The 53,444-nt window shown below is 61.7% G+C and carries 60 protein-coding genes, 1 tRNA gene and 1 pseudogene (1 of these 62 cut by a window edge); 34 read left to right on the forward strand and 28 right to left on the reverse strand.

Annotation, left to right across the window (positions count from 1 at the left end):
* Positions 1–263 precede the first annotated feature (263 nt).
* The 3 genes and pseudogenes from J7U39_RS07850 to J7U39_RS07860 all read right to left on the reverse strand — a co-directional run.
* A pseudogene (locus tag J7U39_RS07850) lies at positions 264–401 on the reverse strand (prolyl aminopeptidase); the annotation flags it as partial.
* 357 nt (positions 402–758) lie between these two features.
* Positions 759–1,370 carry a PilZ domain-containing protein gene (locus tag J7U39_RS07855; RefSeq protein WP_210631233.1) on the reverse strand — a complete coding sequence of 204 codons (612 nt, stop codon included), beginning with the start codon at positions 1,368–1,370 and terminating at the stop codon, positions 759–761.
* Between the two features lie 124 nt (positions 1,371–1,494).
* Positions 1,495–2,139 carry a PAS domain-containing protein gene (locus tag J7U39_RS07860; protein WP_210631234.1) on the reverse strand — a complete coding sequence of 215 codons (645 nt, stop codon included), beginning with the start codon at positions 2,137–2,139 and terminating at the stop codon, positions 1,495–1,497.
* Between the two features lie 261 nt (positions 2,140–2,400).
* Here J7U39_RS07860 and J7U39_RS07865 point away from each other — a divergent pair, with 261 nt between their 5' ends.
* Entirely contained in the window at positions 2,401–3,189 is a 789-nt protein-coding gene (locus J7U39_RS07865) for a rhomboid family intramembrane serine protease (protein ID WP_210631623.1), read from the forward strand.
* A 95-nt stretch (positions 3,190–3,284) separates the two neighbouring features.
* Positions 3,285–3,719 (forward strand): CBS domain-containing protein, encoded by a 435-nt coding sequence (locus J7U39_RS07870; protein WP_210631235.1) that lies wholly within the window; start codon positions 3,285–3,287, stop codon positions 3,717–3,719.
* 55 nt (positions 3,720–3,774) lie between these two features.
* On the opposite strand, the gene J7U39_RS07875 is transcribed toward J7U39_RS07870, so the two are convergent.
* From J7U39_RS07875 to folE, 3 genes are all read right to left on the reverse strand, one after another.
* Positions 3,775–4,737, reverse strand: a complete 963-nt coding sequence (locus tag J7U39_RS07875) for a patatin-like phospholipase family protein (RefSeq protein WP_210631236.1) — start codon at positions 4,735–4,737, stop codon at positions 3,775–3,777.
* Positions 4,738–4,852: 115 nt separating this feature from the next.
* Positions 4,853–5,305: a phosphoribosyl-AMP cyclohydrolase gene (gene hisI / locus J7U39_RS07880; protein WP_210631237.1), complete on the reverse strand. Its 453-nt coding sequence runs from the start codon at positions 5,303–5,305 to the stop codon at positions 4,853–4,855.
* A 25-nt stretch (positions 5,306–5,330) separates the two neighbouring features.
* Positions 5,331–5,945 carry a GTP cyclohydrolase I FolE gene (gene folE, locus J7U39_RS07885; RefSeq protein ID WP_064802729.1) on the reverse strand — a complete coding sequence of 205 codons (615 nt, stop codon included), beginning with the start codon at positions 5,943–5,945 and terminating at the stop codon, positions 5,331–5,333.
* Positions 5,946–6,255: 310 nt separating this feature from the next.
* Here folE and J7U39_RS07890 point away from each other — a divergent pair, with 310 nt between their 5' ends.
* From J7U39_RS07890 to thrS, 4 genes are all read left to right on the forward strand, one after another.
* Entirely contained in the window at positions 6,256–6,702 is a 447-nt protein-coding gene (locus tag J7U39_RS07890) for an iron-sulfur cluster assembly scaffold protein (RefSeq protein WP_210631238.1), read from the forward strand.
* Between the two features lie 5 nt (positions 6,703–6,707).
* Positions 6,708–7,112, forward strand: coding sequence for a membrane protein insertion efficiency factor YidD (gene yidD, locus J7U39_RS07895; protein ID WP_210631239.1), 405 nt, complete (start codon positions 6,708–6,710; stop codon positions 7,110–7,112).
* A gap of 115 nt (positions 7,113–7,227) precedes the next feature.
* On the forward strand, positions 7,228–7,755 hold the full coding sequence (locus tag J7U39_RS07900) for a DUF1697 domain-containing protein (RefSeq protein WP_210631240.1): 528 nt from the start codon (positions 7,228–7,230) through the stop codon (positions 7,753–7,755).
* A 122-nt stretch (positions 7,756–7,877) separates the two neighbouring features.
* Positions 7,878–9,884 carry a threonine--tRNA ligase gene (gene thrS / locus J7U39_RS07905; RefSeq protein ID WP_210631241.1) on the forward strand — a complete coding sequence of 669 codons (2,007 nt, stop codon included), beginning with the start codon at positions 7,878–7,880 and terminating at the stop codon, positions 9,882–9,884.
* A 258-nt stretch (positions 9,885–10,142) separates the two neighbouring features.
* On the opposite strand, the gene J7U39_RS07910 is transcribed toward thrS, so the two are convergent.
* Entirely contained in the window at positions 10,143–11,246 is a 1,104-nt protein-coding gene (locus tag J7U39_RS07910) for a hypothetical protein (RefSeq protein ID WP_210631242.1), read from the reverse strand.
* Positions 11,247–11,359: 113 nt separating this feature from the next.
* On the opposite strand from J7U39_RS07910, the gene J7U39_RS07915 reads away from it, so the two are divergent.
* The 3 genes from J7U39_RS07915 (at position 11,360) to J7U39_RS07925 (ending at position 13,803) form a co-directional block, all read left to right on the forward strand.
* Positions 11,360–11,944, forward strand: a complete 585-nt coding sequence (locus J7U39_RS07915) for a nitroreductase (protein WP_210631243.1) — start codon at positions 11,360–11,362, stop codon at positions 11,942–11,944.
* Positions 11,944–12,555, forward strand: a complete 612-nt coding sequence (locus J7U39_RS07920; RefSeq protein WP_210631244.1) for a flavin reductase family protein — start codon at positions 11,944–11,946, stop codon at positions 12,553–12,555. The genes J7U39_RS07915 and J7U39_RS07920 overlap by 1 nt, the downstream gene beginning before the upstream one ends.
* A gap of 102 nt (positions 12,556–12,657) precedes the next feature.
* Positions 12,658–13,803 (forward strand): DUF2336 domain-containing protein, encoded by a 1,146-nt coding sequence (locus J7U39_RS07925; RefSeq protein ID WP_210631245.1) that lies wholly within the window; start codon positions 12,658–12,660, stop codon positions 13,801–13,803.
* Here the strand turns inward: J7U39_RS07925 and J7U39_RS07930 are convergent.
* A complete protein-coding gene (locus tag J7U39_RS07930) occupies positions 13,800–14,219 on the reverse strand; it encodes a hypothetical protein (RefSeq protein ID WP_210631246.1) in 420 nt (139 codons plus the stop codon). The two genes, J7U39_RS07925 and J7U39_RS07930, sit on opposite strands and share 4 nt — an antisense overlap.
* Positions 14,220–14,348: 129 nt before the next feature.
* Between J7U39_RS07930 and J7U39_RS07935 the strand changes: the two genes are divergently transcribed.
* A complete protein-coding gene (locus tag J7U39_RS07935) occupies positions 14,349–14,807 on the forward strand; it encodes a GNAT family N-acetyltransferase (protein ID WP_210631247.1) in 459 nt (152 codons plus the stop codon).
* A 17-nt stretch (positions 14,808–14,824) separates the two neighbouring features.
* On the opposite strand, the gene J7U39_RS07940 is transcribed toward J7U39_RS07935, so the two are convergent.
* From J7U39_RS07940 to parE, 3 genes are all read right to left on the reverse strand, one after another.
* The gene (locus J7U39_RS07940) at positions 14,825–16,027 is read right to left on the reverse strand and encodes an AI-2E family transporter (protein WP_210631248.1); all 1,203 of its coding nucleotides are present in this window, start codon (positions 16,025–16,027) and stop codon (positions 14,825–14,827) included.
* A gap of 115 nt (positions 16,028–16,142) precedes the next feature.
* The gene (locus J7U39_RS07945) at positions 16,143–17,282 is read right to left on the reverse strand and encodes an esterase-like activity of phytase family protein (protein WP_210631249.1); all 1,140 of its coding nucleotides are present in this window, start codon (positions 17,280–17,282) and stop codon (positions 16,143–16,145) included.
* A 199-nt stretch (positions 17,283–17,481) separates the two neighbouring features.
* Positions 17,482–19,569, reverse strand: coding sequence for a DNA topoisomerase IV subunit B (gene parE / locus J7U39_RS07950; protein WP_210631250.1), 2,088 nt, complete (start codon positions 19,567–19,569; stop codon positions 17,482–17,484).
* A 208-nt stretch (positions 19,570–19,777) separates the two neighbouring features.
* On the opposite strand from parE, the gene J7U39_RS07955 reads away from it, so the two are divergent.
* The 4 genes from J7U39_RS07955 (at position 19,778) to J7U39_RS07970 (ending at position 23,983) form a co-directional block, all read left to right on the forward strand.
* On the forward strand, positions 19,778–20,677 hold the full coding sequence (locus tag J7U39_RS07955) for an alpha/beta hydrolase (protein WP_210631251.1): 900 nt from the start codon (positions 19,778–19,780) through the stop codon (positions 20,675–20,677).
* Positions 20,678–20,802: 125 nt separating this feature from the next.
* Positions 20,803–21,573: a triose-phosphate isomerase gene (gene tpiA / locus J7U39_RS07960; protein WP_210631252.1), complete on the forward strand. Its 771-nt coding sequence runs from the start codon at positions 20,803–20,805 to the stop codon at positions 21,571–21,573.
* A gap of 118 nt (positions 21,574–21,691) precedes the next feature.
* Positions 21,692–22,210 (forward strand): preprotein translocase subunit SecG, encoded by a 519-nt coding sequence (secG, locus tag J7U39_RS07965; protein ID WP_210631253.1) that lies wholly within the window; start codon positions 21,692–21,694, stop codon positions 22,208–22,210.
* Between the two features lie 144 nt (positions 22,211–22,354).
* The gene (locus tag J7U39_RS07970; protein ID WP_064806148.1) at positions 22,355–23,983 is read left to right on the forward strand and encodes a CTP synthase; all 1,629 of its coding nucleotides are present in this window, start codon (positions 22,355–22,357) and stop codon (positions 23,981–23,983) included.
* Between the two features lie 58 nt (positions 23,984–24,041).
* On the opposite strand, the gene J7U39_RS07975 is transcribed toward J7U39_RS07970, so the two are convergent.
* The gene (locus J7U39_RS07975; protein ID WP_210631254.1) at positions 24,042–25,130 is read right to left on the reverse strand and encodes a citrate synthase/methylcitrate synthase; all 1,089 of its coding nucleotides are present in this window, start codon (positions 25,128–25,130) and stop codon (positions 24,042–24,044) included.
* Positions 25,131–25,214: 84 nt separating this feature from the next.
* Here J7U39_RS07975 and J7U39_RS07980 point away from each other — a divergent pair, with 84 nt between their 5' ends.
* From J7U39_RS07980 to J7U39_RS08000, 5 genes are all read left to right on the forward strand, one after another.
* Positions 25,215–26,360: a citrate synthase gene (locus J7U39_RS07980; RefSeq protein ID WP_210631255.1), complete on the forward strand. Its 1,146-nt coding sequence runs from the start codon at positions 25,215–25,217 to the stop codon at positions 26,358–26,360.
* Between the two features lie 125 nt (positions 26,361–26,485).
* Positions 26,486–27,004, forward strand: a complete 519-nt coding sequence (locus tag J7U39_RS07985) for a FecR domain-containing protein (RefSeq protein ID WP_210631256.1) — start codon at positions 26,486–26,488, stop codon at positions 27,002–27,004.
* Between the two features lie 5 nt (positions 27,005–27,009).
* On the forward strand, positions 27,010–28,866 hold the full coding sequence (locus J7U39_RS07990) for an adenylate/guanylate cyclase domain-containing protein (RefSeq protein WP_210631257.1): 1,857 nt from the start codon (positions 27,010–27,012) through the stop codon (positions 28,864–28,866).
* A gap of 97 nt (positions 28,867–28,963) precedes the next feature.
* Positions 28,964–30,919 (forward strand): DEAD/DEAH box helicase, encoded by a 1,956-nt coding sequence (locus J7U39_RS07995; RefSeq protein WP_210631258.1) that lies wholly within the window; start codon positions 28,964–28,966, stop codon positions 30,917–30,919.
* A gap of 44 nt (positions 30,920–30,963) precedes the next feature.
* Complete coding sequence (locus J7U39_RS08000; protein WP_210631259.1) at positions 30,964–31,623, forward strand: 50S ribosomal protein L11 methyltransferase; 660 nt, start codon at positions 30,964–30,966, stop codon at positions 31,621–31,623.
* Positions 31,624–31,639: 16 nt separating this feature from the next.
* Here the strand turns inward: J7U39_RS08000 and glp are convergent, their stop codons facing one another.
* From glp to J7U39_RS08025, 5 genes are read right to left on the reverse strand one after another with little or no spacing between them, the layout of a single operon-like run.
* Entirely contained in the window at positions 31,640–32,863 is a 1,224-nt protein-coding gene (glp, locus tag J7U39_RS08005) for a gephyrin-like molybdotransferase Glp (protein WP_210631260.1), read from the reverse strand.
* On the reverse strand, positions 32,860–33,357 hold the full coding sequence (moaC, locus tag J7U39_RS08010) for a cyclic pyranopterin monophosphate synthase MoaC (RefSeq protein WP_210631261.1): 498 nt from the start codon (positions 33,355–33,357) through the stop codon (positions 32,860–32,862). Before moaC ends, glp begins: the two co-directional genes overlap by 4 nt.
* Before the next feature lies 1 nt (position 33,358).
* Complete coding sequence (gene trpC, locus J7U39_RS08015) at positions 33,359–34,171, reverse strand: indole-3-glycerol phosphate synthase TrpC (protein ID WP_210631262.1); 813 nt, start codon at positions 34,169–34,171, stop codon at positions 33,359–33,361.
* A gap of 9 nt (positions 34,172–34,180) precedes the next feature.
* Positions 34,181–35,197 (reverse strand): anthranilate phosphoribosyltransferase, encoded by a 1,017-nt coding sequence (gene trpD, locus J7U39_RS08020; protein WP_210631263.1) that lies wholly within the window; start codon positions 35,195–35,197, stop codon positions 34,181–34,183.
* Between the two features lie 8 nt (positions 35,198–35,205).
* The gene (locus J7U39_RS08025) at positions 35,206–37,098 is read right to left on the reverse strand and encodes a peptidylprolyl isomerase (protein WP_210631264.1); all 1,893 of its coding nucleotides are present in this window, start codon (positions 37,096–37,098) and stop codon (positions 35,206–35,208) included.
* A gap of 220 nt (positions 37,099–37,318) precedes the next feature.
* Here J7U39_RS08025 and J7U39_RS08030 point away from each other — a divergent pair, with 220 nt between their 5' ends.
* The gene (locus J7U39_RS08030; protein ID WP_184459666.1) at positions 37,319–37,600 is read left to right on the forward strand and encodes a hypothetical protein; all 282 of its coding nucleotides are present in this window, start codon (positions 37,319–37,321) and stop codon (positions 37,598–37,600) included.
* Between the two features lie 78 nt (positions 37,601–37,678).
* Here J7U39_RS08030 and J7U39_RS08035 read toward each other — a convergent pair whose 3' ends face one another.
* Entirely contained in the window at positions 37,679–37,933 is a 255-nt protein-coding gene (locus J7U39_RS08035) for a GlsB/YeaQ/YmgE family stress response membrane protein (RefSeq protein WP_064802691.1), read from the reverse strand.
* A 551-nt stretch (positions 37,934–38,484) separates the two neighbouring features.
* On the opposite strand from J7U39_RS08035, the gene J7U39_RS08040 reads away from it, so the two are divergent.
* From J7U39_RS08040 to J7U39_RS08050, 3 genes are all read left to right on the forward strand, one after another.
* Positions 38,485–38,643, forward strand: coding sequence for a hypothetical protein (locus tag J7U39_RS08040; protein WP_064802689.1), 159 nt, complete (start codon positions 38,485–38,487; stop codon positions 38,641–38,643).
* A 492-nt stretch (positions 38,644–39,135) separates the two neighbouring features.
* Positions 39,136–40,029, forward strand: coding sequence for a transglutaminase family protein (locus J7U39_RS08045; RefSeq protein WP_210631265.1), 894 nt, complete (start codon positions 39,136–39,138; stop codon positions 40,027–40,029).
* Between the two features lie 100 nt (positions 40,030–40,129).
* Entirely contained in the window at positions 40,130–40,936 is an 807-nt protein-coding gene (locus J7U39_RS08050; RefSeq protein WP_210631266.1) for a transglutaminase family protein, read from the forward strand.
* 38 nt (positions 40,937–40,974) lie between these two features.
* Here J7U39_RS08050 and J7U39_RS08055 read toward each other — a convergent pair whose 3' ends face one another.
* Complete coding sequence (locus J7U39_RS08055) at positions 40,975–41,199, reverse strand: alkylphosphonate utilization protein (protein ID WP_184459645.1); 225 nt, start codon at positions 41,197–41,199, stop codon at positions 40,975–40,977.
* 55 nt (positions 41,200–41,254) lie between these two features.
* Positions 41,255–42,184, reverse strand: a complete 930-nt coding sequence (locus tag J7U39_RS08060; RefSeq protein ID WP_210631267.1) for a LysR family transcriptional regulator — start codon at positions 42,182–42,184, stop codon at positions 41,255–41,257.
* A gap of 139 nt (positions 42,185–42,323) precedes the next feature.
* On the opposite strand from J7U39_RS08060, the gene J7U39_RS08065 reads away from it, so the two are divergent.
* Positions 42,324–43,736, forward strand: coding sequence for an MFS transporter (locus tag J7U39_RS08065; protein ID WP_210631268.1), 1,413 nt, complete (start codon positions 42,324–42,326; stop codon positions 43,734–43,736).
* A 260-nt stretch (positions 43,737–43,996) separates the two neighbouring features.
* On the opposite strand, the gene J7U39_RS08070 is transcribed toward J7U39_RS08065, so the two are convergent.
* Complete coding sequence (locus J7U39_RS08070; protein WP_210631269.1) at positions 43,997–44,683, reverse strand: TetR/AcrR family transcriptional regulator C-terminal domain-containing protein; 687 nt, start codon at positions 44,681–44,683, stop codon at positions 43,997–43,999.
* 198 nt (positions 44,684–44,881) lie between these two features.
* Here J7U39_RS08070 and J7U39_RS08075 point away from each other — a divergent pair, with 198 nt between their 5' ends.
* Complete coding sequence (locus J7U39_RS08075; protein WP_210631270.1) at positions 44,882–45,370, forward strand: RidA family protein; 489 nt, start codon at positions 44,882–44,884, stop codon at positions 45,368–45,370.
* A 47-nt stretch (positions 45,371–45,417) separates the two neighbouring features.
* Here the strand turns inward: J7U39_RS08075 and J7U39_RS08080 are convergent.
* From J7U39_RS08080 to J7U39_RS08090, 3 genes are all read right to left on the reverse strand, one after another.
* Positions 45,418–45,507: transfer RNA gene (locus J7U39_RS08080), tRNA-Ser, on the reverse strand.
* 77 nt (positions 45,508–45,584) lie between these two features.
* Positions 45,585–46,775 (reverse strand): site-specific integrase, encoded by a 1,191-nt coding sequence (locus J7U39_RS08085; protein ID WP_210631271.1) that lies wholly within the window; start codon positions 46,773–46,775, stop codon positions 45,585–45,587.
* Positions 46,772–47,335 carry a hypothetical protein gene (locus J7U39_RS08090; RefSeq protein ID WP_210631272.1) on the reverse strand — a complete coding sequence of 188 codons (564 nt, stop codon included), beginning with the start codon at positions 47,333–47,335 and terminating at the stop codon, positions 46,772–46,774. Before J7U39_RS08090 ends, J7U39_RS08085 begins: the two co-directional genes overlap by 4 nt.
* A 104-nt stretch (positions 47,336–47,439) precedes the next feature.
* On the opposite strand from J7U39_RS08090, the gene J7U39_RS08095 reads away from it, so the two are divergent.
* From J7U39_RS08095 to J7U39_RS08125, 7 genes are all read left to right on the forward strand, one after another.
* Entirely contained in the window at positions 47,440–47,652 is a 213-nt protein-coding gene (locus J7U39_RS08095) for a hypothetical protein (RefSeq protein WP_210631273.1), read from the forward strand.
* Positions 47,653–47,701: 49 nt separating this feature from the next.
* Positions 47,702–48,436, forward strand: a complete 735-nt coding sequence (locus J7U39_RS08100; protein WP_210631274.1) for a hypothetical protein — start codon at positions 47,702–47,704, stop codon at positions 48,434–48,436.
* Between the two features lie 151 nt (positions 48,437–48,587).
* Entirely contained in the window at positions 48,588–48,941 is a 354-nt protein-coding gene (locus J7U39_RS08105) for a hypothetical protein (protein ID WP_210631275.1), read from the forward strand.
* Positions 48,934–49,311, forward strand: coding sequence for a hypothetical protein (locus tag J7U39_RS08110; protein WP_210631276.1), 378 nt, complete (start codon positions 48,934–48,936; stop codon positions 49,309–49,311). Before J7U39_RS08105 ends, J7U39_RS08110 begins: the two co-directional genes overlap by 8 nt.
* Complete coding sequence (locus J7U39_RS08115) at positions 49,311–49,736, forward strand: hypothetical protein (RefSeq protein ID WP_210631277.1); 426 nt, start codon at positions 49,311–49,313, stop codon at positions 49,734–49,736. Before J7U39_RS08110 ends, J7U39_RS08115 begins: the two co-directional genes overlap by 1 nt.
* Positions 49,736–50,122 (forward strand): hypothetical protein, encoded by a 387-nt coding sequence (locus tag J7U39_RS08120; protein WP_210631278.1) that lies wholly within the window; start codon positions 49,736–49,738, stop codon positions 50,120–50,122. The genes J7U39_RS08115 and J7U39_RS08120 overlap by 1 nt, the downstream gene beginning before the upstream one ends.
* A gap of 2 nt (positions 50,123–50,124) precedes the next feature.
* Entirely contained in the window at positions 50,125–50,841 is a 717-nt protein-coding gene (locus J7U39_RS08125; RefSeq protein ID WP_247241755.1) for a transcription termination/antitermination NusG family protein, read from the forward strand.
* Between the two features lie 136 nt (positions 50,842–50,977).
* Here J7U39_RS08125 and J7U39_RS08130 read toward each other — a convergent pair whose 3' ends face one another.
* The 4 genes from J7U39_RS08130 to J7U39_RS08145 form a co-directional block, all read right to left on the reverse strand.
* Positions 50,978–51,214 carry a hypothetical protein gene (locus J7U39_RS08130; protein WP_210631280.1) on the reverse strand — a complete coding sequence of 79 codons (237 nt, stop codon included), beginning with the start codon at positions 51,212–51,214 and terminating at the stop codon, positions 50,978–50,980.
* A 76-nt stretch (positions 51,215–51,290) separates the two neighbouring features.
* Positions 51,291–51,425: a YHYH domain-containing protein gene (locus J7U39_RS08135; protein WP_210631281.1), complete on the reverse strand. Its 135-nt coding sequence runs from the start codon at positions 51,423–51,425 to the stop codon at positions 51,291–51,293.
* A 105-nt stretch (positions 51,426–51,530) separates the two neighbouring features.
* Positions 51,531–51,740: a hypothetical protein gene (locus J7U39_RS08140; RefSeq protein ID WP_247241765.1), complete on the reverse strand. Its 210-nt coding sequence runs from the start codon at positions 51,738–51,740 to the stop codon at positions 51,531–51,533.
* Positions 51,741–51,753: 13 nt separating this feature from the next.
* On the reverse strand, positions 51,754–51,936 hold the full coding sequence (locus tag J7U39_RS08145) for a DUF3606 domain-containing protein (RefSeq protein WP_210631282.1): 183 nt from the start codon (positions 51,934–51,936) through the stop codon (positions 51,754–51,756).
* Positions 51,937–52,055: 119 nt separating this feature from the next.
* Between J7U39_RS08145 and J7U39_RS08150 the strand changes: the two genes are divergently transcribed.
* The gene (locus J7U39_RS08150) at positions 52,056–52,523 is read left to right on the forward strand and encodes a terminase small subunit protein (RefSeq protein WP_210631624.1); all 468 of its coding nucleotides are present in this window, start codon (positions 52,056–52,058) and stop codon (positions 52,521–52,523) included.
* A protein-coding gene (locus tag J7U39_RS08155) for a terminase (protein WP_210631283.1) crosses the window boundary here: on the forward strand, positions 52,489–53,444 show its 5' portion. Its footprint extends 616 nt past the window's final position; 956 of the gene's 1,572 nt are visible here — the first part of the coding sequence; its start codon is at positions 52,489–52,491; its stop codon lies beyond the right edge, outside the window. The genes J7U39_RS08150 and J7U39_RS08155 overlap by 35 nt, the downstream gene beginning before the upstream one ends.

Below are 53,444 nucleotides of genomic sequence, written 5' to 3' on the forward strand. Positions count from 1 at the left end.
GTCTGCGTTGCCGTTGCGTCGTTAAGAGTTTTCGCTGAGCCGGATAAAAGCCGGCGCCGCCGCGGCGGGATGCTTGCGGTGGCGATGCCGGTGGAATCGGCCGGTTGGAACGGGCCGAAAGCAGAATATCGCTCGGATTCCGGGGTTCGGCATTAAAATTATTTTTGAGGAAAATCGCGAAATCGATCGGTGGCGGCGACGATTGCTGCACTCATATCGGGGTTTGCAGTGGAATGGGAAGCGTGCGGAAGGATTACGAGCTCGCTTTCCGGCCCGCCGTGCAGGACGAGCGCCGTCCGCCCCATCGGGTTGCCGCAGGCTTCCCAATAGATCAGGTTGCCGTCGCCCGCATCGAGCAGGCCGTGATCATAGGGTTCGATTTCCGGGTAGAGGGCTGGCATCGGTGCACCTGCGGTCGAGGCGGGCCTTATCCATCATGTTCATGACGAAGGGAAGATGGACGGCGGACGGAAATTCCTCGATGCAAGATCCTGCCTAATTTCGCGCGGCCGCTTCCGCCCGACCGGTGTCGCAGCTTGTTCCACTCATAATTCTACCTGATTTACTGGTTGGAACGACTTGCGACCGGATTTCGCGCCAGCCTTCCAAAGCCGGATCTGCCGCCGCTTGCAGATCGCTTGCCGTGGTGCTTCCCGCTTTCAACACGACTCGACCCGGTGCGCCCCGGACCTGGCACGCGCTTTCGAAGCAATCGGCCACGAATTGATCCGCCGCAGGGCATCGTGGTTTTTAGGCTGTCAGAGGAATTCGCGCAGTGTCTCGCGGGACTGGATCGACAAGAATTCGATCGCCACGCCTTCGACGAAGTGACGCACGACGCGGCCGCGCATGTTACCGAGGCGCACCGCCGTTCCGATCGAGGGACGCATCTCGACATCGATGGCGGCGCCCGACAGCGACAGGTCCATGATGCGGCAGGTATAGCGCGTGCCATCCTCGAGCGTGAGTTCGGTCTTTGTATCACGCGGCGTCAGACGGTCGTGGCGACGATCTTCCGGCAGGCCGAGCTCGTGCTTGTTGGCAAGCCAGGTGAGCTGGGCAGCGAGCTTCTCGCGCTTGCGCTCGGTGGCATTGATCGACATGGTAAAGCCGCGGCCGTCGAGCGTCTGGACATAACCTTCGACGCGCCCGAGATGGTCGATATAGGCGACGACGCGTTCGTTGGCGCGCGGCCGGCCGGTGCAGGTGACGTACATATCGCCGGGCGACATATCGATCACCATGCATTCGAATTCCTCGTAATTCGCAAGCATCAGCCGGCCCTGCATATTGATCGGCACGCGCTGAAAAACGCCTTGTTCAGGGCGCGGCGCAGGTCGTTGCGTCTGAGCTGGCTGGAACGAGTGCATCAAAGGGCTTCTTCATAAAAACTGGAGAGATTAATCCTTACCTCCAATCCATTAACAGAAGGTTGTTTCGCCTTATTGTGACATGGCCGAAAACGAGTGCGCGCCTTGTCCTGAAACGAGACGCTCAACGCGCCTCGGCACTCAGCAGCTGTGACACCATGCGGCGCATGGCCTGGCCGAATCCGATGCCTTTTGCCGCGACGACCTCGTTGATCGAGCGCAGTTCGGCTGGCGCGGCCTTGCTGAATTTTTCGGGCAGCAGACGGCTGCGGTCGAGCGCCAGGAATTCCAGCGGCACGATTTCCAGCCAGCTCGCAGCCGCCGTCGGTGCGATCGCGCCGAGCAGCCGGTCGCAGGCGCCATCCGGCGAGCGCAGCGGCATCATAATGATCTCGAAGGAGGCCTGATGACCGACGGTGCTGTAGCCGGTGGTGTTGAACAGGGCCGGCATGGCATGGTTCATGACGCCCATCGCCGTGCGTTCAATGTCCGCATGCTGGCCATGCGCCCAAAGCGACGAAAAACGTTCACCGCGCAGGTCGCGCCCGAAGAAATCGCAGATGCGGGTGCCTGCGAGCCGGAAAACGATGTCTCCGCCGTCGCGCGTCTCAAGGATGAAGAGACTTTGCAGAAGATGGGGAACGGCAGAGGGTTCGACCTGTGATTTCAGCGGCGCATCGGCAGCGCCGCGGATACGGTTCCAATAGTCAAAAATTTCGATGGTCGTTTGCACACGCATTTCACACCAACCTGTCCCATTCCGGAGCATTTTCGGGCAGTCATTGCCCGTACAGCTTCTACCTTGCGGATTTCATGCCAGATCCAGGCCGTTAAGGTTAAGAAAGGGTTTCGGTTGAGGCGCGACGTCTGTCGTGACAATGTCCAGCCATCGCTTCGACTTTCGGAGTTCAGCACGATCTGCCGATCCTGGGTCTTTTCAGGAATTCGGGTTACGCCGCCCGGCACTACGGGCGGCTTTTTTTTTGACAGGCGCTCCTGTATGGCTGAGGCCCTCAACGAGGCGATAAAGATGAACGAGCAGACGGGCGAGCCAGACAAGACGCCCGAACTTTCCGAGGCGCGGCCGCCGGCGCGGCCCCCCCGCGTGCCGGTCTTCAACCTTCCGCCGGCGCTGCTCTTCAGCCTTTGTCTGCTCATCCTTATCTATGCGGTGCAGGCGCTCGTTCTCTCGGACGATGCAGTGGGCTGGCTGCTGTTTACCTTCGGTTTCGTCCCCGCTCGCTACGTGATTCCGTTGTCGCAGCAGGGGCTGGAGCTGTTCTGGACGCCCGTTACCTATTCGCTGCTGCACGGCAGCACCCAGCATATCCTCTTCAATGCCTTCTGGCTGATGGCCTTCGGCGCGCCGGTCGTGCGCCGCATCGGCACGTTACGGTTCCTGTTCTTCTGGATCTTGTCCGCCGTCGCTTCCGCCGCCCTGCATGCGATCCTCAATTGGGGAGACGTATCGCTGCTGATCGGCGCATCGGGCGTCATTTCCGGGCTGATGGGGGCTGCCTGCCGATTCGCCTTTCCGGCCGATCGGCGACCGATGCCGGTGGCGCATCTCAACGCCCGGCTTTCCATCATTGACGCCCTGAAGAGCCGGACCGTCGTCATTTTCATGCTTCTCTGGCTGGTCGGCAACGCGCTCATCGCCGCCGGCATTCCGCTCGTCGGCGACAGCGACCAGGAGATCGCCTGGGACGCGCATATCGGCGGCTTCGTCTTCGGCTTCCTTTTGTTTTCGCTGTTTGACCGGGCGCCACGGCCGCCTGCAGAACCGGCGGGAACGGAGAAGGATATGTTGCAATCCTAAGCCGGGCAGTGCACCATCGAACGATCCGCGATTGGGGGGAGCAACCGCCGCGGATGCCTGTGACACACGTCACAGGCTCGACATAGGAGGTTCGAATGACCAGTTCAGTCAAAGCAATCCTCGACCTGAAGGGCAGGGACGTCATCACCGCCGGGCCGAACACCACTGTCGCCGAGGCGGCCGCCATTCTGAGCAAGAAGAAGATCGGCGCTATCGTCGTCGTCGGCATGGAGAACCGGATTTCGGGCATGTTCACCGAGCGCGATCTGGTGCATGCCATCGCCAAGCACGGCAAGGATGGCCTCGATCAGCCGCTCTCTCAGCTCATGACTTCAAAGGTCTACCGCTGCCACGAGGAGACGACCGTCAACGAGTTGATGGAACTGATGACCAGCCGCCGCTTCCGCCACGTGCCGGTGGAAAGCAACGGCAAGCTTGCCGGCATCATCTCGATCGGCGACGTGGTGAAATCCCGGATCGCCGAAGTTGAGCGCGAGGCCGAGGACATCAAGGCCTATATCGCCGGCTGAAGTTTCGGTTTTTTGAATGATGCCGTCGTCCCAGCCGCCGTCGCGGGACGACGCCTCACGGAGGGCTGGCGTAGACTTCCTGCATGCGCTTGATCTCGGGAAGCCTGGCTCTCGCTTCCTCATAGCCGCGTTCGATCGCCTCGCCTGCGCGGTGGAATTCCGAAAGGCCGATATAGCTCAGGCGTGGCTGCAGTGAAATATCGGGCGGATCGCCGGCAAGGCGGGCGCGGGCAATCCTGTCCTGGATGATGTTGAAAGCCTGCACCATGACTCCGGTCATGCCGAGGCGGGCATAGGGCGCCTCTTCCTGTTTCTGCAATTCCTGCTGCGAGAGGCTGGCATTGTGCCGGACGACCGCCGAGCGGCCGTAGAGATCGTAGTTGAGATTGACGGCGACCACCAGCGGCTGCTCATAGGCGCGGCAGACAGAGACGGGAACCGGATTGACGAGCGCGCCGTCGACCAGAGTGCGGTGATTGCTGCGGACCGGCTCGAAGATACCGGGCAGCGCATAGGAGGCACGCAGCGCCGTGATCAGCGAACCATTGGCGATCCAGACCTCGTGGCCGGTATTGACCTCGGCGGCGACCGCGACGAACGGCCGGTCCAGATCCTCGACGTTCAGGCCCTCGAGATGCTCCTGCATACGCTTGGTCAGCCGCATGCCGCCGAACAGGCCGCTGCCGCCGATCGTCAGATCGAGCAGACTGGCGATGCGGCGCATGGTCAGCGAGCGCGCGAAGCTTTCGAGTTCATCGAGCTTGCCGGCGAGATAACAGCCGCCGACCAGCGCGCCGATCGATGTCCCGGCGATCATGCCGATTTCGATTTTCGCTTCGTCGAGGGCGCGCAACACGCCGATATGGGCCCAGCCGCGGGCGGCGCCGCCGCCAAGCGCGAGTGCGATCTTGATTTTGTTGACAGGCGCGGGCGCAGGGATCGTCTCGAGTATCGTCGACATGCCGGAACCGGAGCCTTCGCCTTCAGCGCTTTGACGGTGCAGACTCCAATTCAGCATTGCGCTCTCCCCTCCAGCAGAACACGTATGTCACGATAGTGTGCCCGATCGGTTGCCAAAAGGTATATAGAACCGGTTTCTGGCACAATAAGGGGCAAATGCGGGGACTTTCAGTCTATTTTCCGTAGACCTCGTGCGGATCGAAATGACGCTCGTCGTCGACAATGTCGAGCATCGGCTTTCCGTCGCGCAGCGTCACCGTCCGATAGAAGCAGGAACGGCGGCCGGTGTGACAGGTGGCGTCATGGCCGGCGACCTCGACCTTCAACCAGATGGCGTCCTGGTCGCAATCGGTTCGAATTTCCTTCACCGTCTGAAGATTGCCCGAGGTCTCGCCCTTTTTCCAGATCTTGCCACGCGACCGGCTGAAATAATGGGCCGTGCCCGTCTGGATGGTCAGCGCCAGGGCCTGGGCGTTCATATGCGCCACCATCAGCAGTTCGCCATCGCCGGCGTCGGTGACGATCGCGGTGATCAGGCCGCGGTCGTCGAAACGCGGCGTGAAATCGCCGGCGTCTTCCAACGCCGACTTGTCCTCGGATGGTTGATTGAAGATCAGTTGACTCATTTCGGCCCTCCTGAGGGAGCCGGTATCAGCGGCTCCGCACCATGCTCATGAAACGGGCCTGATCGGCCGGTTCGGTCTTGAACGTTCCGGTAAACGTCGTGGTCAAGGTGGTCGAACCCTGCTTCTGAACGCCACGCATCGCCATGCACATATGTTCGGCCTCGATCAGTACGGCAACACCCCGCGGATTGAGCGTATCGTCGATGGCCCGGGCAATCTGGGCCGTCATCGTTTCCTGGGTCTGCAGGCGCCGGCCATAAATCTCGACGACACGAGCAATCTTCGACAGGCCGAGGACGCGGCCATCAGGCATGTAGGCGACGTGGGCCTTGCCGATGATCGGCACCATATGGTGTTCGCAATGCGAGTAGAACGGAATGTCCTTGACAAGGACCATGTCGTCGTAACCGGCGACTTCCTCGAAGGTTCGGCCAAGCACATCCTCCGGCGCCATGTCGTAACCGGCAAAAAGCTCGCGGTACGCTTTGGCGACACGGGCTGGCGTCTCGATGAGGCCTTCGCGCGTCGGATCGTCACCGGCCCAGCGCAACAGAACGCGAACGGCTTCCTCGGCCTCCTGCTGGGAAGGGCGGTCCGAGTCGCGGTTCGGCTGCGGAAAGTTCTTTACGATGGCGTCCATGATCAATGGTCTCCTGGCCCGCGTCGCGGACCCATCTGTCGGAATCGCCACTGGTCAGTCCCATGCGGGAATTCATGCACCTTTGGCAGGCTCCGGGGCTTTCAGGGCTAATTCAAGCGCCCATCCGGCACGGTTTCCCAATCAAACTTACACAAGGCCATTGCATTTTCATGGCCTTGGAACGACATACATATAGGAAGACGGCCATTATATGTAAGTATCCTCAGATGACACGGTGTGTTTTTTGTTTCAACGACAATGACAGCCCGATCTAGGCCGATCCGCAGCGATTTTGGAGCGGAAATCCAGCATGGACGACATCTACAACAGCAAAATCCTCGAATTCGCCGGCAATATTCCGTTGACCGGGACGCTTGATGATGCCGATGCGACCGCCCAGGCGCACTCCAGGCTTTGCGGCTCAAAGGTGCGGATCTGGCTGAAGATGGATGGCGATGTCGTGACCGGTTTTTCCCATGACGTGAAGGCCTGTGCGCTCGGCCAGGCCTCGTCCTCGATCATGGCCCGCCATGTTGTCGGCGCGACATCGGGCGAATTGCGGCAGGCGCGTCTGGACATGCTCGCCATGCTGAAGGCGGATGGGGCAGGGCCCGGCGGACGGTTCGAAGACATGCGTTATCTCCTGCCCGTGCGGGACTACAAGGCCCGCCATGCTTCGACGATGCTGACCTTCGACGCGGTCGTCGACGCGATCGGGCAGATCGAGGCGAAACAGGCGGAAGTTGTCGAGGCGTAACCGAGATGTGCGAGTTCTGCGTCCGGCAGGCTGACGATGAGGACGATGGCGGCGCGGCCGGATCGAGACGGCCGATCGAAAAATCCGCACGCTGCTCCCGCAATTATAGCGGGCCGTTCCGCAAGACCCCGGACCGCCTGCTCGGCATGGGGCTTATCCGTCTCTATCAGCTGACGCTTTCCGGCTTTGTCGGCAACTCCTGCCGCCATATCCCGACCTGTTCGGAATATGGTTACGAGTCGATCGCCCGTCACGGATTATGGGCTGGCGGCTGGATCACGCTGTTTCGCGTCGGCCGCTGCGGTCCGGGCGGCACCAGCGGCCTCGACCCGGTGCCTGAGACACTCGGCAACGATTTTCGCTGGTGGACCCCATGGCGCTATCTCGCCCTTGGACGCAAGAATGGGTGAACGCAGTGACGATGCTCAGCGAACATCATTGTGTTTCGGAGGTCAGGGCAGCGATGATGCGAGAGGCGCGGTCACTGTTCGGTGACTACGACTGCGAGGAGGAGAGCGAGTGGCCATGAGCATGTTTGTCGCCCTCCTGCACAGCATCGTGCTCTCGCCCGACCGCCGGGTGATCATGGAAGACTTGCGCGCGCTTGCCAGAGAACTCGGCTATCGCGAGCCGCGCACGCTGGTTTCAACGGGCAATCTGGTTTTCGAGGCCGACCAAATACGTCCGCATGAACTCGAGGTCGCGCTGGAAGAGGGTTTCGAAGAGAAGTTCGGCAAACATGTCGATATCATCGTGCGCAGCGACTGCACCTGGATGGCGCTCTGCGGCACCAATCCCTTCCGGGACGGCAGCGGAGACCAGGTGATCGTCCGGGTAATGCGCCTGCCGATCGATCCTGAGAAGGTGGAGGCGCTGAAACCGCTGATGGCGGAAGGGCAACGCCTCGCCGTCGTCGGCGGCGATCTCTGGATCGATTTCGCCGGCAAACCGAGCCAATCGAAACTGCTTTCGGCGCTGACGACCAAGCGCCTCGGCGTCGGAACCATGCGCAACTGGAACACCGTTTGCGGTCTTGCGCAGATGATCATGTGAGCCGGCTGCTTCTTTACTCCCTGGCGAAATCTGAGTATCAGGCGGCAGCGCATCGAACAAAGAGAGGCGCTGTCGTTGCAACCACCCGCATTCGTTGGCGGGACTGGACAAGGAGAATTTCGATGTCCCAATCCGTTTCCCTAACATTCCCCGATGGTTCCATGCGCAGCTTCCCGGCTGGCGCCACCGGCCGGGATGTCGCCGAATCCATTTCCAAGTCGCTCGCCAAGAGCGCCGTCGCCATTGCGATCGACGGCGGCGTGCGCGACCTTTCCGATGCCGTTACCGACGGCAAGATCGAGATCATTACCCGCAAGGACCCGCGCGCGCTGGAACTCATCCGCCATGACGCCGCGCACGTGATGGCCGAAGCCGTGCAGGAGCTTTGGCCCGGCACGCAGGTAACGATCGGTCCCGTCATCGAGAACGGCTTCTATTACGACTTTGCCAAGAACGAACCCTTCACGCCCGACGATCTGCCGAAGATCGAAAAGAAGATGAAGGAAATCATCGCCCGCAACGCGCCGTTCACCAAGCAGATCTGGTCGCGTGAAAAGGCCAAGGAAGTCTTCGCCGCCAAGGGCGAACAGTACAAGGTCGAGCTCGTCGATGCGATCCCGGAAGGGCAGGATCTGAAGATCTACAACCAGGGCGAATGGTTCGACCTTTGCCGCGGCCCGCATATGGCCTCCACCGGCCAGGTCGGCACCGCCTTCAAGCTGATGAAGGTCGCCGGCGCCTACTGGCGCGGCGACAGCAACAACGCCATGCTGTCTCGCATCTACGGCACGGCATGGGCAGACCAGGCCGATCTCGACAACTACCTGCATATGCTGGCCGAAGCCGAGAAGCGCGACCATCGCAAGCTCGGCCGCGAGATGGACCTCTTCCACTTCCAGGAGGAAGGCCCGGGCGTCGTCTTCTGGCATGGCAAGGGCTGGCGCATCTTCCAGACGCTCGTCGCCTATATGCGCCGCCGACTCGCTGTTGATTATGAAGAAGTCAACGCGCCGCAGGTGCTCGACACCTCGCTTTGGGAAACGTCGGGTCACTGGGGCTGGTATCAGGAGAACATGTTCGCTGTGAAATCGGCGCATGCGATGACGCATCCGGAAGACAAGGAGGCTGATAACCGCGTCTTTGCGCTGAAGCCGATGAACTGCCCCGGTCATGTGCAGATCTTCAAGCATGGCCTGAAGTCCTATCGCGAACTGCCGATCCGTCTGGCGGAATTCGGTCTCGTGCATCGCTACGAGCCTTCGGGCGCACTGCATGGCCTGATGCGGGTGCGCGGCTTCACGCAGGACGACGCGCACATCTTCTGCACGGACGAGCAGATGGCGGCCGAATGCCTGAAGATCAACGATCTCATCCTGTCGGTCTACGAAGACTTCGGCTTCAAGGAAATCGTCGTCAAGCTTTCCACCCGGCCGGAAAAGCGCGTCGGCTCCGATGCTCTCTGGGATCGCGCCGAAGCCGTCATGACCGATGTCCTGAAGACGATCGAGGCGCAGTCCGAGGGCCGCATCAAGACCGGCATCCTGCCGGGGGAGGGCGCCTTCTACGGGCCGAAGTTCGAATATACGCTGAAGGACGCGATCGGCCGCGAATGGCAGTGCGGCACGACGCAGGTCGACTTCAACCTGCCGGAACGCTTCGGCGCCTTCTACATCGACAGCAACTCCGAAAAGACGCAGCCAGTGATGATCCACCGCGCCATCTGCGGCTCGATGGAGCGGTTCCTCGGCATCCTCATCGAGAACTTCGCCGGTCACATGCCGCTCTGGGTATCGCCGCTGCAGGTGGTGGTCGCAACGATCACTTCCGAAGCTGACGCCTATGGGCTTGAAGTCGCCGAGGCGCTGCGCGATGCCGGCCTCAACGTCGAGACCGACTTCCGCAACGAGAAGATCAACTACAAGATCCGCGAGCACTCGGTCACCAAGGTTCCTGTCATCATCGTCTGCGGCAGGAAGGAGGCCGAGGAGCGCACGGTCAACATCCGCCGCCTCGGCAGCCAGGACCAGGTTTCGATGGAGCTTGACGCCGCCGTCGAGAGCCTCATGCTCGAGGCGACGCCGCCCGACGTCCGTCGCAAAGCCGAGGCAAAGAAAGTCAAGGCGGCCTGAAAATAGGGGGAATACGACAGCGCCGATTTCGGCGCTGTCGGAAATGTCTTTCGCGAGGGGCAGCCACTCGTGCGCCTCCCGTCTCCACTTCCAAATCTTCCTGCCAATGAATGAAATGCGCGCCTAGTCTAGCGGTATCGGCCAATGCGTAGATCCAAAATGGTAGCGTCGTTGCGCGTCTGATCAGACGCGCGGCGCTGCAGAACGCCGGCCGATCGGCTTGATCGCTGGTACGCCGCAGAAGCGTGCCCGGCAGAATCAATCCAGGCTGGCGCCGTCGCCGCCGCCCTGCGGCACGAGCTGTTCGTAGGAGGGCAGAGGCTCCTCCGGAGCCGGCTGGACACCCGGGGGCGGCGGCGTGCCGGCCGGCGCCTGCTGCACCGTGCGGGCCGCCGGGCTCTCGGGCTGTTGCGGCTGCTGGTCCTTCATCAGAACTTCGACATCGGTATTCCGGCCGGCAACCACTGTAAAATCGCGCTGATAGATCTTGTCCTTGTTGCGGGCGACGGCCGAGTATTCGCCTTCGGCAAGGACCATGGTCGGGAAGGCGCTGACGCTTTCGCCGACACTGTCGCCGGCTGCCGTCAGGATCGACCAGGCGGTGTCGGCGATCGCCTCGCCGCCGGCTTCGGAGACCAGCTTGAAGGTCATCTGGGCGGCGCGGTGCTGGATCGTTGCCTCTGTGAGCTTGCCGGCCTCGACCTGGATGTCCGCGCGGATGACGGCGTTGACGCTGCCATATTCGGAAACGATGTGATAGGTGCCGGCATTGAGGCGCACGACAGTGTTCGGCGAGACATCGGCCACGACGAGGCCGCGCTCACCGTCGTCGCGCACTTCCGAGGAATAGATCGAGAAACTCAACTGGTCGGGGCGGATGCGGGCATCGGTGCCGGAGACGGCGTTGAGCAGCAAGCCGCCGGCATCGAGGACCATCACCTGCTTGTCGACCTCGCCGTCAGCGGGCACGGTCAACTTCTTTGTGACGCCGGCGCGGCCGAAGGAGACATTGACGAAATAATCGCCCGGCGCGAGTTGGAAGGCAGCGGGTCCGCCCTTGGCGCTGGCGATCAGCGGCAGCTTGCCGTCGGTGCCAGCGATCGGGCTGAAGACATACCAGGAAAGCCCATCCTCGACAGGCGTACCGTCGGCCGTCAGCTTGGCTTCCATTTCGATGTCGCGCAGCTTGGCTCCTTCGGGCGCGGTGCCGGGCGCAATGAAGGCGTTGAGCTTCGGCATCTTCGATGTCGAATCGAGCTGTTTGAAGTCCTTGAAGGCATCCTGCGCACCGGCGCCGACGGGCATCAATACCATCAGCGCGATGGCGAGGCCGATGCGTGCAAGAGGCGAAATGCCAAACATCTGTTTCGTGAACCGATTGACTTCTGAAATCGCAAAGGCCACTTCAAGACCAACGCGATGGCAAATTCAAGACCCACGCTTTGCAGCAGCATAAAAATGAAAGTTTCTCCCGCATGAAATCCGATATCAAGCTGATCGATTACCTAGCCGTGCGTCGTTCGATCCCCGCTTTCCAGATGTGCGAACCCGGCCCCGAAAAAGCCGAGATCGAAGAGATCCTGCGGCTTGCTTCGCGTGTTCCCGACCACGGCAAGATCGCCCCTTGGCGCTTCATCGTCTATCGCGGAGATGAGCGTGCGCGCCTCGGCGAGGAGCTTCTCAAACTGGCGCTCGAGACCAAGCCGGAGCTTTCCGAAGAGATGATCCAGGTCGAGCGCACCCGCTTCACCCGAGCGCCGGTCGTCGTCGCCGTCGTCAGCAAGGCGGGGCCGCATATCAAGATCCCGGAATGGGAGCAGCTGATGTCGGCGGGCGCACTCTGCCTCAATGTCATTCTCGCCGCCAATGCCAGCGGCTACGTCGCCAACTGGCTGACGGAATGGTTCGCCTATGACCAGCGCGCCTATCCGCTGCTCGGCCTCGAGTCCGGCGAAAAGGTGGCTGGCTTCATCCATATCGGCTCAACGACATTTCCGGCGATCGAACGGCCGCGGCCGGAGCTTGCCGATACCGTGACCTGGGTCGGCGGAGCGGACTGATGTTCTACGCCACCGACAGCAATCGACACGGGCTCGCACATGATCCCTTCAAGGCGATCGTATCGCCGCGGCCGATCGGCTGGATCGGCAGCAAGGGCAGGGATGGCTCGGTCAATCTTGCTCCCTATTCCTTTTTCAACGCCGTTGCCGACCGGCCGAAACTGGTGATGTTTTCCTCCGCCGGTCGCAAGGACAGCCAGCGCAATGCGGCGGAGACCGGCGCCTTCACCTGCAATTTCGTCAGCCGCGATCTCGCCGAAAAGATGAATCGCTCCTCGGCGGCGCTGCCTTACGGCAACAGCGAATTCGATTTCGCCGGGCTGACGCCGAGACAGTCCGAACTGATCGACGCGCCCTATGTCGGTGAGGCATATGCCGTGCTCGAATGCAGGGTCACCGAGATCATCGAGCCGAAGACATTATCGGGTGCGCCGTCCGAAAACATTCTCGTCTTCGGCGAGGTGGTCGGCGTCCATATCGACGAGGCGATCGTCAGGGACGGCCGCCTCGACATGTCGATCGCCCGGCCCGTCGCGCGCATGGGCTACATGGACTACAGCGAAGGCAGCGATGTTTTCGAGATGTTCCGGCCGCAGATGCCAAAGGTCTGAGCGCAAAGCATACAAAGGCTTAAGAAATATGGTGAACCAATCTTAAACCTTTTGTCGCTACGGTCACAGCATTGAATGGAACGCGTAAGGAATCGCGTTCAAGTGCTGAGGCATCGCGTGATCGTAGAAGCTTTCCTTCGTTGGATAGAAACTGCCAAGACCGGCGACCGGGCCAGGGCCGCGAATGCGCTCGGTCGAGCCTATCTGCAATCCGAGATGAGCGGCGAGGAGCGGGCGGCAGCCGAGATGGCGATGACCTTTCTTCTCGATGACCCGTCGCCGCGTGTGCGGCTTGCGCTGGCCGAGGCGATCGCCTGGTCGCCCGACGCGCCGCGCAGCCTGATCCTTTCGCTTGCCGCGGACCAGCCCGAGGTTGCCTGCCACGCCGTCACCTGTTCGCCGCTTCTCAGCGACGCCGATCTCGTCGACCTCGCCGCACGCGGCAGCGGCGCCACCCGCATGCTGATTGCGGCCAGGGCCTATGTCACGCGCCCGGTCTCGGCTGCACTCGCGGAGGTCGGCGATGAAGACGAATTGCTCTGCCTGCTCGAAAACGACGGCGCGGCCATCTCCGGCCAGTCGTTGAAGCGCATCGCCGAGCGGCTTGGCGATTGTTGTGATATCCGCAACCTGCTGCTCGACCGCAGCGATCTTCCGGCCGATGCCCGCCAGCTGCTTACCCAGCATGTCAGCAATGCGCTGGTCGGCCTGCCGCTGGCGCAGGCGGCGATCGGCCTGCAGCGGCTCCAGCGCATCAGCCGCGAGGCGACCGAGGCAGCCATCGTTTCGATCGCCGGGGATGTTGCGCCGCGGGAGATACCGGATCTCGTCGAGCATCTGCGCCTCAACGGCCGGCTGACGCCGTCCTTGCTGATGCATGCGCTCTGCGCTGGTAAGCTGGACTTTTTCGCTGCTGCGATCGTCGATCTGACGGCGTGCAGCGAGCGAAGGGTGCGCTCGATCCTGGCAACCGGGCGCATGCATGCCGTGCGCGCCCTCTACGAATCCGTCGGCCTGCCGAGGGATATCAGCGTGATCTTCGTCGAGGCGACGCTTCTGTGGCGCGAGGCCGCTCGAAAAGCCCCGGGCAGCGTGCTGGGCACCGTCGGCGGCCGTCTTCTCGAAAAATTCCGCCATCACCATGGCGCACACGGCGCGGCCGGAGAACTGCTCGACATGGTGGAAAAGCTTCACGTCGCCGAACAGCGACAATCGGCCCGTGTCTATGCGGCGCTTGCGGCGGCCTAGTCGTTCAGCCGGGTCACTACCCAGGAATAGCTGGCGGATACGAAATGCACGGGTTTGGACAGCGTCTCCTTGACGTCACGGCCGGATGGCAGATGTGAACGGACCTGGCCGGCGATGTTTTCAGCAAAGCTGGCGAGTCCTGTTGGTTCTTCAGGTGCCGCAGGAGCGGCGTCGCCCGCGGCGGCAGGCAAGGGCGCCGGTTTCGGGGGTGCGGCGGCGGCAAGCGCTTTCGGCGCCTCGCACACGGCGATCACCGAGGGATAGCTGGCATTGGCATAGGCCTTGAGCCGGCGTTCGGCTTCGGCATCGCAAGCGGTAACGGTCTCCCAGCGCTTGTCGACCGTCGCGACATAGTTGCATTGGCTGACGGAATCGTCGCAACCGAGAATGGTCATTGCGATGAGCACCGCTTGCATATTCTGCCTCCTTGGCTATTGAACCCTGATCGCCTTAGACGGCCCAATTCCAACCGAAAGAAGGCGAAGGCATTAACTCTTCGTCAGGTCAGCAGAAATTTGCGCCTCCCGCAAACATTGGAAACCATCATGTCCGTCACCATCGCCCAGGAGCCGCCGCGCCAGGACGGCGTCATCCACCTTCTCGATCTCTCCGACGCCTATGCAGCGTCGCTCTATCCCGCGGAGAGCAACCACCTGGTCGACCTCTCCTTGCTGGAGAAACCTTCGGTAAGCTTCTTCGTCGCCCGCAATGAGGGGGCGATCGTCGGGTGCTGCGCGCTGGTCGAGGCCGGCGACGGCACGGCGGAGATCAAGCGCATGTTCGTTGACCCGCAGGCGAGGGGATTGAGGATTGCGAGCGGATTGATGAATGCGCTGGAGGCGATCGCGAGGGAAAAGCGGCTGACGGCAGTCCGGCTCGAGACCGGCATCTATCAGCCGGAGGCGATCGCCCTCTATCGCAAATACGGATATCGGGAGATCGAGGCTTTCGGCACCTATCTACCGGATCCGCTCAGCCTGTTCATGGAAAAGCGGCTGGGATAGCGGTCTTTGAAGACAGGTCAGCCTTCGGCGACGCGCGGGACCGGCTTCGCCGGCGGTGCCTGCTCGTCGATGACGATCGGCGGTATCGTCTCGTTGCTCTCGGCGTTGCGGGCCTCGTGGATCCATTCGCGCCAGATGGCGACGATCAGCGCCATTAGCACCGGGCCGATGAACAGGCCGAGAAAGCCCATCGTCTTGACGCCGCCGACAAGGCCGAAAAAGGTCGGCAGGAAGGGCAGCTTGATCGGGCCGCCCACGAGCTTCGGCCGCAGCGTCTTGTCGACGATGAAAAGCTCGACAGTGCCCCAGACGAACAGGCCGACGCCGGCGACATGCGAGCCGCTTGCCAGGAGATAGATGGAAACCAGCGTGAAGGAGAGCGGCGCACCGCCGGGTATCAGGGCCATCACCCCCGTGAGCACGCCGAGCGTTACCGGAGACGGCACGCCGGCGATCCAATAAGCCACACCAAGCACGATGCCTTCGCCGATTGCAATCAGCGTCATGCCCATGACGGTGGAGCTGATCGTTGCCGGAACGACGCGGGAAATGCGTTCCCAGCGGTTCGGCAGGATGCGCTCGCCCAGCATGTCGATCTGCTTGGAGAAGGAGAAGCCGTCGCGATAGACGAAGAACAGCGCGATCAGCATGAAGAGCAGCGTCAGGAGAAGATGGAAAGCGCCGCCGCCGGCTGCCAGCACGGCGCGATAGATGTTGCCGATATTGGCGCCGCTAACCGCCTGGATGACCTCACCCAAGGCGCCGGGACTGCCGATATATTTTGTCCAGATCTCATCGAGATAGGCGCCTGCCCAAGGCAGTGCGACGATCCAGTCCGGCGTCGGGGCGCCGGCGCGGTTGGCGTGGATCGCCCAGGCGACCCAATTGCGCACTTCGCCTGTCGTATAGGTGATCGCAAGCACGATCGGGATGACCAGGAAAGTGACGATCATGATGATGGCGATGGTCGCCGCGACCGTGGTATTGCCGCCGACCCGGGCAAGCAGCTTGCGATAGAGCGGCCAGCTGGCGAAGCCGATGACCAGGGCTGCAAGCACCGGCACGAGGAAGCCGTAGAAGAAATACACGCCGGCGGCGGCGACCAGCACCAGCAGCCAGCGCGCCGCCGAAATGGAGGGAATCAGCGGTGTGCGTGTCGGCGCCGATGACCCCAGCCATCGCGGCTCATGATTGGTTTTCTGACGGTTGAACACACCCACGCGCGCCTCTTCTTATTCTTGTACTCTGGTTATGGGCCATGAACCCGGCGGTTTCAAGGTCCGCGCCGCGAAAGCCGATATAAAGCATCACTGTTCGGCCGTCAGACGCGGCGTCTTACTGCCGCGGGCGGCTGAGAACCTTGAAGGCGTAGAATCGCGTCTTCTGGTGGGTCGAGAAATTATTGTCGGAGCCGAGGATGAGGACGTCGGTACCGTCCTTGGCCTTTCCGAGCGACATCGCCTCAATATTGTCCGGGACGAGACCGATTGCCCTGAGATCGAGAACCTGGCTCTTGCGGGCGGGGACCACACGCTGGGCGCTGTTGGCGAGGGAGGCGATGGCGGATATGTCGGTGGCGTCGGCGAGATCGACCATCATGATCTTGATGTTATTGCCGAAGCCTTCCGCGTAGCTGCGCTCGACGGCGAGCAGGCGGTGATCGTCAAGCGCGAGCATTTCCGACATGCCGTTGTCGTTGCCGCCGTCGGCCTTGGTGGCGGCCTGCGGGATCGGTGAGACGGGATAGACATACTCAGCCCTCGGCTCGCCGGTTGCGCCGTCATAGCGGATGATGCGCGACAGGCTGCCCGTCGTCAGCGACGGCTTCGGCCCATCCTGATAGAGGGCGGCTTCGACGCCAACGAAAACGTCGCCTGAGGGCGCGACGGCGAGATCCTCGAAAGCGAGGTTGTCGCGGATGCCGGCCGACTTGTCGACGGTCGGAGCAAAGCCCTCCGGCAGCTTGAACTCGCGTACGAATGAACCGTCCGGCGTCGTGACGCGGATGAAGGGCGGCAGCAGCACCTTGGCGTCGCCTTCGCTGCCCCAGTAGATGCCGTCCTTGCCGAGACGGATCGATTCCGGGTCGACGGTCTTGGCAGCGAAGGGTTCACCGGTCTTGTCTTTCAGCGTCACATGCTTGACGACGGAAACGCCCTTGAGGCCCGACGCATCGACATCGATGTCGAGTTCATAGAAGCGGGCGGGTGCCCTGTCCGAACGGTCGTCACTGATGGCGATATAGTGGCCGGTGGCGGCATCGAAATCGAGGCCTGATATGCCGCCGAATTCGACGCCGTTTTCCATGTGCCCCGTGGATATGACGAATTCACCGAGATAGGAGAGCGAAATGCCGGCGGCGCAATCGCCGAAGGGGCAGGCGCTTTCGAAGGTGGCGCCGATGTCGGTGGCGCTGGCGGTGACGGTGCTGGACAGGAGAACGAAAGCGGCGGTCGCAGCAAAACGCTTGGTCATGGCAAAATCCGGCAAAGGTTGAAAACGGCTCGAACCGGCGCAGGCGCCATTCCCGGGGGAGGTCCGCGCGCCGTCCGCTTCATGCGCCGGTTATTTGACGGAGTTGTTACGGTTCTTCGTCAGTTCCGTGAAATCGCAGATGCTAAAATGCGGCGCGCCGGGCGTATCTGTCAGATCGTTCGGCGCGCCTGAGACGTGTTTAAATATCAAGGTTTTCGGCGAAGGCCGCACGCTCCTGGATGAAGCGGAATCGGGCCTCGGGTTTGGTGCCCATCAGATCGTCGACGGCGCTGCGCGTGCCCTCGAAATCCACCTCGTCGATCAGCACCCGGAGCAAGGTGCGCTTGGCCGGGTCCATGGTGGTTTCCTTGAGCTGGGCGGGCATCATCTCGCCGAGACCTTTGAAGCGGCTGATCTCCACCTTGGCCTTGCCCTTGAATTCCGTCTGCATCAGCTCGGCACGATGATTGTCGTCGCGCGCATAGGCGGACTTCGCCCCTTGGGTGATCTTGTAGAGCGGCGGCACTGCGAGGAAGAGATGGCCGCCACGCACCAGTTCCGGCATTTCCTGGTAGAAGAAGGTGATGAGCAGCGAGGCGATATGGGCGCCGTCGACATCGGCATCGGTCATGACAATGATACGCTCGTAGCGCAGATCTTCCTGCCGGTATTTCGAGCGCGTACCGCAGCCAAGCGCCTGGATGAGATCGGCGAGCTGCTGGTTTGCACCGAACTTCTCGCGGCCGGCGCTGGCGACGTTGAGGATCTTGCCGCGGAGCGGAAGGATCGCCTGGTTGGCGCGGTTGCGCGCCTGTTTGGCCGAACCTCCTGCCGAATCGCCCTCGACGATGAAGAGTTCGGCGCCTTCGGCTGTGTTCTGCGAGCAGTCGGCAAGCTTGCCGGGCAGGCGCAGCTTGCGCACCGCCGTCTTGCGATTGACTTCTTTTTCCTTGCGGCGGCGAAGACGCTCCTCGGCGCGCTCGATCACCCAGTCGAGCAGCTTGGCCGCCTCGTTCGGGTTGTCGGCGAGATAGTGGTCGAAGGGATCGCGCAGCGCGTTCTCGACGATGCGCTGGGCCTCGACGGTCGCAAGCTTGTCCTTGGTCTGGCCGACGAATTCCGGCTCGCGGATGAAGACCGACAGCATGCCGACGGCGGAGATCATCACGTCGTCGGTGGTGATCTGGGCGGCGCGCTTGTTCTGCGTCAGCTCGGCATAGGCCTTCAGCCCCTTGGTCAGCGCGATACGCAGGCCGGCCTCATGGGTGCCGCCTTCCGGAGTCGGGATGGTATTGCAATAGGAATGCACCTGCGGATCGCCGCCATACCAGGTGATCGCCCATTCCATCGAGCCGTGGCCGCTGGCCTTCTCGGTCTTGCCGGCGAAGATCTCGCGGGTGACGGTGAATTCCTTGCCCATCGTCGCCTGGAGATAGTCTTTCAGGCCGCCGGGGAAGTGGAAGGTGGCCTTGTCGGGCACCTCCGACCCTTCAGGCAGTACGCCAGGCTCGCAGCTCCAGCGAATCTCGACGCCGCCGAACAGATAGGCCTTGGAGCGCGCCATGCGAAAGACGCGAGCGGCCTCGAACTTCATGTGCTCCCCGAAGATCTGGGGATCGGGATGGAAGCGCACGCGGGTGCCGCGGCGATTGTGGACGTCGCCCAGTTCTTCGAGCCCGCCCTGCGGCAGGCCGCGGGAAAAGCGCTGGCGGTAAAGCTTGCGGTTTCGCGCTACCTCGACTTCGAGGAAGTCGGAGAGCGCGTTGACCACCGACACGCCGACGCCATGCAGGCCGCCCGAAGTCTCATAGGCCTTGCCGTCGAATTTGCCGCCGGCATGCAGCTTGGTCATGATGACTTCGAGTGTCGACTTTCCAGGCACCTGCGGATGGTTTTCGACCGGAATGCCACGGCCGTTATCGGTGACGGTGAGATAGCCCTGCAGATCGAGATGCACCTCGATGAAATTGGCGTGTCCGGCAACCGCTTCGTCCATCGCGTTGTCGATGACTTCGGCGAAGAGGTGATGCAGCGCCTTTTCGTCGGTGCCGCCGATATACATGCCAGGACGCATGCGCACCGGCTCGAGACCTTCCAGAACCCGGATCGAGGAGGCGCCATAGTCATCCGCGTTCGAGGCGACGAGTGCTGGGCGCGCCGCCGCCGAGGGCACGGTCGTCAAGGGAGCGGCCGCCGGCGGACGTTCGCTCGGCGCGGCGGGCTTCTGCGCCTCCTCGCGTTTTTCGGAAAGGGGCAGTCCGGAAAAAAGGTCGTTGCTGTCGTCCATGGAGCCGTTCAGATCTTTATCCTGTCTCGAGCTGGCATCCGCCGCCGGCCCAAAATCACCGCATTTCACGTCACGTTTGCGAATCAGGCAGATTCTGCCAGAAAGCACCTCTATACGCGACACCGCCTCTTTTGGCGGCCTTTGAGACATGATTTGCGTTGCCGGGCGCGGAATGGCAAGCGGCGGCAGGCTTCAGGAAACCATCCGCATGCGAATGTCCACAAGTCATTGCACTGTTTTCACCGCAATTGCGGCGTTTTTCTTGTCAGCAGCCGTTCTTTCCGCCGGCGGACCGGCACGGGCGGCCGACGTCCTGCCGCCTTTCAAGGACGATTTGTTCTCGACGCAGACTGTGCTGCAGACGAGCGACGGCGGCGCCTCCGAGGTGATCGACTACGACGAGATGCGCGATATCAACGGCCGCGACCAGATTCCGGAGAAGCGGGCGCAACAAAAATATGTGTCGCTCGGCATCCGCAAGACCCAGGCGGACGAAACCCTCTCGCTCGACGGCATCAGGCTCGATGTCACCAGGGTGGGACCATCTCAGAATGCCGCCTTCACGGTGATTTTCATTCACGGCCGCGATGGCGACCGCCGGCTCGGGGCCAATGATTACAGCTTCGGCGGCAATTTCAACCGGCTGAAGAACCTCGTCGCCGGCAATGGCGGGGTCTATTATTCGCCGACGGTCAGGAGCTTCGACAGCAACGGCGTTGCCGCGATCGAAGGACTGATCCGTTATGCCAGCGCGCAATCGCCCGGCCGGCCGATCGTGCTTTCCTGCGCTTCGATGGGCAGTCAGATTTGCTGGGGCGTTGCGCGTGACGGCGACAGTGTCAAGCGGCTGAAGGGCATGCTTGTTATGAGCGGTGTCACCGATCCCGATTTCACCAGGAGCGCGTTTTACAAGGCGAAACTGCCGCTCTGGTTCGCGCATGGCAGCCGCGATCCGGTCTACGCCGCCGCCGACCAGCAGGCGCTGTTCGAGAGCCTGCAAAAGGCGAAATATCCGACGCATTTCACGTTGTTTCAGACCGGAAACCACGGAACGCCGATCCGGATGATCGACTGGCGGAGGGTTCTGAACTGGGTTCTCGGCCGCTGACGAAGGATTTCGGCAAAAAATATGCGAGATCGCAGAGATTCCCGTTACGTCAGAGGCATGATGCTTTCCTTTGCCGCAAGCTTTTGATAATGCGGCCAGGGATATGAAGTTTGTGGAAGGCCGGCATGACACCTGACGTGCGCCCGCTGGTGGCGGGAAATTGGAAAATGAACGGCACGCGTGCCTCCCTGGATCAGATCAAGGCGATCGCCGAGGGTGTTCGTCAGCCGTTCGCCGAAAAGGTCGAGGCGCTGATCTGCCCGCCGACGACGCTGCTCTACGTGGCAACCGCGCTCTGCACCGACAGCCCGCTTGCGATCGGCGCGCAGGACTGCCACCAGAAGCCGTCCGGCGCGCATACCGGCGATATATCGGCCGAGATGATCGCCGATAGCTTCGGCACCTATGTGATCGTCGGCCATTCCGAACGGCGCACCGACCACGCCGAGACGGACCATCTGGTCCGCGCCAAGGCGGAGGCGGCTTTCGCCTCCGATCTCACTGCGATCATCTGCATCGGCGAGACGGCCGAAGAACGCCGCGCCGGGCAGGAACTTGACGTCATCAAGCGCCAGCTTTCCGCCTCGGTTCCCGATGCCGCAACCGCCGAGAATACAGTCATCGCCTACGAGCCGATCTGGGCGATCGGCACTGGTGTCACGCCGACATCGGGGGATGTTGAGAAGGCGCATGCCTTCATGCGTGCGGAGCTCGTGTCCCGCTTCGGCGACGAAGGCCGCAAGATGCGGCTTCTCTATGGCGGCTCGGTCAAGCCCGCCAATGCCGGGGAACTGCTTGGCATCGCCAATGTTGACGGCGCGCTGATCGGTGGAGCGAGCTTGAAAGCCGCCGACTTCCTCGCCATCTACCGGGCCTATGAGGCGCTGCTCGCCTGACGCGTTGTTCATAGCTCGGTTTATTCCGGCAGAAGGGCTTGGAATAGGCGAGAGCCTCATGTAAAGAGCCGCCAGAATTCTTATTTATGTCCGTCTCCAGACGGGCAGGACTGGACCCATGCAGACAGTATTGATTGTCATCCATCTCATGATCGTGCTCGCCCTCGTCGGCGTCGTGCTCATCCAGCGCTCGGAAGGCGGCGGCCTCGGCATCGGCGGCGGTTCGGGCTTCATGTCGGCCCGCGGCACGGCCAATGCGCTGACTCGCACGACCGCGATCCTTGCGACCTTGTTCTTCCTCACCTCGCTCGGCCTCGGCATACTGACGCGTTACGAGGGTCGTCCGAGCGACATCCTCAACCGCATCCCCGCGACGAGCGGCCAAGGCAACGGCATTCTCGATTCGCTCGGCGGCGGTGCACAGACCCCGGCGAACCAGCCGGCCGGCAACGGTGTTCCAAGCAGCGGTGCGGCTGCGCCCGCACAGCAGGCTCCGGCCGCGCAAGCTCCCGCAGCAGAGGCTCCGGCAGCCACCGCGCCTTCAACGACAGCTCCGGCGACAACTGCCCCGGCAGCGCCCGCAACTCCGGCCGCGCCGGCGCCGGCTCAGCCTTCGGGCGTCCCGACGGGACAGTAAACCGATCTTCGACATAAACCGCCGGTAGGCCTTCGGGTCTGCCGGTTTTCTTTTGTTCAGATTCCCGCGCCACCCTCCGAAAATTCCGGAAAAGAATTTTTGGGGCTGGCGGAATCGTTTTTGAAAAGGTATCCGGTGAAGCCCATGGCGCGATACGTATTCATCACTGGCGGCGTGGTTTCCTCCCTCGGAAAAGGAATTGCGGCCGCGGCTCTCGGAGCGTTGCTGCAGGCCCGTGGATATCGGGTCCGGCTTCGCAAGCTCGACCCTTATCTGAACGTGGACCCGGGCACGATGAGCCCGACCCAGCACGGCGAGGTCTTCGTCACCGACGATGGCGCGGAAACCGATCTCGATCTCGGCCATTACGAACGCTTCACGGGGCGTTCGGCGACCAAGACCGACAACATCACCACCGGCCGCATCTACAAGAACATCATCGACAAGGAACGCCGCGGCGACTATCTCGGCGCGACGGTGCAGGTCATCCCGCACGTCACCAACGAGATCAAGGATTTCGTCACCGAGGGCAATCAGGACTACGACTTCGTCATTTGCGAGATCGGCGGCACGGTCGGCGACATCGAGGCAATGCCCTTCATGGAAGCGATCCGCCAGCTCGGCAACGACCTGCCGCGCGGCACCGCCGTCTACGTCCATCTGACGCTGATGCCTTACATTCCGGCGGCCGGCGAGCTCAAGACCAAGCCGACCCAGCATTCGGTGAAGGAGCTGCAGGCGCTTGGGATTCACCCCGATATCCTGCTTGTGCGCGCCGACCGCGAAATTCCGGAAGCCGAGCGCCGCAAGCTCTCGCTGTTCTGCAACGTGCGTCCGTCGGCCGTCATCCAGGCGCTTGATGTGGCCAACATCTACGACGTGCCGATGGCCTACCACAAGGAAGGACTCGACGACGAAGTGCTGGCCGCTTTCGGCATCGAGCCGGCGCCGAAGCCGCGTCTCGACCAGTGGGAAGAGGTCTGCAATCGCATCCGTACGCCGGAAGGCGAGGTGACGATCGCGATCGTCGGCAAATATACCGGCCTCAAGGACGCCTATAAGTCGCTGATCGAGGCGCTGCATCACGGCGGCATTGCCAATCGCGTCAAGGTCAAGCTCGAATGGATCGAGTCGGAGGTCTTCGAGAAGGAAGATCCCGCACCCTATCTCGAAAAGGTGCATGGCATCCTGGTGCCCGGCGGCTTCGGCGAGCGCGGCTCAGAGGGCAAGATCCATGCGGCGCGCTTTGCCCGCGAACGAAAAGTGCCTTATTTCGGCATCTGCTTCGGCATGCAGATGGCCGTCATCGAGGCGGCGCGCAATCTTGCCGATGTGCCGGATGCGTCATCGACCGAGTTCGGCCCGGCGAAGGAGCCTGTGGTCGGCCTGATGACGGAATGGGTCAAGGGCAATGAATTGCAAAAGCGCACGGCGGCCGGCGATCTCGGTGGCACCATGCGCCTCGGCGCCTACAAGGCGGCGCTGAAGAAGGGCACGAAGATCTCGGATATCTACGGCTCGACGGATATTTCCGAGCGTCATCGCCACCGTTACGAGGTCAACATCGACTACAAGGACCGGCTCGAGAGCTGCGGCCTCGTCTTCTCCGGCATGTCGCCCGATGGCGTGCTGCCGGAGACGATCGAATATCCCGACCATCCGTGGTTCATCGGCGTGCAGTATCACCCGGAACTGAAGAGCCGGCCGCTCGACCCGCATCCACTGTTTGCGAGCTTCATCGAAGCGGCGACCGAACAGAGCCGTCTCGTCTGACGCATGCGGCGCCAGATCGCGCGGTTATGCGCGATCTGGCTAATCCGCCATTCCAATTTCAGGCAGCGGCCGGCAACGGCCCGATATAGACCGAACGCGGCCGGATCAGCCGGCCGTCGAGCGCCTGTTCGCGGGCATGCGCCAGCCATCCGACCGTACGGCCGATTGCAAAGACACCGGTGAAGGCCTGACGCGGGAAGCCGAGCGCCTCGAGCAGCAGCGCGGTATAGAATTCGACATTGACGTCGAGCGGCCGGTTGGGCTTGCGCGCTTTCAGGATTGCCAATGCGGCGGCTTCCACCGCTTCGGCGAGTTCGCCGCGGGCGCTGTCGATCTGGCCTGATGAGATCAAATGCTTCAGAGCGCCTTTCAGCGCGTCGGCGCGCGGGTCGCGAACGCGGTAGATGCGGTGGCCGAAGCCCATCAGCCTCTCGCCGCGATCGAGTGCATCCGCAAGCCATGTGCCGGCATTACCAGGCGTTCCTACGGCATCCAGCATATCGAGGACGGGACCAGGCGCACCGCCATGCAGCGGCCCCTTCAGTGCGCTCAACGCCGCCAGAACCGAAGAGGTGAGGCCGGCCTGCGTCGAGGCGACAACCCGCGATGCGAAGGTCGAGGCGTTGAGGCCATGATCTGATATCGTCACGAGATAGGCGTCGAGTGCCGCCGTCTGCTCCCTGGTCGGCAATCGTCCGGTCAGCATGCGCAGGATATCGACCGCTTGCGGCAGCGAGGCGTCGGGCGCGATCGGCTTCTGCCCGCGCTGCAGCCTGAGAATCGCCGGCAGGAAGACTGCCGGTGCTGCCAGAAGGGCGAGGGCGGTGTCGAAATCCTCACCATCCGCCAGCCTGGCGATCAGCGCGCGCATCGCATCGACCGGCGGCAGGGCGATCAAGGCGGCGTCGGCGGCTTTGATATGGGCGAAAACCTTCGTTCGTGCCTGTGCCAGCCAGTCGCGCAAGAGCGCCTCATCGAAGCTTCGCTCCATCAACCCGTCGAGCAGCAGTGCAGCGACGCGCTCATAGGTGCCGTCTGCGACCAGATGATCCAGCGATACGCCGCGGATGATCAGTCGACCCGCTTCGCCATCGACATCCGACAGCTGCGTTTCGGCGGCAATGACATCTTCCAAGCCGTTTTTCATATGGGTTTCTCCTTTACGGCTCGAATGATCCGACCTAGTTTCATTGACGTCAATCTTGACGCAATTGATCAATGTGAGGCCGTGATGTCGTGGCTGACTGCCGAGGAGGCGCTGCAGGCGCTGAAGACCAAACCGCAGACGCTCTACGCCAATGTCAGCCGAGGGCGCATTCGCGCCAAGCCTGATCCCGCCGATCCGCGCCGCAGCCTCTATCACGCTGCCGACGTGCGGCGGCTTGCAGATCGCCATGCCGGCCGCCGCAAGGCCGAAACCGTCGCGGCCGAGACGATCCGCTGGGGCGATCCCGTGCTTTCCTCGGCAATCTCCACCGTTTCGGGCGGACGCCTTTTCTATCGCGGAAAGGATGTGGCCGATCTCGCCGAGACGGCGACGCTGGAGCAGACGGCGGCATTGCTTTGGAACGGAGCGGAAACGCCCGCCTCCGCTACCGCGGCCGCGCATGGCCCTCCATCGCTTCAGGCCGCGTTCCTGGCGCTTGCAGGGCGGGTGACATTGGACCTGCCGTCGCTTGGCCGCTCGCCGGCGGCACTCCGGCGCGAGGCGCACGGGATTCTCGCCACGATCGCAGATGCGCTGGCGCCAGGCGCTTCGGACCGGCCGCTGCATCTCAGGCTTGCGGCAAGCTGGCAGCGGCCGGAGGCCAGCGATTGCCTGCGTCGCGCCCTGGTGCTGCTTGCCGATCATGAACTCAACGCCTCGGCCTTTGCGGCACGAGTCACCGCCTCATCGGGTGCGGCACTGTCGGCCGCCGTGCTTTCCGGCCTGGCGACGCTGACGGGACCGCTGCATGGCGCCGCCTGGCAGGGCGTCGATGCATTGATCGAGGCGGCTTGCACCCTCGGTCCGGCGCAGGCGATCCGCCGTACCCTTGCCCAGGGTAATCGCTTATCCGCCTTCGGTCACCCGCTCTATCCGGACGGCGATATCAGGGCGCTGGCGCTGCTTTCGCGATTTCCACTGCCGCCTGAGTTCGCCGAGGTCAGGGATAGGGGCGAGGAGATCGTCGGGGAAAAGGTCAATATCGATTTCGCACTTGCCGCGATGGCGGCCGCCTTCGATCTGCCGAGAGAGGCGCCGATCATCATTTTTTCGCTTGCACGCTGCACCGGCTGGCTTGCGCATGCGATGGAGCAGATCGAAAGCGGCGAATTGATCCGGCCACGGGCGCGTTATACCGGACCGGCGCCCCATATGAAGAGCAGCATTTGAGGATGCGCGGTCCGCTTTTTTTCGCCTATGGAAATATCCGAATTCGGCTATCATGCCTCGCATGGAAGAAGACGGTTGGCGGGCGCTTTCGCTGAAGCAGTTCCGCACGGTCACGGGGGCTTTCCATGAATATGACATTTCTCAAGCTGTTTGCCGTTGGGCTCGCTGCCGGCGTCACTCCGCATGACGCGGCACTCGCGCAATCTGCGGGCTGCGCGATCTCGCGCGATGGTGGTGCCCGCCAGACGCTCAGTTGCCCCGGCGGCGTCAAGGTGACGGCGGAGGCCGGTGCGTCTTTCCGGCTCTCCGACCGCAATCGTGACGGCAGTCCCGATTCGGCGTCGCTGCGACGCAAGGCCATCCTCGTCGATGTCGACGGCAGTCAGCACGCCGGTGGTTTCCAGGTGGTGACACCGCAGGCGATCGCTGCCGTGCGCGGCACACAATGGGCTGTCGACGCCGCAGGCGACAAGACCTCGGTCCTCGTCATCAGAGGCAGCGTGGCCGTCCGCCGGCCTGCCGGCGAGCCGGTGGTGCTGTCACCGGGCGAGGGCGTCGATGTCAGCAGCGGAACCGAGCCGCTGGTTGTGCGCCGCTGGCCAGCACCGCGTGTCGCCGCCCTTCTCGCCCGGCTCGGCCAATAAATGCCATGAGTCATCGCCTGCTGACTGTGATCGCGCTGCTGGTCGCCGGTCTTTGGGGCGCGGCGCTCGGCTATCTCAATCTCAATGGCGGGATAGGCCTTCTCGATCGGATGGAGGCCTCGCTTGCCGACATTCGCAGCATCGTCGTCGGAGCGAAGACGCCGCCTCCCGTCGTCTCGATCATCGCGATCGACGACCGTACGGCGGCGGCCCACGGCTATCCCCTGGACCGGGCGACGCTGGCGCGTCTGGTCAATGCAATCAACGCTATGAAGCCGAAAGCTCTGGCGCTCGACATCCTGCTCTTCGATCCGGGACCGGAGGGGGGCGATGCAGCACTGACCGCTGCCCTTGGAGAGGGACCGAGCGTGATTGCGGCGGCGGCCACCTTTGCGCAGAGCCGGCAGCAGGTCACCGACTTGGCGGACGATCCGCTTGCCGCCATCCCCGAGGCAGATCAGCTTCTCTTGCCGCTTCCCCGCTTTGCCAGCGCGGCCGCAGTCGGTGTCGTCAATGTCGCCACCGACCAGACCGGCACGCCGCGTTTCATTCCACTTATCTCGCGCGCCGCAGACCGGCTGGATCCGGCTTTTCCGCTGCGAGCCGCCTCGGTGGCGCTCGGTGTCGACCCAACGATTGAGCGCGATGCGATCATGCTCGGAGTATTGCGCATTCCCACGGATATGGGCCAGCGCCTGCCGGTGACCTTCTATGGCCGGCGCGGCAGCATCGCCACGTCAAGCGCCGCCGATGCGCTCGAAGGCAAGCTGGCGGCGGATGCGGTGACCGGCCGCATCGTCGTCATCGGCTCGACCGTCACCGGCGGCGGCGACGTCTTCCCGACGCCGTTCGATCCCGTCATGCCGGGCGTCGAAGTGATGTCGACCGCGATCACCCATCTCGTCACCGGCGACGGCATGGTGCGGGACCACAGGACCAGGCTGATCGATGCCGGCACCGCCGTCGGGCTGTCGGTCATGCTGGTTTCGCTGACCGCCTGGCGGCGCAGTGCTGCGGGCTACGCCATCATCGTGCTGGCGCTGATCGTCTGGGCGATGCTCAATCTGGCGGCCTTTGCGCATGGCTATTGGCTGAGTGCCGCCCTGCCGATTGCCGCAGCGCTGCCGCCGGCGCTGATCTTCGGCGCAGCCGAGCTCTGGCTCGACCGCGGCCGCGCCCGCCATTTCGCCGAACAGAGCGCGCTACTGCAGCGCATCGAGGCGCCGGGCCTCGGCGAATGGCTGGCGCGCCATCCGAATTTCCTTGCCGCGCCGGTGCGCCAGAACGCGGCCGTCGTCTTCATCGATCTCTCGGGCTTCACCGGCCTCAGCGAAAATGTAGGACCGGTCAAGGTGAGCGAGGTGCTGAGCGGCTTTTTCGAAATCATCGACGAGGAGGCACGCGCTCATGGCGGCGCCATCACCAGCTTCATGGGCGACGGGGCGATGATCCTGTTTGGCCTACCGGAAGCCGCCGCCGACGATGCCGCCCGAGCCATCGACTGCGCGGTCAGGCTCTGCGAGCGCACCCGCGCCTGGCTTCGAACGCAGGGGGGCTTTGCCGGGAAGAACATCGGTTTCAAGGTTGGCGCCCATTGCGGGCCGATCGTCGCCTCGCGGCTCGGCTCCGGCGACAGGCAGCAGATCACGGCGGCGGGCGATACGGTGAACGTCGGAAGCCGCCTGATGGAGGTTGCCGCCCGCCATGGCGTGGAGTTGGCGCTCAGCGCCGAAATCGTCGGCGCCGCAGGCCCGGACAGCGTGCTCCTCAAATCAGGCCGGATCGAAGGGCCGCTGGAAACGGAACTGCGCGGCCGGACGAGCCATATCGACGCCTGGCTGTGGCGCAGCCGCGCGCTTTGACAATCGCCGCGGGAGCGGCTAGGAACGGCGCAAACACCTGCCGGCTGGCTCCGGCCATGGCGCATTTCGCGCCTGAAAGCTCCGAAAGATCGAACTCATGACAGAATTCAACGGCGTCGTTCCGGCGATCGCCAAGGCGTTGCAGAAGCGCGGTTACGCCGAACTTACCCCGGTACAGCAGGCGATGCTCGATCCGGCGCTTGCCGCTTCGGACGCGCTGGTCTCCGCCCAGACCGGCTCCGGCAAGACCGTCGCCTTCGGATTGGCACTGGCGCCGACGCTTCTCGACGGTAGCGAGCGCTTCGGTGCTGCCGGCGCCCCGCTTGCGCTGGTCATCGCGCCGACGCGGGAGCTTGCCCTGCAGGTGAAGCGCGAACTTGAATGGCTTTATGAAATGACCGGCGCGGTGATCGCCAGCTGCGTCGGCGGCATGGACATCCGCAGCGAGCGCCGCTCGCTCGAGCGCGGGGCTCATATCGTCGTCGGCACGCCCGGCCGACTCTGCGACCACATCCGCCGACACGCACTCGACATGTCGCAGCTGAAGGCCGCCGTGCTCGACGAGGCCGACGAGATGCTCGACCTCGGCTTCCGCGAGGACCTGGAATTCATCCTCGATTCGGCACCGGACGAGCGCCGGACGTTGATGTTTTCGGCAACCGTGCCGGCGGCAATCGCCAGACTCGCCAAGAGCTACCAGCGCAACGCCGTGCGCATCAGCACCGCGGCCGAGGAAAAGCAGCATGTCGATATCGAATATCGCGCCCTTGTCGTTGCCCCGAGCGACCGCGAGAACGCGATCATCAACGTGCTGCGCTATTACGAAGCGACCAACGCCATCGTCTTCTGTTCGACGCGTGCCGCCGTCAATCATCTGACCGCGCGCTTCAACAACCGCAATTTCTCCGTCGTGGCGCTGTCCGGCGAGCTGACGCAGAACGAGCGCAGCCACGCGCTGCAGGCGATGCGTGACGGCCGCGCCCGCGTCTGCATCGCAACCGACGTCGCCGCCCGCGGCATCGACCTGCCGGGCCTCGATCTCGTCATTCATGCCGACCTGCCGACCAATCCGGAAACCCTATTGCACCGCAGCGGCCGTACCGGCCGGGCCGGGCGCAAGGGCATCAGCGCCATGATCGTGCCGCTGAGTGCAAGGCGCAAGGCCGAGCGTTTGCTGGAGAATGCCGGCATTTCGGCGGCCTGGGCGCGGCCGCCGTCGGCCGAAGAGGTGAACGAGCGCGACGACGAGCGGCTGCTTGCCGACCCGGTCTTTCACGACGCGCCGCAGGAGGAAGAACAGAAGCTGGTGCAGCAGCTTCTCGCGAGCCACGGCGCCGACAAGCTCGCTGCCGCTTTCCTGCGTCTCTACCGCACCAACCGTTCGGCGCCGGAAGATCTGATTGAGGTTACCGTTCAGGACGATCGCAGCCGTAAGCGCCGCGACAATGCCGCCCCCTTCGAGCCGGCGCAAAAGGGCCCGCGCGAAGATTTCGGCCCGAGCGTCTGGTTCTCCGTCTCGGTCGGGCGCAAGCAGAATGCCGAGCCGCGCTGGCTGATCCCGATGCTCTGCCGCAACGGCAACGTCACGAAGCGCGAGATCGGCGCGATCAAGATGCAGCCCGAGGAAACCTATGTGGAGATCGCGGCAGCGAGCGCCGAGAGCTTCCTGAATGCGATCGGACCGAACAAGGCGCTCGAACGCGGCATCCGCGTGACGAGGCTCGCCGGCACGCCGGATTTCAGCCGCGCGCCATCACCGAAACCCTATGCCGGCAAGGCATCCCGTGACGAACGGCCGGGCGAGGCGTTCCGCGACGAACGGCCGAAGAAAAAGTTCGGCAAGGGTTCGGGCGGCGGTTATGCCGCAGCCGAGAATGGCGGCGGGGAACGGCGCGACGCCAAGCCCTGGAACAAAATGGCCGGCAAGCCCGGCTACGATGGCGCGAAATCCGACAAGCCAAGATATGACAAGCCGAAATTCGACGGCGGCAAGCATGAGGGCAAGGGCGGCGCTGGGTCGAAAGGCAAATTCTCGAAGAAGAAGCCCGGCTGATTGTGATCGCCACGTGATTTCTTGACCGGCAGGATCAGACGACGATGAAACGCTCCGGCATATGTCGCGTCGATCCGGCCGCCTTCGTCAAGGCCAATCTGCCGATCTCAGCAGTCCCCTCTATCCCCGAGATCCTGCTCCACACTGCTGGGCCTGCGAGCGGCCTCTGGCGGATTGCCGTTCGCGGAGAAGCCAATCCGCCGCCTTACTGGGCCTATCCCTGGGCCGGCGGCGCCGTGCTTGCCCGTTATCTGCTCGACCGGCCGGAAATCGTTGCCGGCCGACGCGTCCTCGATCTCGGCGCCGGCTCCGGGCTAGTCGCGATCGCTGCAGCGAAGGCTGGAGCAGCAATGGTGACGGCGGTCGATGTCGATGCCAATGCGATTGCCGCGATCGGTCTCAACGCGGCAATCAATGACGTGACCATCTCGGCAGTCGCCGCCGATATCCTCGATGCGCCGCCGCCGGAAGCGGCTGATCTCATTGTGGTGGGCGATCTTTTCTATGATCCCTCGCTTGCCCTGCGGGTGATGGCTTTCTTGCGGCTTTGCCGGGCAAGCGGCATCGAGGTGCTGGTCGGCGATCCTGAGCGGGCCTATTTGCCGGATCGAGAACTCCGGCGAATCTCGACACAGGCGGTCGCGGACTTCGGCGCGGCCGCGAGCGGTAGCGCGGTGCAAGCGGGCGTTTTTTCGCTCTCCTGATCGGGAAGAGGCGAGACTATACGAGAAGATCCGGCCGCAATAGCAAGACCGGGCAGGCTGCTCCGGCCGGCAGTTCCGGCGCATGCGGCGGGCGGATAATGAGGCAGTCGGCTTGCGCAAACACCTTCATCATCGAGGAATCCTGCTTGCCGAACGGTTCGGCCAGCCAGTTTCCGGTCGTGGATTTCGCAAGCCTCGCCCTGATATAGTCCTGCCGGTGATCGTTGGCGCGCAGGGTGACGGCGGCCTCCAACGTCGTCTCACGTCGCACCGGCGGCAGGGAGGCGAGCTTGCGGATCAGCGGCTCGAGGAACAGCAGCGAACAGACGAGGCTTGAGACCGGATTGCCGGGCAGGCCGAGCACATGGGTTTCGCCGAAGCTTCCGACCATCAGCGGCTTGCCGGGGCGCATGGCGATGCGCCAGAAGTCGAGCTGCATGCCGGCGTCGATCAGCGTGACCTGCACCAGATCATGATCGCCGACCGACGCGCCGCCGAGCGTAACGATGACATCGGCCTTGGCATCCCGGGCCCTGTCGACCGCCGCGGTAATTTCTGCCTTATCGTCCGGCACGATGCCGAGATCGAGCACATCGGCGCCGGCTTTGCGGGCAAGGGCTGCGATACCGAAGGTATTGGAGGCGATGATCTGCGAAGGTCCGGGCTTGCTTCCGGGCGGCAGCAGTTCGTCGCCGGTTGCGAGGATGGCAATCAGCGGGCGCTTGAGAACCTCGACATCGGGCCGGTTCATGCCGGCCGCGACCGTCAGCCGGGAGAAATCGAGCACGGTGCCGGCAGGCAGCACCGCTTCACCTTCGGCGAAATCCTGACCGCGGGGGCGCACATGCTGGCCCTGCCGCACCGGGAAGGTGGTTCTGATGCCGCCGTCGATCTTCTCCGCATCCTCCTGCAGCAGGACGCTGTCGGCGCCTGGCGGAACAGGCGCGCCGGTGAAGATACGCACGGCCTCTCCCTGGCCCACGCTTCCCCCGAAGCCGTGGCCGGCGGATGACACGCCGATGACCCTCAACACGGCGCCCGGCTCCGGCGCGTCCTCCCGGCGCAGCGCGTAGCCATCCATGGCCGAGGCATTGAAGGGCGGCTGGGTCAGCCGCGCCGTCAAATCGGCGGCCAGCACACGGCCCTCAGCCTCGGCAAGCGGCAGCGTCTCAGACGCCGCGACAGGCTTGGCGCGGGAGAGCAGGCGGTCCAAGGCGTCGGCGACCGGCAGAAGGTTCATCTTGCCTCCGGATGACGGAAATCGCCTGATTTGCCGCCGGATTTTTCGAGCAGCCTGACGCCGCCGATCTCCATCGCCTTGTCGGAGGCCTTGGCCATGTCGTAGATCGTCAGGCAAGCGACCGAAACGGCGGTCAGCGCCTCCATCTCGACACCGGTCTTGCCAGTCAGTTTGGCGGTGGCAATGACGCGCAGGCCGGGCAGGGCGGAATCTTCCTCGATTTCGACCGTGACCTTGGTCAGCATCAGCGGATGGCAGAGCGGGATGAGATCGGCGGTGCGTTTTGCCGCCATGATGCCGGCAAGGCGCGCGGTGCCGATCACATCGCCTTTCTTGGCATTGCCCTGGCGGATGAGCGCGAGGGTTTCCGGCGCCATCTTCACATGGCCCTCGGCGGTGGCGATGCGCACCGTCTCGGCCTTATCGGAGACATCGACCATATGCGCCTCGCCGGAGGCATCGATATGGGTCAGGCCGGGCTTTGCGCCGCTCATATCATTCGGCCGCGATGGCGGCTTCGCCAAAGAGCAGCGCACGGGTGGCGGCCGCCACGTCGTCCTTGCGCATCAGGCTTTCGCCGACAAGGAAGGTATTGATGTCGACGGCCTGCAGGCGCTGGCAATCGGCATGGGTGAAGATGCCGCTTTCGCCGACGAGCAGCCGGTCGGCCGGCACCATAGAGGCAAGCGTCTCGCTGACCGTCAGGCTGACGTCGAAAGTGCGCAGATTGCGGTTGTTGATGCCGATAAGCGACGAGGATAGCTTCAGCGCCCGTTCCATTTCCGGCGCGTCGTGAACCTCGACCAGCACATCCATGCCGAGCGAGAAAGCTTCGTCCTGCAGACGCTCCGCATCGTCATCGCTCAGCGACGCCATGATCAGCAGAATGCAGTCGGCACCCCAGGCGCGCGCCTCGTGGACCTGATAGGTCTCGAACATGAAATCCTTGCGCAGCGCCGGCAGGGCGCAGGCAGCACGGGCCGCCGTCAGGAATTCCGGTGCACCCTGAAAGCTCGGCGTGTCGGTGAGCACGGACAGGCAGGCCGCGTCGCCGGCTTCATAGGCCTTTGCCAGCGCCGGCGGATCGAAGTCCGGGCGGATGAGCCCCTTGGATGGGCTTGCCTTTTTGATCTCCGCGATGAGACCGAACTGGCCGGCCTCACGCTTGGCAACAAGCGCCTTATGGAAACCGCGGGGCGCTGACTGATCGGCCTGCATCGCCTTTAAATCGGCAAGCGACACCGTCGCCTTGGCGGCGGCGATTTCCTCGCGCTTATAGAGTTCGATCTTCTTCAGGACATCGGTCATCGGCCAATCCTAATCGATATCGTTGGAAACGGCGATGAGTTTGTCGAGGGCGAGCGCCGTGGCGCCGCTATCCAGCGAATGCGCAGCAAGCGCCATGCCGTCGCGGATCGTCTCGGCCTTGCCCGCGATGACCAGCGAGGCGGCGGCGTTGGCAAGCGAGACATCGCGATACGCATTCCGGGCGCCGCTCAGAACCTGCCGGAGCGCTGCGGCATTGGCGACACCGTCGCCGCCCTTGATATCGGCGAGCACGCAGGGGCTGACGCCGAAATCGGGGGGCGACAGCTCGAAGCTGCGGATCTTGCCGTCTTCGAGCGCTGCGACCTTGGTGATGCCGGTCGTGGTGATTTCATCGAGGCCATCGCCATGGACTACCCAGACGCATTCCGAGCCAAGATCGCGCATGACTTCGGCGAGCGGCACCAGCCACTGCGGCGAGAAGACGCCGAGCAACTGGCGACGGACGCCGGCCGGATTGGAGAGCGGCCCAAGCAGGTTGAAGATGGTGCGCGTGCCGAGTTCAACGCGGGAGGGGCCGACATGGCGCATGGCGGAATGATGCAGCTGGGCGAACATGAAGCCGACGCCGGCTTCCGCAATGCAGCGCGTGATGATCTCGGGACCGACATCGATATTGACGCCGAGTGCGGCCAGATTGTCCGCCGCGCCCGATTTCGAGCTCAGCGCCCGATTGCCGTGTTTGGCGACGGGCACACCGGCGCCGGCCACGATCAGCGCCGCCAGCGTCGAAATATTATAGGTGCCGCTGGCGTCGCCGCCGGTGCCGACGATGTCGATCGCATCGGCCGGCGCCTCGACGGTCAGCATTTTCGACCGCATCGTGGTGACGGCGCCGACGATCTCGTCGACGGTTTCGCCGCGCACGCGCAGCGCCATCAGGAAGCCACCGATCTGCGAGGGCGTTGCCTGGCCCGACATCAGGATGTCGAAGGCGGCACGGGCCTCGTCACGCGTCAGCGGCTCGCGGCTCGCGGCCTTGGCCAGGAACGGCTTCAGATCGGTCATAAAACCTCCTAGCGGACCGTCGCCTGTTCGGCGAGCGTCTGGTTGATCGAAGCCCCATACTGCGTCTGCAGGAGGTTGACCATCTGATCGAGAATATCATCGCCGGCGGCATTAGCCATGGCGGTGAGCTGGGCATCGCGGTTGTTCAGCACGTCGCTGGTCGGCTGGCTGTTGACCTCGGTGACCTTCATCAGGATCTGCGTCGAGGGATCGGCGCCGACCGCGCTCGCAACCGTATCGACCGGGCCGGAGAAGGCGGCCTTGACTGCGGCTCGTCCGAGAACCGGATCATCGGTGGAGCGGGTGATGCCGCTCTTGCTTTCGACGGCAATGCCGAGCGGCGCCGCGATATCGGCAAGGGCTACGCCCTTTTGCGCCTCGGCCTTCAATTCGTCGGCCTTCTTGGCGAGTTCGGCCTTCTGCTGCTCCGCCGTCCAGTCTTCGACGGCTTTCTCGCGCACCTCCGCGATCGGGCGGTCCCGGTCCGGTGTGATTTCGCGGACGTTGAACCAGACATAGCCGTCATTGCCGATCGGAAGCGGAGAGGCATCGACGCCGACCTCGGTCTTGAAGGCTTCGCCGAGCAGCTGCTGCTTGGCGGGAAGATCCTTGACCTCTTTGCCGTCCTTGTCGGCGCCGGTCGCATCGACGGCGTCGATGGTCACCGCCTTGAGCTTCAGCTGACCGGCGATATCTTCGAGCGTGGAGCCGCCGGCGCGCATATCCTCGATACGGTCATGAACATTGATCACTTCCTGAGAAGCGTTGGAGAGCGCCAGCTGCTTGCGGATGTCTTCCTTCACCTCGTCGAAATTCTTGACAGTTTCCGGCTTGATGTTGGTGATGCGCAGGATGACCGGGCCGAACGAGCCGTCGACGACCGGCGTCGTGCCGCCATCCTTCGACACCGCAAAGGCGGCATCGGCGACGGCCTGGTCGGGAACCTTGTCCTTGGTGAACTCGCCGAGCAGCACGTCGCTTGCCGTCTTGCCCTGGTCGGTGACCAGCTGGTCGAAGCTGGTGCCGCTCTTCAGCGCCGTTTCGGCGGCGGTGGCGAGATCCTTGCTGGTGAAGGTCAGCTGTTCGATCGTCCGGCTTTCCGGCGTGCGATAACTATCCTTGCCCTTCTCGAAAGCTTCGCGGATCTGGTCGTCGGTTACGGTCGCGGCATCGGCGATATCGGCCGGCTGCAGCTTGAGATAGGTGATCTTGCGATATTCCGGCGCGCGGTAGCGCTGCTTGACGCCTTCGAACCAGCTCGCCAGCACGTCATCGGCGGGGGCCTTGATCGGCTCGATATTTGCGTTGGTCAGCAGCAGATAGTCAACGCTGCGGCTTTCGTCGCCATAGAGCTTCAGTGCGTCGATCAGCGTCTTCGGCGCGGCAAAGCCGTTGGAAACGGCATCGACGATCTGGCTGCGGACGGCGACCTTGCTGCGCTCCTTGATGTAATCGTCCTGCCGGATGTTCGCATTGCGCAGGCGCGAAACGAACAGCTCGCGATCGAACTGGCCGTTGACGGCCTTGAAGGCCGGATCGTCGCCAATCAGCTGGGCGAGACGATCCTCGGACAATCCGAGGTTCATATCTTCGGCGAGCTGGTCGAGTGAGGCGCCGGCAACGAGCTGTGACAGCACCTGCTGCTCGATTCCGAAGGCGCGGGCCTGCTCGGGCGTAAGGCGCATGCCGAACTGCTGGCCGATGTTTGCCACCTGACGCTGATAGGCAAGCTGGAATTCGGTGACCCCCACCTTCTGATCGCCGACAGTCACGACCGTGGTGCTGCTGCCGCCTGATATCAGCTCGCGCGATATGCCCCAGATGCCGAAAGAGGCCACCAGGAGAAGCAGGAGCAACTTGGCAACCCAGGTCTGAGCAGCTCTTCTCAGAAGATGGAACATGGAAACGCAAACCTCGCAGCATTTATTGACCCGCGCACGGGCAGACATTCGACGTTCCTTAAAACAAAGCCGACAGGAAATGAAGGGTTGTCACGCGAAAAGCTGCGGATGGCCGCGAGGGCGACGCAAGGCGTTGATGGCGAACAAAAGATCGGCTCCCGGCGGAACCTTTCGGGCCGCCATTTCGTTGAAGCGGCATCCCATGAAACAGGAGCAGACCATGGCAGAAATGAAAACCGCTTCCGCCGAATCCACCGCTGCGCGCGTCAAGGCGGATATCGCAGCAGACGATCTGTCGGCACAGGTCACGGCACTCCGTGAAGATCTCTCCAGATTGACGGACAGTGTGCGGGCGCTGGGGCAGGGGGCAAAGTCGGTGGTTACGGACGAAGCTTCGCTGATGACGGAACGGCTGCGCGACAAGGTTCGCGAAGAACCGATCATGGCGCTCGCGATAACGGCAGGCGTAGCCTATCTTTTCGGCCTGCTGAGCCGCCGCTGAACATGGAATTCGGGACAGAAAAGCCGGACGCAAGGCGCGCCCGGCTTTTAGTCATGTCTGCCAGTTGCGCCTCGACAATCAGCGGCGGATGGCACGGCCGATGAAGATCAGAATGCAGGCGCCGATGAAGCCGGTGATCAGGTAACCAAGCCATCCCGCCAACGGCTGGATGTGCAGCAGACCCAGGATCCAGTTGGCGACGATCGCGCCGACGATGCCGAGCAATATGTTCATGAGCACGCCCATATTGCTGCTCATGACCTTTTCTGCCAGCCATCCGGCGATGCCGCCGATGATGATGGCCGCAATCCAACCCACGCCTGCGTTTTCCATAGTGATCCCTCCTGGTGAAACGACTCGCAAGAATGCACGAAACGAAAGAAAGTTCCACTCCTGGAGGAACTTAAGCACTCAAGGATGCAGCACGGTGACGGGTGTTTCCAGCAGGTAAGCGACGAGTTGGAACATTAGCCCGCTTAGCGCAAGAATTGCGAAGCCGAAAGGCATGATCAGGCTTTTGCTAAACATTCTCTCCTCTCCTATTTTAAATAAAGCATAAGCCGAAGTGCGTGTTACGCAAGGTTATTACTAACAATTGGTTAAGTGCGATATTTAAGTAAAATGATAGATTTCAGGGAACGGTCGCGAAATCCCGGAGGTATGAGGAGGAAATACACGGACGACTGGCATCCAAATCACTTTCCTTCCAACAATTCTACATTTCGGAGAGCTTTAACTCGAGTAATCCGTTTCTTGACGGAACAGGGAGCGGCCGGATGCACCAATTCGGCGCAGGTGCTGCGTTATGTCCGGCCGCCGGCGGATTGATTTTGGCTCGGAGTGCGTCATTTTTCCGGGGGTTCGTTCAATCAGGGAAAATCTCGATGCCAAAAGCTGCAATCGCCATCGCCTGCTGCCTCTGCCTGCTTACGCTCTCCGGCTGCGGCAATACCGCATACGGGCTGAAGAAGGATGGACAGGAGGCGAGCCACGCAATGGATAATGCGACCCATCGGGTGCTTTCGGCCGGCGCCAAGAAGTAATGGCGGCTGCCGGCGACACGCGGCAAATCTTGCATGAAAAAAGCCCGCCTGGGGTGAGGCGGGCTTAGCACAACAGAGAGAATGGACGGACGAAAACCGTCCCGACTGATACAGCATTTCCTTAAAGGCGCCGCTGTACGTCATTCGACGTAACCGCGACCGAAAGGTTCCGGCAGCGGCGTCAGAATCGGGTCAGAAGTTGCCCCAATTCTGAGCGCGGGCACGGGCGCGAATAATCCGGTATTCGCGACCGCCATAGAGCGAACCGATGGTCAGCAGAAGCGTCAGAACGTCCCAGATGATATGCATGTTATCCTCTCAGGTTGGACGGCTCTGCCGTCGATCGGTGAAGGTACAATAGCAATCTTTCGAAACTGCTTATATGACAAGAAATCGGGATGAGCAGGCAAAGGAGCAGGGCGCTTGCGGCGTCTGATAAGACGCGCGGCGCTGCAGGAGCAGCAACGTGAACAAATCAGCCGGCGCCAGTCCATGACGATTTTCTCCGTTCGCCACATCACGTCCTATCGCTACCGCCGGGAGGTCGATTTCGGCGAGCATCGCCTGATGTTCCGGCCGCGCGACAGTTTCGACCAGCGGCTGATCGAGGCGTCGCTGACCACCTATCCGGAGCAAAGCCATGTGCGCTGGATCCACGATGTTTTCGGCAATTGCGTGGCGCTCGTCGATTTTTCGCGGCCGTCGGTGGAGCTTCGTTTCGAAACCTGGATCACACTCGATCATACGCCGCAGTTCGGCCCGGACATTCGGATCGACGAGGCGGCGCTGACCTATCCTTTCTCCTACGACAAGGACGAAATCGCCGATCTTGCGCCGGCGATGCAGCGCCATTATCCGGATTCGGGCGATGAGGTCGGCCGCTGGGCGCGCCAGTTCGTGCGCATGGGGCACCCGACAGAGACCGGGCACCTTCTGATGACGCTCTGTTATGCCATTCGCGAAAGCTTTGTCTATGCACGTCGCCAGGAACATGGAACGCAAACGCCGCTGCAGACCTTGCGGCTTCGCTCCGGCACCTGCCGGGATTTCGCGCTTCTGATGATGGAGGCGGCACGCTCGCTCGGCCTGGCGGCGCGGTTCGTCACCGGTTACGTCTACGTTCCCGACCGGGACGGCTCGACCGTGCTCGGCGGCGGCTCCACGCATGCCTGGTGCCAGGTCTATCTTCCCGGGGCCGGTTGGGCTGAGTTCGATCCGACCAACGGCATCGTCGGCAACCGCGATCTCATTCGTGTGGCCGTTGCCCGCGACCCGCGCCAGGCAATTCCTTTGAGCGGCAGCTATGACGGGGAGGGGACGGATTTCGAGGGCATGACGGTGCAGGTCAACGTGACCACGCGGCAGTCATGGATTACCGAGGGGTAATGATGCATTGCCCCGGGGAATTGCATCGCGGGAACCGGGTTGGTGCGATCGACGTTCCATTCTCACCTCCGCCCATGCCGGGAGGGACGAGGAAGCCACAATGAAGATACGCGCCGGGTTTCATCTGGGCTATGAATGCATACAGCCGACGCCGATGCTGCTGGTCCTCAACATTCATCCCTCCCGTCGCGCCGATCTTCTGAGCGAGCAGGTCCTGACATTCGACCGGCCGATCGAAGCGTGGGAATATACCGATGGCTTCGGCAATGCCTGCAGCCGGATCGTCGCTCCGCCGGGACTGACGACGATTTCCACCGAGTTCGAGATCTATGACACCGGGCAGGCCGACATCGTTCCCGTCCAGGCGGTGCAGCACGCGATCAAGGATCTGCCCGACGAAGTGCTCGTCTTCCTGCTCGGCAGCCGTTACTGCGACACAGACAGGCTTTCGGATTTCGCCTGGGCGACCTTCTCATCAACGCCACTCGGCTGGGCGCGCGTGCAGGCGATCTGCGATTTCGTGCATGACCACATCACCTTCGATTATCAGAAGGCCGACGTTCTCAGAACCGCGCATGGCGGCTTTACCGACAAGAGCGGCGTCTGCCGCGACTTCGCCCATCTCGCCATTGCACTCTGTCGATGCATGAATATTCCTGCCAGATATTGCACCGGTTATCTCGGTGATATCGGCGTTCCCGCCGATCCGAATCCAATGGACTTCAGCGCCTGGTTCGAGGTCTTTCTCGGCGGGCACTGGCATACGGTCGATGCCCGCCACAACACCCCGCGTATCGGCAGAATTCTGATGGCGACAGGCCGAGATGCCACCGACGTCGCGATGTCGACGGCTTTCGGCCCGGCGACGCTTTCCCGCTTCGAGGTGATCACCGAGGAAGTGCCGTAAGTTGCGGCCACGGAGCCATAGGCTACCGCAGGTAGATCCTACGCCTTCTTCAGGAACTCCGTTTTCAGCACGAGGCCTTTGACCTGCTTGGTGTTGCACTCGATCTCGCCGGGATTGTCGGTCAGGCGAATGCCTTTGACCAAGGTCCCACGCTTCAGCGTCTCCGAGGTGCCCTTGACCTTGAGGTCTTTGATCAACGTCACGGAATCGCCGTCGTGAAGCTGGGTTCCGTTGCTGTCCTTTACAATAATGTCTTCGGCCATGATATCCTCGCTTGGTGATGCGGGAGGGGAAATCACGACGACAGGGGAGAGTCAATCACCAGTCCCGTCCCGTCCGATCTCGTTCTCCTGCCTCCGCGGCTGAACAGACCTCACGAACACAGCTGCGCAGCCAGCGATGCGCGGGATCGGCATCCATCCTCGGGTGCCAAAGCAACGAAACCGTGAGCTCCGGCGTCGGAACGGGAAGGGGGAAACTGTGCATTCCCGCCCGCAAGGCCGCCGTGTGGCGTTCAGGAACGCTGGCGACCAGGTCCGAGGCGCGGGCGAGCGCCAGTGCCGTGGAAAAGCCGCCGACGACGGTGGCGACCTGCCGTTCCAGCCCGAGCGCATTCAGAGCGTCGTCGATCGCTCCTTTGTCGAACCCGCGCCGCGAGACCGCAATATGGCCGCCGGCCGCGTAACGGGAGGGCGTGATCTCATCGCGGCAAAGCGGGTGGCCGGTGCGCACGACGCCGATGAAGCGGTCGCGGAACAAGGCCTGCGCCCGCACCTCCGGTCCCATCGTCTCGCCGACGACACCGGTTTCCAGATCGACGCTTCCGTCACGCAACGGCGCGCTGTCCTTGTCCGGTTTCTGCATGAAGCGCAGCCGCACGCCAGGGGCTTGCTTGCCGAGGCGAGCGATGAGATCGGGGCCGAAGCTTTCGGCAAAACCTTCGCTGGCGCGCAGCGTGAATGTCCGGACGAGCCGACCGAGATCAAGCGCTTCGGCAGGACGCAGAACCGCCCGAGCATCCTCGACGATGCGGCCGACCCGCTCGCGCAGCTCGAGCGCCCGGGGTGTCGGAACCAGGCCGCGGCCGGCACGCACCAGCAGCGGATCGCCCGTGGCCTCGCGCAATCGCGCCAGCGCCCGGCTCATGGCCGATGGGCTGAGCCGCAGCCTCGCGGCCGCACGGGCGACGCTGCCTTCGGCGAGCAAGACATCAAGGGTGACAAGCAGGTTGAGGTCAGGAGTCAACATGCATGCGGTATAACATGATTTCAGAGTGATATGGCGCCAGCCGCATGAATGAAGTGCAAATGCTGCGCATTCCGCCATGCCAGTTGCGGGACTAGGGTTCGATGGCTCCCTTTCAAGGAGCTTGAACATGGAGGTCCTGTTGAAACCGATCATTGCAGAACAGGGGGAGGCAGTCGCCGAACGCCCCTATTCCGTCCGCTGGGGACTCGCCAGCCTTTGCCTTTCGATGCTGCTGCCATCGCTCGGCACCAGCAGCGCCAATATTGGTCTGCCGGCCCTGGCGCAGGCTTTCGGCGGCTCCTTCCAGGAGGTGCAGTGGATCGTGCTGGCCTATCTTCTTGCCATCACCACCCTCATCGTCAGCGTCGGGCGGCTTGGCGACATGACCGGCCGCAGACGGCTTCTGCTCATCGGCATCCTGCTCTTTACGCTGGCCTCCGTCATCTGCGGGGTTGCGCCGGCGCTCTGGCTGATGATCGCCGGGCGGGCGCTGCAGGGTCTCGGCGCAGCGATCATGATGGCCCTCACCATAGCTTTTGTCGGCGAAACGGTGCCGAAGGCGAGGACCGGCAGCGCCATGGGGCTGCTCGCAACCATGTCGGCGATCGGCACTGCTCTCGGCCCGTCGCTGGGCGGCGCTCTGATTGCCGGGTTCGGCTGGCCCGCGATCTTTCTCGTCAACGTGCCGCTCGGCATCGTTGCCTTCACCCTCGCCTATTGTTTTCTGCCTGCCGACGTCAACATGGGGAAGATGAAGCGCGCCGGTTTCGACATGGCAGGCACCTTGCTGCTTGCCCTGGCGCTCTTCGCCTATGCGCTGGCGATGACGACCGGGCGGGGCAGCTTTGGAATGCTGAATCTCTCCCTGCTGGCGGCGGCTTTTTTCGGGGCCGGTCTCTTCGTCTTCGCCGAGAGGAAAGCCTCATCACCACTGATCCGGCCGGCGGTGTTTCGCAATGCAGCGCTGAGCGCAAGCCTGGTCATGAACGCGCTCATCTCGACGGTGATGATGGCGACGCTGGTGGTCGGCCCGTTTTATCTCTCCCGTGCGCTCGGGCTCAGCGAGGCCGCCGTTGGCGCCGTCATGTCGATTGGCCCCGTCATCTCCATCCTTGCTGGAGTCCCGGCCGGTCGCCTGGTCGATCGTCTGGACGCGCCGTTCGTGATCGCGGCAGGCCTCATCGCGATGGCCGCTGGCGCCATCGCACTCGCCATGCTTCCCGGAATGATCGGCTACATCGCCGCCATCGCCATCCTGACGCCCGGCTATCAGCTGTTCCAAGCGGCCAACAACACCGCCGTCATGGCGGATGTCGGCCCTGACCAGCGCGGCGTCATCTCGGGCGCGCTCAGCCTGTCGCGCAATCTCGGGCTGATTACCGGCGCTTCCGTCATGGGTGCGGTATTCGCGCGAGCATCGGGAACATCGGATGTCGCCGTGGCAGGCCCCGAGGCCATTCACTCAGGGATGCAGATCACCTTTGCCGTCGCAGCCATGGCGATCGCCGCAGCACTCGCCATCGCCACCGTGACTTACCGCCGCGGCGGCTGACGCAGAGCGCCGTCGAGACTGAGACCAAGGTCCGATCCGACCCGGACTTCATGCCGATACCAAACCCTCGATCGCTGCAATAGGTTTTCGTGGCGGGACGAATCTGCGGAGTTTAGCGGTGACCAAAATCTTCGTTGTGGGGTTGATACTGACGCCGGTTATTTTCTGGGGTTCCATCGGCGCGCTGATATATTCGATGTTGTCGTGAGCGGATGTTTTCTGACCGAGCTTGCCGATCAATTCGGGAGCTGAGCCCTGGTTCATCGGCTCGGAACAAGCCCGTCAAGCAGGAAGTCCAGGCCTTTCCTGAAAACGCCGTCCCAGTCATTGTCCAACAGCAGACGAGCACGCTCGATCGTCGGATATTCTTCGCTGAAATGAGCAAGACGCTGCTGCCCGGCGAGCATGTCTTCGTCCGAAAGGTCGAAGTTCGCACGAGTGATGGTCGCGCCCATAACATAATTCCAGAGCGACCATATCGCACCGTTCAAATCCGCCTCCTCGACACCGGCTCCGGATAAGACCCTGCCCAGCAGTTCCAGGCGACCGAGGATGTTCGGGCCGAGCGCCCGGCGCGGCAACAGCGACGCCGACCAGGGATGGCGCAGCATGCTGGCGCGCCAGTCTTCAAGCATGTGAAAGACCGCCTGACGCCAGTCCGGCGATTCGATCGTTTGCGATGGTCCACGATATTCGAGCACCGAGTCGAGCGCGAGATCAAAAACCTCCTCTTTGTTGGCGACGTGCCAATAAAGGCTCATCGCGCCCGAGCCGAGGCGATCGGCCAGCCGACGCATTTTCAATCCGTCGACACCTTCGGCGTCCAGCAGTTCAACCGCGCTCGCTACGATCCGGTCGAGCGAAAGAGGCGGTTCCTGTGCGGAGGGGACCGGGGCAGCTTTCCGGTGAGGCCGTTTATCCTGAGTGCCGTCGCGTTTGGCTGCCATGTGTCTTTCCTAAAAAGATCGGGTCATCGATTTAAGCCGGCGCAGCGACGGATGTCGATCCTCTCCAGTTGACTCGTACAATGTACGATGCGATGGAATCGTACGCTGTACGAGTCGCTCGGTTGCCGAAGAGTTAAAGGCGCAATCCAGCAGGCGGCGAGGGTCGTTCCTCGCAGTCCTCACGCCGGAAAGGACATCATGTCACATGCAATCAAACATCTGCTTATCGGAGGGCTGATCATCATGACCACAGGAATTCCCAACGCGACGACGGCGAATGAGGGTGACCTCAAGCTGACCATCGTCAATCCAAAAAACCTCCACGATCCGACGCCGAATGGCTATAGCACGGCGGTGATCGTCCCCCGCGGCGCCCGGTTGGCCTACATCTCCGGACAGGGTGGCCAGGACAGCACGGGAGCCTTGTCGCCGGACTTCGCCGTTCAGGTGAAGCAGGCCTACGCAAATTTGCGCAGTGCGCTTGATGGGCTCGGGGCAAGGCCGGATCAGGTCGCCAAACTGACGATCTTCGTGGTCGATCACGATCTGTCCAAGCTCGAGGTGCTGACGAGGAACGTCAAAGACATGTTTGGCGACGCACTCCCGGCCCAGACCCTTGTCCCCGTTCCCAAACTTGCAATCGATCCGATGCTGTTCGAAGTCGAAGCCGTCGTCATGCTTGAATAGTGGCTGCGACTGATCCGGCCGGCTGGTCTGATGGAGAAAATTGCAGGTGGCGGAAGAGGTGGGATTCGAACCCACGGTACGGTTTCCCGCACGCCGGTTTTCAAGACCGGTTCCTTAAACCACTCGGACACTCTTCCATCTATTTGAAAAGGTTAGGCAATCAACATTCTATTGACTGCCCGAAACCGGCGTTTGCTACCGATTTGCTACCCAATCACTCGACGGCTGGCTTTTTAGCAGCTTTGATGGCAGCGTCAACTTGTTCTGCAGCATTCGCCTGCATCCCGGGCATCACGTGAGAGTAGAGATCAAGCGTGATGCCGATCGTGGAATGGCCAAGGCGCTCGCTGGCAATCTTTGGGTGCACGCCGGCGGCGAGCAACTGCGTAGCGTGCGAATGCCGGAGGTCGTGAAACCGGATGCGGGGCAGGGATGTTTTCGCCAACAGACGAGTCCACTCGTGGGTCAGCGATACCGGTTTAAGCGGGCTGCCCTCGATCTGAGCGATGATAAAAGAGTTCTCATCCGGCCGAATGCCAATTTTCAATTGCTCCTCAGCCTGGGAAAGCCTGTGACGCTTTAGTTCCTCCAGCACTGTAGAGGACAGCGCTACAGATCGCGACTTTCCTGATTTTGTCTCCTTATACCGGACGAGTGTACCAACCTGCTCAGCGCTTTCACGAATGGCGACCGTCCCGTTAGCGAAATCAACATCACGCCAACGAAGGGCAACAATCTCGCCGCGCCTGAGCCCGCACAAGGCCGCAAGAAGCGCGGCCATGAACACGCGACTCTTACGAAGCTCATCAAGCATTACGCCGGTCTGCGAGGCGTTGAATGCCTCCATTGGCTTCTTCTCAACCTTCGGCGGCTTGGTGAGGGCCACCGGGTTCTTTTTGAGGAGATCCCATTTCACGGCCTGTTCGAATGCCGAGAGCATAACGCGGCGGCAGTGGTGCACCGTTCGTGGTGACAGACCTTTCTTTTCCTCGACCGTGGGCGAGGTGGCTGCCCGGCGTTTCTTCGGCCGACGACCGCTTTCAAGCAACGTTGTCCAACATCCGTCTATGCGGGCTGGTGTCAGCTTGTTCATGATAACGCTGCCAATCACCGGAGCCACGTTTTTGAGAAGCAATTCCTCATACCGTTGATGTGTCTTAGGCGAGACGTTTGCCTTTTCATGAGCGAGCCATCGGATCATGTATTCGCGGACGGTCGTTTTTGCCGGTTCGATATAACTTCCGCCGTCCAATTCGGCTACAAGGCGAGCGCATTCAGTTTCGGCTTGCCGTTTCGTTCCGTGAAACTTGTGCCACTTTCGCCGGCGCTTACCGGTCTCTGGGTCGGGCACATCGAGCACAATCGCCCATTTACCCGGTGAGCGTTCACGAATGTGGCCTTTCATTTCCGCTCCTCTCGCTGTGCTCGGATCTCATCACGACGCTTGCGCCAGTATTTTATCTGCACCTCACGCGACGCACCTATTGCCTGTAGCACCGCCTCGTTGGGAACCTCCGATGTTGCCTCCTCGTCAGCGAGCCTTACTGCGTCTGCGAATTCCTCATTGTTGGTAAATTGGGCGATCTCGACCAGTAGGTGAAACCAGTTGTCTTGCGCTTCTATCTGACGGTTAAACGCGAAATTCACAGCATCGAAGAGCCGGCTCGCGATCTCCCGATCAACTTTGTATTGGTCCGCTTCAGCTTCGACCGACAATGTGGCGAAAACTTCTTCCGGGATCTCGATTGCTGCCGAAGTCATATCGAGCACCTCAGCCACATCAGCTGTGATCTTCGGTAGAGCGCGCGTTGTGCGAAGGCCAATCTGGACAAGGCGCCGGATCGCCTCTGATTTCGATGGAACGCCGTTTTCGTGCTGCCATTGCTCAATCGCATGAAGCTCGTCCTCAGTAATAACCATCTGCAAGCGTTTGCTCTCGCTGTCGCCGAGCTTCGGTCGCGCCATAACGCATAACTCCACATTTTTTGGGAAACATACACACGAAACGTTGCAGGTCAATCCAAAACAGGCTAGAGAGGTTTCGTGTGTATGTTTGTCATGAATGGAACATGAACATGACTCTTGAGGAAGCCCTGACAAAGCCCACGATCTCAGTGCCTGATGCCGGGCGGCTGTTTTTCGGGCTCGCGCGCAACGCGGCCTATGACGCTGCGAAGGCCGGTGATTTTCAAACCATCCGGATCGGTGGCCGCATCGTCGTGCCAGTCGCACCATTGGCTGAAAAGCTCGGACTTCGTATTCGGATCGGAGCCGCGGCATGAAAGCTACCAACGCCGGTGACAACTTCGGGTCCTCCGGGATGGGGTCCGAATGAGAAAGTTTGCATCTATTCCGCCACGAATTTGGCAGTCTGATCTCAAGCCGGTGCGAGGTAACTTAGAAGCACTCGCTGTGCATTACCACCTGACAACGTCCGGGCATGCCAACATGCTCGGGCTCTACTATGTGCCCGTCGCTTACATTGCGCACGAAATCGGCTGCCCTCAAGAAGGGGCATCGAAGGGGCTTCTTGACCTTATTGAAGCGAAGATTTGCTCCTACGATTTCCAGCGCGAACTCGTGTGGGTGCACGAGATGGCCGCAGACCAGATAGCGCCTCAGCTTTCACCGAAAGATAAACGCGTCAAGGGCGTGGCGGATCAACTGGCAATGCTACCCATCTGCCCAATTACATTAGGTTTTTACCAGCGGTATCGCGTTCCTTTCCATTTGTACGATGAGCGAAATCTCGAAGAATTCGAGCTGTTGATGCCAGACGAAGTGGAAGCCCCTTCGAAGGCCCTTCGAAGCAAGGAGAAGGAGAAGGACCTAGAAGAAAGAGAAGGACCATCTGGCTTTGGAGGGCGAGAAAATTCTGAGAAGACGTCAGAAAAGATGTTCATTCCATTCCCAATACCGAAGTCATCAGCGGACGGCCGGACATTTCTGCTCAACCAAGGCGTTCCACGTGATCAGGTCGACACCTGCCTCCGGAACCTGCTCGGGGGCAATTTCACACCATACGACCTTGAAGGCATTCTGACTGACGCGAGGAGCGCGGCGTGACCCAGTTGCCACCATTTATCCGAGACCCGTCCCAGTTGCCGGCCAACGTTATCGACGTCATGCCGGCCATCATCCGTAAGATCGCCTCTGAAGTTATTTGGCCGCCAACGCCGAAAGCCGGCGAGGTTGTCCGCCTGGGAAGGAAAGTCGCATGACGAAGCTGTCATTCAATACCGATGAGACTCCGACGCCCGAGTCGAAAGCGGACATTGTTGCCGAGATGATCCGCTTTATGGCGCTGCGCATGGAGCCGGTGGGTTTCGGAACGATCCTCGCTCACCTGATGGAAGTTTTCGACGCGCCTGAGGAGGACATTGGGTCTGAGGTGCAGCGTGCATACTTCACGCTACTTCGGGCGGGTCTCCTTACATCAAACGACTATGACCCTGTGAACTCGGCGGCCGTCATCCGGGTCTGCACCGTCGCTCAGCCGAGCATATCCCTAACTGACTTCATCTGGGACGAGCCCGAGTGGAGCGAAGATTCGGAGCTTTCCAATGACTGAGGTCCGTAAGCTTACCGAGAAAGAAGCCTATTTTTTTCTCGACTTCGTCGGGTTCCGTATCTTCGGTTGGAACCTCGTTGACCGCAAGAAGCATCACCCGAACAGCAACGCTGCGAAGGCAGTCGATAAGCGCTTCCGCGACATCATCGGAAGCCAGCCCAGTGTCGACGACTTCGTCGAAGCCGCAATGAACGGCAAGCCGGTCCATCTGCTTTGGCCAGTCGAGATGCAGGATGAGGTCAAGCGCGCAATTCAAAGCGAGGTACCTCTCACCATTAATGAGCCTACCAGCGATGAGTTCATTCGCAGCATGCGCGAAGGTGGGCGAACAGATTGGGTCATTCCGGACTTCATCAAGGAGATTCGGTGATGACCCAGATCCTCAATGTCACCAGAAACGATGACGGCCAATATGAAATCACCGACCAGCGCGGGAAGGTCGTCTCTGGCCCGTATGACACGAACGCTGCGGCCTGGTCGGCGCTCGACCGGATCGATCACGAAACGATCCCCGCCAAGCCTCGCAGCAACAAGAAAGTTCTCTGGGGCAAGCCGGAGCCTGCGAAGCGCAAAAGCAAAAAGGTGAGCAAGAGGCAGGCGGCCAGAGACGAGCACCGGATGAAGGTCAATGCCGCAAAGGCGCCTGGCTGGGTGCGATCGGTCGCGGCCGCCAAGTTCGACCCAGCCGGCGAGCGCAGTTATCGAGATCACCGTCTCGGGACGTTCGGCGCCGCCTCGGAAGTGAAGCGCATCGATCCGGCCATGTATCTAGCCGAGAAGGCGAGGGGTAAGTGATGGTCGACGAACTTCCAGAAGATGTGCAGCAGCGCATGATGGAGAAGCTGCTCGGCAAGGTGAATGCCGAGCGGATCAAGACGGCGACGAGGGGCTTCCGGCCCACGCCTGTCATCGTCGCCTACGAGTACTATCAGCTGCCAAAGGAGCTCTTTAGGAACTGGCGAATCGATCGCATCGAGAACGGCCGAAAGGATCAGCACCTCGCAAACTTGGACAGGGAGGCCTGCCTCATTGAGGTCGAAGCACTTCGTCGCAAGGGTTTCACCGTCAGGCAGGTGCCGATTGGTCTTGAGCCTACGAAGGCCCAACGCGAACAAGCCCGCTCCGCCGGCCAGAAACGCCGCAGATCAATCATGGACAAGCTGAAGGATATTAAGATTTGAACATGCAGACCCTCAATCGCGCCTTCAACCCTTACAAGGAAGATCAGTTGGCGAAAGAGACGCGGGCCGAGGAACTCCGGTTTCGAAAGGTTCGCCAAGATGAAGGCAAGGCGGGCGAGTGGAAGCCCGCGGCCGATCTTTGGTTTGCGGTCAAGGCAGCGCCAGGGTCCCAGCGCTCACCGTCGGCGCCGGTCAATGATGACAGGTCCCCATGTCTGAGCCTTATCGAGCGCAACCTTTCCAACGCTGGGTTCGAACACTTCATGCCGACCTACCGAATCGTCGTGAAGCATCATCGAAATAAGAAGCTGATCGAGCGGCGCTTCCCGATCTTCACGGGCTATGTGTTCGTCAACCTCCCGACACAACGGTTCGCGCCGGTCGAGGCTGTTGAAGGTGTCGGTAAACTCCTGAAGTACCGCCGGACCTGCGGCGACGCTCCCGAGCCGTTCAGCTTCCCGCAAGAGGTGATTGACCGACTCCGCTACATGGTCTGGGAAGAAGACCAGAAGTACCTGCTGGAGAAGGCCTTACGGATGCGGCAGGAGGAAGTGAATCGCGAGATGGCGGAGATCAAGAAGGCTGCCTCGAGAACCAGCCGCAAGATCCGGCACGCCCAGTACTCCGAGTTGGCCGGTGGCTTGACCCGGAGCCTTCGGGTGCCTTCATCTCGCGCTTTGGTTATGCAAACGATGGATCAGTTGTTGAAATTGGGCTGATCTGCTTGCAAACGCATAACTATATGGTAATATCTGCGCACTGATTTGGTGGACGTACAGTGCGCAGAGCGCCGGTCCACGCGGATAAGCAGCAATCCGCACGATGGAAGAAATGCGCTCATTGGAGAGATCGGCATTAGACGCCACCATCTCCGGCAGTGTCGGCGATTTTAGCATCTGTTATCTCGACGGCCCTCTTCATGACATCGAGATGGCGCTTGCATCTCTCGATGTGAGCTGTGGTGATATCCACCTCTCCATCAGGTCCCTTCTGCGAGATCCGGAACGTTGGGTTTTCAGTGATGAAGTTAAGATTATCTTCGATCTCGCCGATGACCTTCAGCTGCTCTTCGCGATAGGCTTTGAGATCCATGAGGTTTCTCCTGATTGAGTGCGTCGGCGCCGGCCGTGATCAGATCGGCGCCGGACATTAATGCGCCTGTCAAATCTCAATGGCAGTGATAGTCACCAGTCTTGTGATTGGTATGGCAGCCATTTTTATCGAGGCCGCCGCCATGGGCGAAAGCGCTGGCTGAAGACAATGCGAGTACGGTCGCTGCGAGAGCGATTCTGAAGACTTTCATTGGTTGATCCCCTCAACTGAATTTACATCTTCTAGTAAATCACGCGCGCAGCTAGAAGTCGAATCAATTTCAACTTAGGCGTCGCATCCTCCGTGCAATAGTTAATCAGCTATCTCTCGGTTTAGAGCTGCCGCGTCGTGCAATCTCTCGGTCAATTCTCGCTGCCAGTTCCGGGAAGACCTCCCGAAACGGCCGAGCCATAGCCAACTCTTCGTCGGTGAGTTCCGGGTTGTCTGGATCCGAAGCGATCAGCATCTGGACTTCGGCCTCTTCCTCATCGGTTAAGGGGCGGGTCAACGGATACTTGCTCGTCATGGTGATCTCCCGGCTATTTCTTGTGCTGCTCCGCGAGTTCGTTTGCCTTGTCTCTGTTGTTCCCAGCCTTCTTGATGATGTCCTTTGCTTGGTCAACCGTCAGGCCGTGCTTCCGCCGGAAATAGCTCAGTTCATAAGGTTGCTCCGCTGAGACTCTTTTGCGGTCCTGCTTCAGTGCTTTCTTATTGTCGGCCATTCCATCCTCCTGTGGTTGCTTGGCTCTCCCTCAAATGAATTTGCGCAGATCAGCCGAAAGGCAAGTGCGCTTCACGTAATGCATGCAACGTGACCACCAGCCGATCAGAAGGCAGGACCATGACAGGCAGACCTACAAAATTCACACAGTCTCTGGCAGACAGCATCTGCGCACGTATCGCTGATGGCGAAAGTCTCCGCTCTATCTGCCGTGATGAAGCGATGCCGGCGAAATCGACTGTCCTCGCTTGGCTGGCTGATGACGAGAAGTCCGCTTTCCGGACCAAGTATGCGCAGGCGCGCGAGATCCAGGCTGACGGCTTCGTCGACGAGATGATCGAGATTGCCGACGACGGTTCGAACGACTGGATGGAGCGGAGTTTCGGCGAAGAAACGCGCTGGGTCGAAAATGGCGAGGCGCTTCGCCGCTCACAGCTCCGGATCGCCACTCGTCAGTGGATTGCGGAGAAGCTGAAGCCGAAGAAGTACGGCTCGAAGGTCGAGCTTGAACATGGCGTGACCAGCGGTGTCGCTGAGTTGTTGGATGCGATCAATGGCCGGACGCGCGGACTTCCAAACGGCGGTTGATCAGTTCTCGGACTGGCGCTGGCGGCTGAACAACCTCTACTGGATCACGGATAAGGGCGGGAAGCGCGTCAAGTTCGAAATGAACTGGGCGCAGATGACGTTCTTCGAGCAGATGCATTATCTGAACGTGTTGCTCAAGGCACGTCAGCTCGGCCTGACCACATTCATCCAGATCTTCATGCTGGACGCCTGTGTGTTCAACAAGGATATCCGCGCCGGCACCATCGCCCACACGTTGGGGGATGCGCAGACCATCTTTCGGGACAAGGTGAAATTTCCGTACGACAGCTTGCCCGAGGGCATTCGCGCCGCGGTGCCGATCGTCAGAGACAATACGAGCGAACTGCTGCTGGCGAACAATTCGAGCATTCGTGTTGGCACGTCTCTTCGATCGGGAACGCTCCAGTACCTGCATATCTCCGAATACGGGAAGCTCTGCGCCAAATATCCGGAGAAGGCGAGGGAAGTCCGGACCGGCGCACTCAACACGGTTCAGGCCGGGCAACTGGTCTTCATCGAAAGCACTGCCGAGGGGCAGGAGGGGCATTTCTACAATCTCTGCGAAGATGCCCAGGTTAAGCATCGGCAGGCTGCGGCGTTGACCCCGCTGGATTTCAAGTTCCACTTCTTCCCGTGGTGGAAAGAGCCGCAATATTCGATTGCGCCGGAAGGCGTCATCATCACCGACGCGTTTGCCAAGTATTTTCACGGTCTGGCCGATCAGGGCATCGATCTGACGGCCGGTCAAAAGGCCTGGTATGTGAAGAAGGCCGAGACGCAACTCGGCGACATGAAGCGGGAATATCCCTCAACGCCAGCGGAAGCATTCGAGGCAAGTGTCGAGGGCGCCTATTATGCCGACCAGATGGCGATTGTGGATGCTGAGGAGCGCATTGGCGTCTTCCCGCATGTGCCGGGCTA

It is taken from the genome of Rhizobium sp. NLR16a (genome assembly GCF_017948245.1).
Lineage (GTDB): Bacteria > Pseudomonadota > Alphaproteobacteria > Rhizobiales > Rhizobiaceae > Rhizobium.

What these genes read in the sequence shown, in the direction of transcription:
- J7U39_RS08105 (WP_210631275.1), top strand. Translation starts at nt 48,588, where the DNA reads ATGACGAAGCTGTCATTCAATACCGATGAGACTCCGACGCCCGAGTCG.
- J7U39_RS07935 (WP_210631247.1), top strand. Translation starts at nt 14,349, where the DNA reads ATGTCCGTCACCATCGCCCAGGAGCCGCCGCGCCAGGACGGCGTCATC.
- J7U39_RS08145 (WP_210631282.1), bottom strand. Translation starts at nt 51,936, where the DNA reads ATGGCCGACAATAAGAAAGCACTGAAGCAGGACCGCAAAAGAGTCTCA.
- J7U39_RS08130 (WP_210631280.1), bottom strand. Translation starts at nt 51,214, where the DNA reads ATGGATCTCAAAGCCTATCGCGAAGAGCAGCTGAAGGTCATCGGCGAG.
- J7U39_RS07980 (WP_210631255.1), top strand. Translation starts at nt 25,215, where the DNA reads ATGTCGTGGCTGACTGCCGAGGAGGCGCTGCAGGCGCTGAAGACCAAA.
- J7U39_RS08055 (WP_184459645.1), bottom strand. Translation starts at nt 41,199, where the DNA reads ATGGCCGAAGACATTATTGTAAAGGACAGCAACGGAACCCAGCTTCAC.
- moaC (WP_210631261.1), bottom strand. Translation starts at nt 33,357, where the DNA reads ATGAGCGGCGCAAAGCCCGGCCTGACCCATATCGATGCCTCCGGCGAG.
- parE (WP_210631250.1), bottom strand. Translation starts at nt 19,569, where the DNA reads ATGGACGACAGCAACGACCTTTTTTCCGGACTGCCCCTTTCCGAAAAA.
- secG (WP_210631253.1), top strand. Translation starts at nt 21,692, where the DNA reads ATGCAGACAGTATTGATTGTCATCCATCTCATGATCGTGCTCGCCCTC.
- J7U39_RS08070 (WP_210631269.1), bottom strand. Translation starts at nt 44,683, where the DNA reads ATGGCAGCCAAACGCGACGGCACTCAGGATAAACGGCCTCACCGGAAA.
- J7U39_RS07970 (WP_064806148.1), top strand. Translation starts at nt 22,355, where the DNA reads ATGGCGCGATACGTATTCATCACTGGCGGCGTGGTTTCCTCCCTCGGA.
- trpD (WP_210631263.1), bottom strand. Translation starts at nt 35,197, where the DNA reads ATGACCGATCTGAAGCCGTTCCTGGCCAAGGCCGCGAGCCGCGAGCCG.
- trpC (WP_210631262.1), bottom strand. Translation starts at nt 34,171, where the DNA reads ATGACCGATGTCCTGAAGAAGATCGAACTCTATAAGCGCGAGGAAATC.
- tpiA (WP_210631252.1), top strand. Translation starts at nt 20,803, where the DNA reads ATGACACCTGACGTGCGCCCGCTGGTGGCGGGAAATTGGAAAATGAAC.
- J7U39_RS07990 (WP_210631257.1), top strand. Translation starts at nt 27,010, where the DNA reads ATGAGTCATCGCCTGCTGACTGTGATCGCGCTGCTGGTCGCCGGTCTT.
- J7U39_RS07985 (WP_210631256.1), top strand. Translation starts at nt 26,486, where the DNA reads ATGAATATGACATTTCTCAAGCTGTTTGCCGTTGGGCTCGCTGCCGGC.
- J7U39_RS07910 (WP_210631242.1), bottom strand. Translation starts at nt 11,246, where the DNA reads ATGTTTGGCATTTCGCCTCTTGCACGCATCGGCCTCGCCATCGCGCTG.
- J7U39_RS08000 (WP_210631259.1), top strand. Translation starts at nt 30,964, where the DNA reads ATGAAACGCTCCGGCATATGTCGCGTCGATCCGGCCGCCTTCGTCAAG.
- J7U39_RS08135 (WP_210631281.1), bottom strand. Translation starts at nt 51,425, where the DNA reads ATGAAAGTCTTCAGAATCGCTCTCGCAGCGACCGTACTCGCATTGTCT.
- J7U39_RS08095 (WP_210631273.1), top strand. Translation starts at nt 47,440, where the DNA reads ATGAACATGACTCTTGAGGAAGCCCTGACAAAGCCCACGATCTCAGTG.
- J7U39_RS08100 (WP_210631274.1), top strand. Translation starts at nt 47,702, where the DNA reads ATGAGAAAGTTTGCATCTATTCCGCCACGAATTTGGCAGTCTGATCTC.
- J7U39_RS08120 (WP_210631278.1), top strand. Translation starts at nt 49,736, where the DNA reads ATGGTCGACGAACTTCCAGAAGATGTGCAGCAGCGCATGATGGAGAAG.
- glp (WP_210631260.1), bottom strand. Translation starts at nt 32,863, where the DNA reads ATGAACCTTCTGCCGGTCGCCGACGCCTTGGACCGCCTGCTCTCCCGC.
- J7U39_RS08035 (WP_064802691.1), bottom strand. Translation starts at nt 37,933, where the DNA reads ATGGAAAACGCAGGCGTGGGTTGGATTGCGGCCATCATCATCGGCGGC.
- J7U39_RS07955 (WP_210631251.1), top strand. Translation starts at nt 19,778, where the DNA reads ATGCGAATGTCCACAAGTCATTGCACTGTTTTCACCGCAATTGCGGCG.
- J7U39_RS08140 (WP_247241765.1), bottom strand. Translation starts at nt 51,740, where the DNA reads ATGACGAGCAAGTATCCGTTGACCCGCCCCTTAACCGATGAGGAAGAG.
- J7U39_RS07915 (WP_210631243.1), top strand. Translation starts at nt 11,360, where the DNA reads ATGAAATCCGATATCAAGCTGATCGATTACCTAGCCGTGCGTCGTTCG.
- J7U39_RS08090 (WP_210631272.1), bottom strand. Translation starts at nt 47,335, where the DNA reads ATGGCGCGACCGAAGCTCGGCGACAGCGAGAGCAAACGCTTGCAGATG.
- J7U39_RS07995 (WP_210631258.1), top strand. Translation starts at nt 28,964, where the DNA reads ATGACAGAATTCAACGGCGTCGTTCCGGCGATCGCCAAGGCGTTGCAG.
- J7U39_RS08025 (WP_210631264.1), bottom strand. Translation starts at nt 37,098, where the DNA reads ATGTTCCATCTTCTGAGAAGAGCTGCTCAGACCTGGGTTGCCAAGTTG.
- J7U39_RS08115 (WP_210631277.1), top strand. Translation starts at nt 49,311, where the DNA reads ATGACCCAGATCCTCAATGTCACCAGAAACGATGACGGCCAATATGAA.
- folE (WP_064802729.1), bottom strand. Translation starts at nt 5,945, where the DNA reads ATGGACGCCATCGTAAAGAACTTTCCGCAGCCGAACCGCGACTCGGAC.
- J7U39_RS07975 (WP_210631254.1), bottom strand. Translation starts at nt 25,130, where the DNA reads ATGAAAAACGGCTTGGAAGATGTCATTGCCGCCGAAACGCAGCTGTCG.
- yidD (WP_210631239.1), top strand. Translation starts at nt 6,708, where the DNA reads ATGTGCGAGTTCTGCGTCCGGCAGGCTGACGATGAGGACGATGGCGGC.
- J7U39_RS07930 (WP_210631246.1), bottom strand. Translation starts at nt 14,219, where the DNA reads ATGCAAGCGGTGCTCATCGCAATGACCATTCTCGGTTGCGACGATTCC.
- J7U39_RS08030 (WP_184459666.1), top strand. Translation starts at nt 37,319, where the DNA reads ATGGCAGAAATGAAAACCGCTTCCGCCGAATCCACCGCTGCGCGCGTC.
- J7U39_RS07855 (WP_210631233.1), bottom strand. Translation starts at nt 1,370, where the DNA reads ATGCACTCGTTCCAGCCAGCTCAGACGCAACGACCTGCGCCGCGCCCT.
- J7U39_RS07890 (WP_210631238.1), top strand. Translation starts at nt 6,256, where the DNA reads ATGGACGACATCTACAACAGCAAAATCCTCGAATTCGCCGGCAATATT.
- J7U39_RS08085 (WP_210631271.1), bottom strand. Translation starts at nt 46,775, where the DNA reads ATGAAAGGCCACATTCGTGAACGCTCACCGGGTAAATGGGCGATTGTG.
- J7U39_RS08125 (WP_247241755.1), top strand. Translation starts at nt 50,125, where the DNA reads ATGCAGACCCTCAATCGCGCCTTCAACCCTTACAAGGAAGATCAGTTG.
- J7U39_RS08060 (WP_210631267.1), bottom strand. Translation starts at nt 42,184, where the DNA reads ATGTTGACTCCTGACCTCAACCTGCTTGTCACCCTTGATGTCTTGCTC.
- J7U39_RS08045 (WP_210631265.1), top strand. Translation starts at nt 39,136, where the DNA reads ATGACGATTTTCTCCGTTCGCCACATCACGTCCTATCGCTACCGCCGG.
- thrS (WP_210631241.1), top strand. Translation starts at nt 7,878, where the DNA reads ATGTCCCAATCCGTTTCCCTAACATTCCCCGATGGTTCCATGCGCAGC.
- J7U39_RS08050 (WP_210631266.1), top strand. Translation starts at nt 40,130, where the DNA reads ATGAAGATACGCGCCGGGTTTCATCTGGGCTATGAATGCATACAGCCG.
- J7U39_RS07860 (WP_210631234.1), bottom strand. Translation starts at nt 2,139, where the DNA reads ATGCTCCGGAATGGGACAGGTTGGTGTGAAATGCGTGTGCAAACGACC.
- hisI (WP_210631237.1), bottom strand. Translation starts at nt 5,305, where the DNA reads ATGAGTCAACTGATCTTCAATCAACCATCCGAGGACAAGTCGGCGTTG.
- J7U39_RS07900 (WP_210631240.1), top strand. Translation starts at nt 7,228, where the DNA reads ATGAGCATGTTTGTCGCCCTCCTGCACAGCATCGTGCTCTCGCCCGAC.
- J7U39_RS07945 (WP_210631249.1), bottom strand. Translation starts at nt 17,282, where the DNA reads ATGACCAAGCGTTTTGCTGCGACCGCCGCTTTCGTTCTCCTGTCCAGC.
- J7U39_RS08075 (WP_210631270.1), top strand. Translation starts at nt 44,882, where the DNA reads ATGTCACATGCAATCAAACATCTGCTTATCGGAGGGCTGATCATCATG.
- J7U39_RS07920 (WP_210631244.1), top strand. Translation starts at nt 11,944, where the DNA reads ATGTTCTACGCCACCGACAGCAATCGACACGGGCTCGCACATGATCCC.
- J7U39_RS08150 (WP_210631624.1), top strand. Translation starts at nt 52,056, where the DNA reads ATGACAGGCAGACCTACAAAATTCACACAGTCTCTGGCAGACAGCATC.
- J7U39_RS07870 (WP_210631235.1), top strand. Translation starts at nt 3,285, where the DNA reads ATGACCAGTTCAGTCAAAGCAATCCTCGACCTGAAGGGCAGGGACGTC.
- J7U39_RS07865 (WP_210631623.1), top strand. Translation starts at nt 2,401, where the DNA reads ATGAACGAGCAGACGGGCGAGCCAGACAAGACGCCCGAACTTTCCGAG.
- J7U39_RS07875 (WP_210631236.1), bottom strand. Translation starts at nt 4,737, where the DNA reads ATGCTGAATTGGAGTCTGCACCGTCAAAGCGCTGAAGGCGAAGGCTCC.
- J7U39_RS08040 (WP_064802689.1), top strand. Translation starts at nt 38,485, where the DNA reads ATGCCAAAAGCTGCAATCGCCATCGCCTGCTGCCTCTGCCTGCTTACG.
- J7U39_RS08110 (WP_210631276.1), top strand. Translation starts at nt 48,934, where the DNA reads ATGACTGAGGTCCGTAAGCTTACCGAGAAAGAAGCCTATTTTTTTCTC.